A 57,219-nucleotide genomic window follows, 5' to 3' on the forward strand; every position below is an offset into this window, starting at 1 on the left:
GCCGCGTGGTTAGTCATCCCACACGTGATCGCCAGCAGCAGGGCAGCTCTGGCGGCCCGCGCGTACCGGAGGAGTCTAAGTACGACCAGAAAGCCTGCTTTGGACGGGACACAGCAATCCAGTTCGAGCGCTGCGTCAACAACCAGAACACGAATTACACGGTCAACATCGCCATCGCAAAGGCGAACGGACAGTCCACGCGCGGCGGCATGAACTGGGACGGCAAGATCACCCTGATGTGCGTGCCAAAGGAAGTGCAGCTCATCACGGCAGTCCTGCGAGGGTTCCTGCCAAAAGCACGATTTGCTGGCCACGGCGCCAACAACGAAAAGTGGATCGAAGTGCAGGAAACGGCGGACCAGTATGCCGGCGCCATTCGCTTCACGATCGCGCAAGGGAAAGACATCCGCAACGTCAACGTTGGACCGGACGATGTGGGCGAAGTTCTGGCCATGTTCTACCGGACGTGCAAGGACCAGCTCAAGGAAAAGGACGGCTACTTAGTTGACCAGGCCATCCGTCGCGCCGCCGACTTGCACACCAAGTCGCAAGCTGCGAAGGAAGCCCGCGGCGGCGCCGGCGGTGGCCAGCGCCCGCAGGGGAGCGGTTACGGGCAGCAGCGCCGCACGGGCTAAGGCGTCAGGAGGCGGGGCAGGGACGCCCCCGATTCAATGCCCGCCCAACCCGGCTTACGAACGCAAAGCCGGCTCGCCAGAATTGAGCAATTCCTTACACACTGCCCATATGCGTTCCAAGAAACCCATACAACGGCGGACCAAGAATCCGCTGCTAGCCCAGCGACGAGTCGGCCTCAAGTCAGGCGCGATGCCGACGTCCGCGCCAACAAACCTACCGCAGATTCCGGAGTCGGTCGTCTTGGACCTACTCAGGCTGGAGGATTCGGTCGACGCTCTCGATCGGATCTACCAAAGCGTGCTCTCGGCGATCGAGCGGCAGGCCCGCGACGCAATCTCGGTGAACGAGAACCTATCCGAAGTCTTCGCTCAGGGAGCTTCAGTATCAAACGGAGCCCCGTTGCTGGATTGGAGCGCCGAACGTGCCGTTTCCCCACACGATGCGTTCCGTCAGCTCGCAGAGCGCCTAATGACAGCACTGAGGCCGATTTTGGACCCGTCTGGATCTCTCAACACAGTTCCATACAACGACCTCATCGAATGGCCGGACATGCCCACAGTCGGCCGCTCAAACGAGCGTCTACTTGCGACGCTGGACTACGCACGCTCACGCAGCCTGCGGACCTTCTTTGACGAAGTGAAGGCTCGTTTTCAACCTGAGAAGGTCCCCGCCAATGCAGCGCTGCTGGCCACCAACGATCTTATGGCCGGATTCTGCGTCGATCAGCCGGACATCATCGTGCTGCCAGTCAAGCGCAGCTCCGGCGCAGCGCAGTTCGTCATCCGCCTGCTCAAGTCGCCGCTGACCATGCATATCAGCCGACAGAACCTCAACATCATTCTTCGCGTCAACGCAGCGATCGCCACTCTGGCGAGGTTGAATGGTCGGCACAAGCTGGCCACCACGATCAATGAGGGCAGTTCGGCAATGCTGCTCAGGCTGACGGCGCGCCAGAATCAATTCAGCGACCACGACAGGCACAACTTTGCCGATGACTTGATTGTTGTGATGCGGCCGGACCACCTGCAGTACCACGTGCCAGAAACGCTCTATGAAATGATCAAGGATGCATTTCACAGCAACTGTCCAAGCGTTCTCATAATGCAAACGTGACCCATGAAGAGAATCTTCCTACCTCCGATGCTTCTCGTTCTTTCTGCATGCGGGTCGCCCTACACCACCAATGACGACCTGGTAAGCAATCTGGCTTTGTCTGAAGGTCACAGCGAATGCATATCGACAAGACTGAAAGCAGTTCTCGATGCAGCCCGCGTGGTAGAGGTCATCCCACGCTTGCACAAGTGCACCGTCATAGGAAGAGCAAAGTCGTTTATGACAACCAGCACCAACCAGTGCCAGAGCCAAGAAACGTCTGTACATTTTGAACGTCTCTACAATAGAACATTGACCGATTCGCTCAATCAAGTCGGATGGATCTCAGACAGTGCCCCGACGAGGATCGCTCGTACCGTAAAGGGTGACTACGCAGTCTTCCTACCAGGAGATGTCGTAGCGAAAAGTCTTCCTGGCAACCAATGCGACCTATTCGAACTGAAGGTGCGTGCCGGTCTGTCGATGCATATCAAGTATGCTGCTGCAGTGAAAGCGCAAGGGGCTCATTAGCGTAAATTTACAGCTCGATATTGCTTCTGTTTGCCATAGCGCGGCCCGCTCTTCTCGATCGTTGCGCAGAGGCGATTCTCTCCGCAAGGCGCCAAGTCTGCTTGAGAGACTAGCTTCCAATAGCCAATCGAGGCGCGAAGCTGCACCAATTCGTTGCGTTTCTCGTTGATGATGCCCAACGCGAAAGCCACGGCCCCTAGGCCCAGGATGCCTGCTACGAGCATTGTGGCCGAGGCGATCCACATGCGCCGCGTGACCCTAGTCTCCAAAGTATGCTGCGCTTGCTTGTAGCGCTGCGTGGCCTGCTGCAGCGTCTGGTCAGCATTGACCATTTCTTCATTGAACCGCCTTGCTGCAGGCTCCAGCGTCTGGCCGAGCGCCTGATTGGTCAACTGGGTCAGCCTCGGCAGCGCGTTTTCCAGCACTCGATTCACCTTGTGATCGGCGCTACTCACCGCGTTTTGGAGCAACTGGAGTTGCTCCGCGACCACATCGCGCAACCGTTGTTCGCGCTGTTGCGTCGAAGACATCAGGGTCGCCAGTACCGTGATGGTCTCCTGCAACGACGCGTTCGATGCATTCAATTTCGTCATCATTTCCGCCATTGCGGCAGCGTCTTGCCTGTCCATGAGATCTCCTAAGCTCGGCTGGTCACGGAAGCGATTTTGACTAACCACCGCCTCCACCACCACCACCGCCCCCTCCTCCTCCCCCACCGCCGTCTCCACCGCCACCTCCACCGCCGCCCCCTTGGGGACCGCTCTGCATTGGCCCCTTGGCAAACTCGGGCAAAGTCATCACCATCACTGGCCCGCGGCTGGTGTTGATCTCTGCTGAGACATCCATCCCCAGCGTTTGACGTGTGGCGGCGTGTTCCTGGGCCTCCTGCTGGGCCTGCGCTTCCAGAAAGTCGTTGCCTCTCTTGATCAGCGCCTGGGTTGCTGCGCTGTTGGCCACCCGATTCAGCGCTTGCTCGATCGCGAGTTCGTTTTTGCTTTCCAGTGCATAGAGCACCTCGTCCACGTCCGGGTCGCCCGTGATGGATTTCCGCTGAGCATTTGACGAATCGTTTGGCGCATCCATTTCGGCTGGACCGGCGAAGCGCTGAGCTAGAGGTGGGAGGGACTTGGCTTGCGCAGCCGCTTCACGGGGAGAGCGGTGACCTTGTTCGTGCGCACTGAATGAATCAATGCTCCCACTCTCCTTGTCGCGCGCGCCGTCGCGAGCGAAGGGGTAGGGTTCTCCGCGCTCGCGATACTCCTTCCATTCCTGGTGAAAGCGTTCGTCTTCCCGATCGGCCAGCTCTATCTCCTGTTGCAGCTGTCGCAGCGAGCGCATGGTCTCTTCCAGGAACAGGGCACCGTCTGGATCTGCGGCGCTGTATTCCTGCGCCGGAGTCGATTGGGTGCGCAGGTCTCCCGCTTCCGCCAATCCTGCGGGCAAGCGACTCACAGCCCTGTCTTCCAAGGACTGCTCGTTTGCCTGCGCGAGGTGTGCTGCCGGCAGCAATGCCGCCCCATGATCAGCGAGCAAGGCGTTTGAAGGACGAGGTTGTTCTGCCTCGGCTTCTCGCTCAGGAGTGGTAGGCGCTGTGAACCGCGAGGCAGTCAACGGTTCTGCTGTCGCAGGCGTTGTTGTGGCCATGACGCGAACCGGCTCTGCACCCTGCTCAAGCGCCACGTCTTGTTGACGGACCGACGCTTGCTCTATCTCCGCTTGCTGCGTTTGCACATGGCGATGCAGCACTGGCGGCACTGCATCGGCCTGCGTGCTTTGCGCAGGGTGACTGTGGGTTTCAGAACCCTCGGATGGCGGCAATTGAAATCGCGCAGTGTCGCGGTTCTCCATTGCCTGTATTTCCAGCGCAGATTCAGCTTCTTGTTCTTGACGCGACTGCGCGTCGCCTGGACCAGGCGCCTGCGTCCGTGGGTCAGGCGTGGTGTGAGCCAGGTGTTCGCCTGCCTGTTGGCCCTGCGCCTCTGGATGCTGACGCGCCTGTTCCTGCTGCAACTCGGGCCGTGGTGTTTGTTGAGCCAGCGCGGCATCTTGAGCGTCCGGTTGAGGATCCGGTTGCGGCGAGGACTCCTGACGCTGGGCCTGCTGCTGTGCGAGTCCTTGAACTTGTTGCTGATGATCCTGTGCTTGCCGAGCCTGAGCTTCCTGGACCTCAACTTGCCTGGCTTCTTGAGCCTGGCGGTCTTGCTGCTCCCGCTGCTGGTTGTCCTCGGCTTGGCGCTCCTGCGCCTGACGTTGCTGGACATCCCTCTCCTCACGCTCCTGCAGCTCGCGCTGCTGGCTGGTCTGTGCTTGCTGCTCCTGCACTTGCCGCTCTTCTGACTGCCGATGCTGCTCGGCTTGGCGCTGACCTTCCAGCACCGCGTGGGCCTGGACTGTTTGTTCGCTCTGCGCCCGATCTTCGCGCTCAGGCTGTGCCTGCTGGAGGTGCTCACGCACCTGCGCGGCGTGCTGCTCTTGCGCAAGACGATCTTGCTGTTCGCGTTCTTGCCGCGCCTGTGCCGCTACAGAGGCTTGCATACGCGCCTGGATATCCAGCACCTGCTGCGGATTGGACGACTCGGAGGTCGAGGTGTTCGCCTCTGCCGTTCCCTCAGGCACGCGCCCAAGGGTTGGCGACTCTGGTCGATTGCCTTGCGCCTCAGTCAGCGCCTGCCGAATGTCCTCGCTGCTGGTCACAGCCACCACGCGAGTCACCCCGTCGCTGCCGCGCTGGAGGTGTGCGATGGGGCTGTCATAGCCGTATTGCCCCGACTCATTGCGCTGCAACTGCTGCATCGTCGGCCCGGTGATGCCGTTGGCCTCCATGGTTCGCTGCGAAGCCAGCGCCACGGCCTGCTGGGTCTGCGGGTTGACATTCAAATCAACGCCGGCAGCCCGGTAGCGGTGCAGCAGCTCGTTCTGCTCCATCTGCGCCGCCGTAGGCGCGGGAAGCGCCTCAATCGCCGCCAGGGCTTCCTGAGCGCGCTCCAGCGAGGCCTGGCGCATCTGGTTGGTGAGCTCCAGCTCCGCCGCCAGGTTGCCGGTCGCCAGCCCTTCCTTTCCAAGCCACTGCCCAGCCTCGTTGCGCTGGTAGGCTTGACCATCGTGGCCTTGAACCCGGTCCGGCTTGGCCTGCGCTGCTTGCACCGCCGCCGGCACCTCCACTCCATAGTCGCGGGCGCGCTGCGCGGCGTGGTTTTCCAGGTAGGTCGCTGCGATGGCCTCACGCCCGGTGGCGATGTTGCTCTCGATGCGCGCCAAGGCTTCCTGGTTGAGCTGTTGCGCGCGTTCCGGGGACGCGAGTTGGAGGGCGTAGCTGCCAATCTCATCGGTGCCGGACGCGGCGGTCCTGACTTGGCGCTCCCAAGTCTGACGCTCGGCATTCCGCTCCCAATTCTGGTTGTCCAATCCCACCTGGTCGCTTGCCCGTGCGGGGAGGTTGAACGGGTTCTGGGATGGCGGGGCGTTGCCCAACGCCAGCTCCACCGCCTTCGCGTTGGCCAGGGCGCCAAGTTCCTGGGATTTCTCGTAGCTGGCCACCACGGGCTGCTCGCCCGGGGTGCGGCGGCCATCCTGGGCAAGGTCGAAGGCCGCTTCGCGCTGCCAGTTGCGGCCGTTGAACTGCCACTCCACGTCCGCTTTGTCGGTCTGGTTGTAGATAGCGCGGTTGTCCAGCAAATCGGCGCCCTTGTCGAATGCCTTGCTCATCAACAGCGCATCGCCCACCACCAACGCCGCAGGCACGAAGCCGCTGCCGCCCAGCGCTGCTGCGGTGGACGCGCCACCGGCCCAGCCGCCGACATTGCGCGCCAAGGCATGGGTAACCTCAGACTGTGCGGCGGTTGCGTTGCCTTGTTCCAGCAGCTCGGCCGAACGGCGAGCGGTCAACACCGCATCTGCGCCAGTCGCCAGCAAGCCACCCGAACGCACCAGGGTGCTGGCCGAGGCATTGCCGAGCAACACTTCCATGGACGCGGCACCGCTTTGACCGCGAGGAACTCGCAAAGGTCTCGCAGCTTCCTCGCCCAAGGTGTTTTCCACTACAGCCACGCCACCGGGTGACAGTGTCAGCTTTCCACCGTGATAGGCCTCGGAGATAGCCGTGGACAACCCATGTCTTTGCAGGTCAATGTTGCCGCCCCCCAGCAATGGCAGCCCGGAGGTATGAAAATACTGCAACGTGGAAACGAGGCGAGATTCGGTGTGTGTGACCCCCGCCCACTGACGTGTAATAGCGCTGGCTTGACCATATGCTTTCAACTGCGCTGCATTTCGGGCAGCGTAGTTGTTTGGATCATCGAAGAATGCGTGAGTCGCAGCCCGGGTTTGGCTAATTGACTGCCCTATGGCGGTATTCGTGCGTAGGTCGCCATTGATAAGTGCCACCTGCGCGGTGTCACTCAATCGCTGAACCCTGAGAGCAATTCGGTCCAGCGCGTCCGAGTCCTTCGCCAACACTGCCGCCTGGCCATCCTTTGTGGCGGCCAATTCCTCCAGGGCATCCTTTAAACCAAGGCCATACTCCTTAACAGGCCGGCCATTGTGCGGCGTCATCCCAATGGCGTGAGCAAGCCCCTTGTCGTTGGGCAAATTGATCAGATTGGTAGCCGCGTCCTTGTTCAACCGACCAGAATCAACAAGTACCTGTAGCAGGGGATCACTCTTAAACGCGTTTTGCTCGATGGCGTGATGTGATTGAAAGAGAGTCTTTTCCGGCATGGCTTACGGGCTCCTGCCTTTAGGCCTTGTAGGTTCAGATGTCAGATGCGTCAATGAACGAGATGCCGCTCACTTCTGCTTTGTCAGATATGCCAGCCGCATGAACCTCGCTCTTAAAATCGTGATCGCAGAATACCGATGGATTGAACGGCAAGCGGAATACATGTGACTTCCCCAACACATCATGTCTGAATGCAAGGCTGGCTCCTCCACCCAAGGAGTAAAACTTTCCACGCACATAGTCGTCATCGACTTTGATCCTAAGTCTGGATGCTTCTTCGTCTAAGGCATCTAGCTCTCGAATGACGTCACACAGAAAATGACGTGGACCCTTGCTCCCGTCAATCAACCGGTAATCCACCTCGATGAACGCAAATGCACCCGGGTCACATGAGCACATGATGTCATGGAGTCGCTCGGATACTAGCCAGTAACCGCCAAACCCAGGCTCTAGATCACGGGGTTCGGGACCCCCGCTTGGGTCATAGGTCATCTGTGGCTGTTCGAGCAGTGAAGGAAATCCACCCGCCTCAGGACGCAAGATCACACGGGAGGGAGACAGCAGCTCGCGAAGGTTGTTGAACCTCACACCGCAGGGAGGCCTAGCACTCTCCATATCAGACACGAACATGTAGAACGCTTCGGGGGTGGGCTGATTAGGTACTGTTGATTGCATGCGTCTATCCCCATCGTTTTCGCGTCGGTGGTAACACAACGGTTGCACCTCAGTATAAACGCGTTGAACTGAAGCGCTCGCTGTAGCCTGGGGGCGGGTGGGGCAGCCATGCGAGCAAAGCCTGCAGCCGCTGTCCCTGGCAAAGGGGTAGGGTGCCGCACAACCGGCGATCGCCCAGCACGCAGGTGCACTGCATCGCGGTCGCAAGCCTTGCTGTAATCAACTTCTCGGGGTCTACGCATGTGCAATTGACGGCGACTCCGCGGCCTGGGGTGGGGGAGAGGACTTCTAGTGGTCTGGACCACCGATCTTCGCCCTTGACAGCAAAGAGGCGCTCTTTTAAATTTTTCCCTAGAACGCGCTCTGCGCATCTCCGTAGTGGCCGGTGCCACCCACGTAACACATACGCAACACTTATATCAATCCCCAGCGGGCGAACTAGATTTCGCCCATGGGCGAGGTCTGTTTGCCCCTTTTCGTTTGGAGCAAATCATGACCACTCTAGTCCAGGCCCGTCTCGACGGCGCTTTTCACAATCTTGTTATGCGTATCTACGCAAACGCTGAGGCGGCTAAGTCCAAGCTCTGCGGAACGCGCTGCGCAACCTCAGATCCTCAGCCAATCTTCAAGGGATTTACCTACGTTGCAAGTGCCCGCGTTGAGTACTGCGTAGCGCTACCGATGTACGACGATTATCCCTGGGTTGAGGAATGTTTCTACCACCATGCGCGTTACTTCCATCTGGATTTTCCGGCCATGGGCCTTGTCCAAGCCAGGGATCACATCGGTGCTACCTGGGAGACTGCTAGGGACAAGGTCGAATCGGTCTATTTTAAAGATGAAAAATACGCGGATGATGACTGGAGCGAGTTCGGTATCATCAAATCAATCAAGCTACTTGACACCTTCGGGAACGTGGTCGACACCATCTCTGGCAGGAGCTCGTGGATCCATGACCCGCAGATTATCGGTGACGTTAACTCGTTGAAGGAGCGCGTAGTTGCACTCAGGGCAGAAAGTGCTCTCGAGTATGGCTGGGACAACCACGACACCGCGCGTTCTCTACGTTCCATGGCTGATTCGATCGTCGATCAGATATCCATTATCGAATGTCGCAGTAGACTAGTGGCGTAACAGCCATGCTCGGCTGCAGCACATTTGCATCTCAGTTGTCACTCACCCAAAGCCCCTTCTAGCACAGCTAGCAGGGGCTTTTTTGTGGACTCCCCTCCTCCCAACAACGCTAGTGGAGGGCCGGCTAGCTCCCCACGTTGACCTGGAGTTGCCGGCCACCAGATCAGCGCTACGAAGGGGAAGGGCAAGGGCGGGAGTCGAGGTGCCAGCCATCGGTCAGGGGAACAATTGCTTGATGGGGTCCACTTGCAAATCATGCTCGGCATCATTGTCCAAAGTTGACTTGCTGATTACATGGTTCAAAATTTCATCGCCGCGTCTACGCAGTTCGGTATCGCTGAGATTGTCCATCTCGAACAGTTTGCCCGCGATTGCGTAGCTTAGGTTTTTAGCTCCGCTACCTCCGTAACCCCACCCAATTCCACCTGGATAATTGAACAAGTCGCGGCGCGTCGGCAGCAGCTCGGCCCGGCCGTCTTCAGCATGTCGATAGAGCGCGACACTGGCGCCCTCAACGATTCGCAGCAGGATGTGGCTCATTGGCATCTCGTCATCATAGGCATGGCGCCCGGAAGGGGCATTGTGCGCAGGGTCGCGGCAGCTTCTGCAAGTGGCGCGCGTAGCGGGCGAGGAATTGAACCTACCGGCAATGACGCGGCACGTGGCATCGGTGCACAGCACCACAAGGTACCTACGCGCGGTAATGCCCCCTTCTGGGCCGGTAGCAGGTCGGGCAGGGCATTCGCATCGGCTGCGACTGCGATGTGCACAGTGTGGTGAATGGGCCAACGCAAACGACCAACACTCGCACCGTGGCACTTCGGCCCACCTGGGATTTGCGACGCCTGCGGAAGCCGGTGCGGCACGATGGACCAGGCCGGTATGAGGGTCGGCAGGGAATCGTTACGTACAGGGCCAAATGCCACCTAAGCGATTGAAACGAAATGATAATTGTCTTGTCCCGATGGCGGATATCCCCGTCTATGGGGCCTGTTCAAGGACTTTCGCTGTATAGCTCAGCGGCGCCACTTCCCTTTCAAGATCCAAGTGATAGTCGCCGAAGCGATTGATGTGGCTGGTCCGGTAAGGCGACAGGCCGGCCAGAATCTCGGGCGTCAGTTCAATCCCCTCCTTCTGCATTACGGCCAAGGTCCGGCTCATGCGTTCCACGTTGTGGAGGATGATCATGTTGGCCACCAGCTGGCTGTACTTGATGATCTTGCGCTGCTCGTGTTGGACGTTCTCAGCAATGATCCCTTGGCTGCCAAAGAAGACCCACTTCACGAAGCCGTTGTATTCCTCGCTCTTGTTGGTCGCAGCATGGATCGTTTTGCGAATCTCGTTGTCATCGATGTAGCGCAGCAAGAACAGCGTTCGGACGGCCTTGCCAAGTTCCCGGAAGGCGAAGTACAGCTTGTTCTTCCGGCTGTAGGTGCCCAGCCGGCGCAGGATCGAGGACGCGGTGATCTTCCCCAATCGGATCGAGATCACTACCCGCAGCATGTCGTGGAGATGCGTCGCGATCAGTTGCCAGTCGATGCTGTCTCCGAACAGTGCCTGGATATTCTTATAGGTCCTGCCAGGTTCGGGCCGGAAGAATGTCAGATCCTTGATGTTTCGTATCCTGGGCATCAGCTGGATGCCCAGCATGTGGGCCAAACCGAAGACTGGGTAGCTTTGGGCCTGCGTGTCGCCATGGACGATCTCAGGCTGGATGTCGGAAGTGTTGGCCAGCAGGCCGTCGAGGATGTAGATGCCCTCGTGCACACCACAGGGAATGAAATGGCTGAACAGCGCCACGTATTTGTCGGACACATGGTAGTAGCCGATGCCGCCGTAGCCGCCGTAGCGGATGTGGTACTCCGACAGCAGGTTGTCCTCGTAGACGCTCCATTTGGTGCCATCTGCTGAGGCGCTTTTCCCGCTGCCCCAATAGCCCGGGAGGTCGAATTTATTGTAGGTATTGATGACCTCTACGATGGCCTTCTCAAGCACATCCTCGGTCACGTATTTCAGGTTCAGCCAAGCAACCTGGCGCCGGCTGAAGCCCTTGATCGACCGCGCCGTCTGCGTCGGCCCCAGGTTGCAGCCATAGCAAAATAGCGTGGTGATCACACGTCGGGGCAGATCTTCGACTTGGCTCTCGGTACCGGCGATCGGGCGGAAAAAACGGTGCAGATCCAGCCATTGGCTGGCGTCGATCAGGACATCGACGATGCTGGACTCCGGGAGCCGTTCGGCGATGAGGCGATCCACCGTGGCAATGGCACTTGAGACCTCAGCGCGTTGCCCCTTCCGCAGTACCAGGCGCCCTTCCAAGATGTCCGCATGCACATTCTCGGGGAAGCGCTCGTCAACTTCGTCGGCCAAGTCGGTCAGTTGTGCGCGCAACCCAGCCACGAACGACGCGGCGTCGGTGGGTAGACCTGACACCTGACCATAGGCTTCCAGTTCCTGGGCCAAGGTGGCTTCATCGACCAGCTGCTCGCGGTAGTCATCAAAGCGTTCGCTGCTGGGAATGAAGAGATCTCCGGACTTCAGCTCGTCTTTGACCTGCACCACCACGGCCAGCTCGAAGTACTTACGGTGCATCCAGCCGGCGCCGGCAGCGCTGGCACGCTTGCCAAACACATGCTGACGCCAGAGCTTGGACATCCAATCGAAGTCCTTTTCCGGGTCCAGGCCGAGGGATGCGACCTCGATCAGCTCACGGCGTTGGTTGCGCAGCGACAGCACCGCTGCGATCAACGGCTCCATGCCGGCATCGTGGCTGGTTGACCGCAGATTCATCAGCTCCAGCCCATTGAACAGCAGCGGCCTGACCGTGCCGTAGGGTTGCAGCATGAAAGGCAGATAGTTCTTCCCTGCGTATGCCATATGTTCTTCGCATTCGGCCAGCAAGGTCGACACTTCCGCTTCTAGACTGTTGTCGATGGCATCCACGCGCTGACTATCGCTGCCGTCGAGCTGATAGGCCTGCAGGATTTCCTTGAGCTGGCCGATCAGGAAGTCGGCCCGCTTGGCATGTTCGAGCTGGTAGGCCAGCAGTTTTTGCTGGGCCGTGTTTTCCAGCCCGCGCACCTGCTTGATGAATAGCTCGGCTGCGTCATCCAGCGTCTTGGCATGCTGGGCGCGAATGAAGATGGTGGCCAGCGCATAGCGCTTGTCCGGAGCCAATTCGGCCAGCTCGCTGGCGTCATAGGCCCGGGCCATTGCACGGAATTGCTTAAGCTTAGGGACCGGCACATCGATCGGGGGCAGCTGCTCAGCCAACTGCTGCAGCATGCGGATGTGCTGCAGATAGAACCGGACTTCCTTGTTGGTGGGCCGACCAGGCTCGCGCTTGAGCGATTGCCAGCCGGTGAACCTGGAGTTTTCCGGTGCGCGCAGCAAGTCGTCAATGAGCGTGCGCGTGGTAGGCGTCAGCGCGTGGCTGATGCTACGGTAGTAGCCCAGATTGACCCGCTCACGCGCGCCGATGGCGGCCAGTTCCAGGGTGCGGAAACCGGGCAGTTCGTAGCGATGGTGCACCAGCTCTTCGAGCAGGACGTTCACGATGTCCGGGATGGTGTGCTTGGCCTGGGCTGCTCCGGTGGCCACCGTGTCCAGCCAGGCCAAGCCTGATTTATCCAGGGGACGTACACCGATGAACTGCCGAAGCTGCGGGATATGCCGGCGCTGGCTACCGGAAGCGTCGTAACGTTCGAGCTGGTCGGTGTCCAATACGCGCCCGAGTCGGGCGGCCTTGGCGATGTGCTTCCGGATCCGCTCGGGTACGTCGGCCAACACCGTGAAGTAACCGAGGCGCTGGAAGAGCTTGAGATGAATCAGTACCGCCAGCTGCGGTCCCGGCTGGGTGGTCAGCTGCTTGGCGAATGCAATCTCAGCGGCGGTGGGGGTATAGATCTCCTCCAGTTCCTTGGCGGTGGGATCAGGCTTCAGTCGCGGGTAGGCGGTCTCGTGAAGGGTAGCCATTGGATCCGGAGGTTATGAGGGGATCAATCCCAGTGCCGGCCGTCGTCTGTATTGAGAGACGCTTCCAGGAAACACTGGTGCGTATCGGCCATGCGGTGCATGTCATCGAGCAACGTGGCCAGGATTTCATCCAGATCCCGATCGGGATCGGTGGGAACCGTCAACCGGTACTCGCTGCTGGCGGTGTTCAGCCGCACCGCTTGGAACGGGGCCAAGCAGATCTCTTCGATCCGGCCCCGGGCCTTAGCCGCGCCGCGACCCGCGCGGGCAAATGGGGTCAGTACCATGCGCAGGCGCAGCTGCAGTGCAGATTTGCCCTCGGGCGCCGGCAGCGCCATCGCCGGTACCGGCACGGTTGGACTTGGCAGGCTTGCTTCAATGCGGTCCCGTGCGAACGGGTCATGCCCGTCCAGGTAGCGCATGGCCGACTGCACATCGCGCCAGCCCACGTACTCCATCAGCGCCTTCATGTCCCAGCCCTGCTCGTTGGCCCAGCTGGCAAAGCCGCGGCGCAGGGAATGACTGCTGTGGAGCCCCGCATCGGCAAAGCCGGCACTGGTCAGCAACTCGCGCAGCAGGCGCACCAAGCTGTTGGGATGCAGGCCTTCGGCGCTCACCTGGCCCCATTGGCTGACCGCCCGAAATACCGGCCCTTCTTGCAGGTCGGCCGCCTGCAGCCACACCTGGGTCGCCTCCACCGGGCACAATCGCGACAACGCCGGCACCTTGTAGGTAACGCCGGCGGCCTGGCGATCGCCCTTGCTGCGCGGCAAGAAACAGGTCATCCCCTGTCCCGGCACCAGCGTGAGATGGGCCACGTCCAGGCGCAGCAGTTCATCGCCACGAAAGCCACGCCAGAATCCGAGCAGCACCAGCGCTCGGTCCCGTTGGTGGCGCAGCGCTGCCGCTCCGTCGCCCCGCGCGCGTGCCGCCGCGATCGCTGCGGCTAACCAGTCATCGAGCTCGACCAGCCGCCGAATCTGGAGCGGCGCGGCTTGCTTGACCTGGCCCGGGTGCAGGGTCTTGATGCCTTTGAGTACCTTGCGCACCAGCGGCGACCGGGTCGGGTCGACAAAGCCGTGGTCGCGGTGCCAGGAGGCAATGGCGGCCAGCCTGTGGCGAAGGGTGCTGGTGGCCAGGGTCTGCGCATACGCGGCCAGGTACCGGGCCACGCTGTCCGGTGTCGCTGGGAGGTGGCCTTGCCACTCGACTTCAAAGTGCCGCAGCGCCGACGCATAGCTGCGCACCGTGTTCTGGCGCGTGGCCGCATCGAGGTAGCGGTCCAGTTCGGTCACTGGCGCGTGGCCTCCACCGAGGCCGGCTGCCGCAGCGTTGACAGGATGGTGCATACAGCCCGCTGCCCGCCGTGGCAACTGGCAATCACCCGTTCCAGCTCGCTGGCCATGCGCTGCAGGTCGGCCATGCGCGCCCGCACGTCGGTCAGATGGCTGCGGGCCAGCCGATCCACGTCCCCGCACGAAAGCTCTTCATCGCCCGCCAACTGCAGCAGGCTGCGGACCTCCTCCAGGCTGAAGCCCAGGTCCCGGCCGCGCGCAATGAAGCGCAGTCGCTCGATGTCGGCCGGGCCATAGACCCGGTAGCCATTGCCCGAGCGCCCCGGGCGCGGCAGCAGGCCGATCCGCTCGTAATAGCGGATGGTCTCCAAATGGCACCCACTGGCGTCGGCAGCCTCACTGATTTTCATTCGTAGTACGCTTGACTCCGTAGTAGCTACGGACTTTACCCTCACCGGCTGTGCCATGCCAGCGGTCCGCCTGGGCCTGGCTTCCCTGCGACTGGAGATGTTCCGATGAGTGATTGTGGCTGCCACCACGAGGCCAAGAACGCGCAGGAGCGGCGCGTGCTCTGGATCGCCCTTGCCCTGAATGCGGCGATGGCCGTGATCGGCGGCATCGCCGGCTGGGTTGCCCATTCCACAGGCCTATTGGCCGACGCGCTGGACATGCTGTCTGACGCCACCGCCTACGCCATTGGCTTGGTCGCCATCGGGCGCACGGCCCGCTTCAAGGCGAACGCAGCCTGGGTCAGCGGCAGTGTATTGCTGGTGCTGGGTGTGGGCGTGTTGGTCGAGGTCGGCCGCCGCGTAATGTTCGGTGCCGAGCCGGTCAGCGGCTGGATGATTGGCACCGCCCTGCTGTCGCTGGTGGTCAACGTGACGGCACTGCGCATGTTGGCGCCGATGAAGTCCGGCGAGGTGCATCTGCGGGCGACCTGGCTGTTCACCCGGGCTGATGTGGTCGCCAACGTTGGCGTGATCCTGGCGGGCCTCCTGGTGTGGTGGCTGGCCAGCCCGTACCCAGATTTCGTGATCGGCGCCCTGATCGGCCTGTATGTGATCAAGGAAGCCTTCGAGATCTTGGGTGATGCCCGCCGGGCACGTGCCGACGCGCGCAAGACGGCTGCATGATCGCCCTTGGCCGGCTGCGGACGGGCCTACGCTGGCTGCTGCTGGCGCAGCTGGCGGTGGGTTTGCTGGTCCAGCCGGTCTTGGGTCTGGCGAGCGAACTGCACGTTCACATCCATCCGATCATTGCCGCCCATGGGCCGGCAGTGGCCGCACCGGCACCTGAGCGTGGCATCGGCGCCGCCTTGCACCGCCTTCACCAGCTGGCGCTGTGCTGCAGCCAGGCCGCACAGCCCCCTGAGATCCTGCTGACCGTTGCGGACATCGGCCGGCATTTGCCGGTGATGCAAGCCAACACGCGCCCGTATCCGCACGAGCACCTGGTCGCGCCGTTCCGGCCTCCGATCGCAGGGTGATCTCCGCCGGCAGCGCCGGCTCAGCGACCTGCTGCTGTGCGCGGTGGTGATCGTTTGTTGATGTCGAAACCCTTCGGAGTACTTCCATGGATGTACGATTGGCGGCCTTGGCCGCATGGCTGCTGCTGACTGCGGCGACAACGTCGGCGGCAGCGGCCGAGCTGATGACCTTGGACGACGCGTTCGCGCGCGTGGCCCAAACCCACCCCGAGCTGCGCTTGGTCGATGCGCGCGCCATCGTGCTCGCTGCCGAGCGCGACCAGGCGGTGCAGCGCCCACCGTGGACGCTCGGTGCCGAGGTCGAAAATGCGTTGGGCACTGGCGCGGCCCGCGGTCTGGACAGCGCCGAGTTGACCTTGAGCCTGAGCTCGGTCCTGGAGCGCGGCGGCAAGCTCGACGCCCGGCGCACCTTGGCCCAAAGCCGGATTGATGCACTGGCCGTGCAGCGCGAGACCGGGCGGCTGGACCTGCTCGCCGAGACGGCGCAGCGCTATTTGGCCGTTGTCGGTGCCAACCGGCAACACAGCCTGGCGGACATGGATGTTGGCCAGCGCCAGCGAACCGTGGCCGCTGCCCGGCAACGCCTGCAGGCCGGCGCTTCACCCGAATCGGTGCTGCTCACCGCGCAGGCAGCGCTGGCGCGGGCCGAGCTGACGCGTGATCGGGCCGAGCAACAGCGATTGGCCGCCCGTCAGCATCTGGCCGCGCTGTGGGGCGAACGTACTCCCACCTTCGAGGTGGCTCCGGCCGATCCGATGGCCCTGCCGGCGATCGCCTCCATGCAGACGCTGGCCGATGAGCTGGAGCGGACTCCGGAACTGGCGCAGTTTGCCGACGCCCGACGGATCGCGCAGGCACGACTGCAGCTGGCGCGTTCGGCGGCCTCACCGGACCTGTCCTGGCAGCTCGGCGTGCGCCGCCTGCAGGAGACCGACGACACTGCACTGGTCGCTAGCGTGTCCATGCCGCTGGGCAGCCGCAGCCGCGCACAGCCAGAGATCCGCGCCGGCGAAGCCGAACTGGAGGTCCTGACGATCGAGCGCGAGGCCAAGGGCTTGTCGCTGTATTCCACGCTGGTCGAGGCCCATGGCCGCTACACCGTCGCACAAGCCGAGGTGGCGCGCCTGCACAGCGACGTGTTGCCGAAGCTGGCCCGAGCCGAGCGGGCCGCTGAGCGTGCCTACCGCGCTGGGGCGATCAGTTACCTGGAATGGGCCCAGTTGCAGTCCGAACGTACGGCCATGGCCCAGCAGCAGCTGGACGTGGCCTTGGATGCGCAACGCGCCCTGATCGAAATTCAACGACTGACCGGCCAGGCGCTTGTAACGCCGCCGGCGGCCGCTTCATTTGGAGATAGCCCATGAGCCGTTTTTCCTGGACCGCACTGGGCATGGCCCTGTTGCTGACCGCCTGCAATGCGTCCGCCCCCAACGAAGCATCCGAGGGCGGCCCCGCCGCTGAGGGCGAGGAGCACGGCGAGCACGAGGAAGCGCCGCTGGAAACCAAGATTGCCGCCAAGGCTGCGCAGGCGGCAGGAATCCAGGTCGCGCCGGCTGGGCCTGGTGAGATCGCTGACGAGCATGAGGTGCAAGGTCTGCTCACCCCGATCGATGGGCGCATCGCACAGGTCACGGCACGCTTCCCCGGACCGGTCCGCTCTGTGCGAGCGGGCGTGGGTGATCAGGTGCGTGCCGGCCAGGCACTGGCTACAGTAGAGAGCAACCTGAGCCTGACCACCTATACCGTCACCGCGCCGATCAGTGGCGTGGTGATGGCGCGTACGGCCGCTGTGGGCATGGCGGCGGCTGAGGGCGCGCCACTGTTCGAGGTCGCCGACCTGTCCACCCTGTGGGTGGACCTGCACATCTTTGGGGCCGACGTCCAGCACATCGGTGCCGGCGTGCCGGTGACGGTCACCCGCTTGAGCGATGGCGTCACGGCGCAGACCACCTTGGAGCGCGTCCTGCCCGGCACCGCCACCGCCAGCCAAAGCACCATTGCGCGCGCCACCGTGGCCAACACCGATGGCCTGTGGCGTCCGGGTTCGGCGGTCAAGGCGCGGGTCACCGTGGATCGCCAATCGGCGGCGCTGGTGGTGCCAATCACCGCGCTGCAGACCGCAGAAGACCAGGACGTGGTCTACGTGCAGCAGGGAGAGACCTACCACACCCGGCCGGTCAAGCTCGGTCGCCGCGACGCTGAGCGCGCCGAAGTGCTGGAAGGGCTCAAGGCCGGTGAACAGGTGGTGGTGGCCCAGAGCTTCCTGATCAAGGCCGACATCGAAAAATCCACCGTCGAAGAAGACCATTGAGGCCCGCCATGCTCGAACGCCTCATTGGGCTGTCCATCCGCCATCGCTGGCTGACGCTGGTGCTCACCGCTGCGCTGGTTGCGTTGGGCGTGTGGAGCTACCGTCACCTATCCATCGACGCCACACCGGACATCACCAACGTCCAGGTCCAGATCAACACCCAGGCCCCGGGCTACTCGCCGCTGGAGGCCGAGCAACGGGTCACCTTTGCTATCGAAACGGCCATGGCCGGCCTGCCCAAGCTGGATTACAGCCGCTCCTTATCGCGCTACGGGCTTTCGCAGGTCACCGTCGTCTTCAAGGATGGCACCGACCTGTACTTTGCTCGCCAGCAGGTCGCCGAACGGCTGCAGCAGATCGCCTCCCAGCTGCCCGAAGGATTGGATCCGGAGATGGGCCCCATCTCCACCGGGCTGGGCGAGATCTTCATGTACACCGTGGAGGCCGAGCCCGACGCTCGCAAGCCCGACGGCACACCCTACACGGCCACGGACCTGCGCACCCTGCAGGACTGGGTGATCCGCCCGCAGCTGCGCACCACGCCCGGCGTCACCGAGGTCAACACCATCGGCGGCTTCGAGCGGCAGATCCACATCACTCCAGATCCGGCCCAGCTGGTGGCGCTGGGCTTCACGTTGAACGACGTGGTCGCAGCGGTCATGCGCAACAACCAGAACATTGGCGCCGGCTACATCGAGCGCAATGGGCAGCAATTCCTGGTGCGTGTGCCCGGCCAGCTGGCCAATCTGGAGGCGATCGGCAACATCGTGCTGGACCGGCGCGATGGCGTGCCCATCCGGGTCCGCGATGTCGCCGGCGTAGGCGAAGGCAAGGAGCTGCGCACCGGCGCGGCCACCCAGAACGGCCATGAGGTCGTGGTTGGCACCGCCTTCATGCTGTTCGGCGCCAACAGTCGAGAGGTCTCCCAAGCGGCTGCGGCCAAGCTGGTCGCCGCCAACGCCAGCTTGCCCCCGGGCGTGCATGCCAAGGCCGTCTATGACCGCACCGCGTTGGTGGACCGCACCATCGGCACGGTATCCAAGAACCTGATCGAGGGCGCGCTGCTGGTGGTGGTGGTGCTGTTCCTGCTGCTGGGCAATGTGCGCGCCTCGTTGATCACTGCGGCGGTGATTCCGCTGGCGATGCTGTTCACCATCATCGGCATGGTGCGTGGCGGCGTATCGGGCAACCTGATGAGTCTGGGTGCGCTGGACTTCGGCCTGATCGTGGACGGGGCGGTGATCATCATCGAGAACTGTCTGCGCCGGTTTGGGGAGGCGCAGCACGCGCTGGGCCGCCAGCTCAACGATGAAGAGCGCTATGACCTGACCGCCTCGGCCACCGCCGAGGTGATCCGTCCCAGCCTGTTTGGCCTGGGCATCATCGCGGCGGTCTACCTGCCGATCTTCGCGCTGTCCGGGGTGGAAGGAAAAATGTTCCACCCGATGGCGATCACGGTGGTGCTCGCCCTGACCGGCGCCATGGTGTTGTCGCTGACCTTCGTGCCGGCGGCGATCGCCACCTTCCTGCGCGGCCGCGTGGCCGAGCACGACAACCGCCTGATGCGCTGGTCACGCGCTCGCTACACGCCGCTGTTGGATTGGGCGCTGCGTCGGCGGGTCGTGGTGCTGACAGGCGCGGCCGTGCTGGTGGTGGGGTGTGGCGTGCTGGCTACCCGCCTGGGCTCGGAGTTCGTACCGAGCCTGGATGAAGGCGACATCACTTTGCAGCCAATGCGCATTCCCGGCACCAGTCTGGAGCAGTCGGTGGCCATGCAGGAAACGCTGGAGAAGCGCCTGGCCCAGTTCCCGGAGGTGGCCAACATCTTCTCCAAGATCGGCACCGCCGAGGTGGCCACCGATCCTATGCCGCCGTCGATGGCCGACACCTTCCTGATGCTCAAACCCCGCGACCAGTGGCCCGATCCGCGCAAGCCCAAGGCCGAGCTGGTGGAAGAGCTGGAGACGGCGGCTAAGGAAATTCCGGGCAGCAACTACGAGTTCACCCAGCCCATCCAGATGCGCACCAACGAGTTGATCTCCGGCGTCCGTTCGGACGTGGCAGTCAAGGTCTACGGCGACAACCTGGACCAACTGACGCGCCTGGCCAGCCGGGTCGAGCGGGTCATGCGCAGCGTCCCCGGCGCCGAAGACGTCAAGGCCGAGCAGGTCTCGGGCCTGCCGCTGTTGACCATCACGCCAGATCCGGCGGCATTGGCACGGTATGGCCTGAACCCGGGCGACGTGCAGGAAACGGTGGCCACCGCCATTGGGGGCAGTGTCGCCGGCCAGCTGATCGAGGGCGACCGCCGCTTCGACTTGGTCGTGCGCCTGCCCGAATCGCAGCGCCAAGACCCCGCCGTGCTGGCAGATCTGCCCATTCCGCTGCCGGCAAACACCGGTATCGATGAGTCAAGCCGCCTGGCCACCGGCGCCAATGGTGGGCCTCGCACGGTGCCGCTGCGGGAAGTGGCGAAGATCCAGGTGGAGCGCGGGCCCAATCAGATCAATCGCGAGAACGGCAAGCGACGCGTGGTGATCACCGCCAACGTGCGCGAGCGCGATCTGGGCGGGTTCGTCGGCGAGTTGCGCACGCGCATCGGCCAGGATGTGAAGCTCCCGGAGGGCTACTGGATCGACTACGGTGGCACCTTCGAGCAGCTGATCTCGGCCACCCAACGCCTCGGCGTGGTCGTTCCAGTGACACTGGCGTTGATCTTCGCCCTGCTATTCATGGCCTTCGGCTCGGCCAAGGATGCGGCCATCGTGTTCAGTGGCGTTCCGCTGGCGCTGACCGGCGGTGTGCTGGCGCTGGCCCTACGCGGGATTCCGCTGTCGATCTCCGCCGGCGTCGGCTTCATCGCGCTGTCGGGCGTGGCTGTGCTCAACGGGCTGGTCATGATCGCCTTCATCCGCCGCCTGCGCGAACAGGGCGATCCGCTGGACGACGCTGTCCGGGACGGCGCCCTTGGCCGCCTGCGCCCGGTGTTGATGACCGCCCTGGTGGCCTCGCTGGGCTTCCTGCCCATGGCCTTGAATGTCGGCGCCGGCTCGGAGGTGCAGCGCCCGCTGGCCACTGTCGTCATCGGGGGATTGTGTCATCCACCGCATTGACCTTGTTGGTGCTGCCGGTGCTCTATCGTTGGCTGCATCGCGACCGAGCTCCCCGCGGCGATCGCACTGCCTTGGAGTCCTCGAAATCGTGAACGAGATCAACCTGGAACAGGTCCGTGCGGCGATGTTTACCGACCCGGGTGTGAAGGCGGTAGACGACCTACGCCTGGTCCCCGGCAAAGAAGATGGCCGTGCGATCGCGGCCACCATCACCGTCGCGGCCCCCTCAGTCGACTTGGACTTGGTGCACGCGGTGACCGCCCGCGTGCTGGCCGACCAATTCGGCATCGATCAGGTCATGCTGTGCTTCAACGATCCGGGTCCGGTGCCGCCGCCCCCCACCGCGGCACCCTTGAAGAAGATGTGATCGCCTGCGGCCCTGTGCGCCGACAGGGTCATTGAGCGAGCGGCAGCCAAATCCAGAGGGCGACGAGCGTGGCCAACAGGACCGGGGGCGTGAGGATTAGCCCTACCTTCATGTACTGTCCCCACGTGATCCGTTGGCCCTTGCCGGCGAGGACGTGCAGCCACAGCAGGGTCGCGAGCGACCCGATCGGAGTGAGCTTGGGGCCAAGGTCGTTGCCCACGACGTTGGCATAGATCATCAATTCGCGGGTGGCGGCCGGAAGATTGGCCCCATCGATGGCCAGCGCGCCCACCAGCGTCGCCGGCATGTTGTTCATGACCGAAGCGAGGCCCGCCACTGCGAAGCCAGTACCGATCGTGGCCACAAAGGTTCCCTGCGCCGCCAGCCACTCAAGCACCGCACTTGCCGCCTTTGCCAGCCAGGCGTTGCCAAGCCCATAAACCACCAGATACATGCCGACCGAGAACAGCACGATCTGCCAGGGCGCACCGCGCAGAATCTTGGTCAGGGCCATGGTTGCGCCTCGGCCGCCTGTCGCCCAGCGACCTGCAATTGTCATCAGCACCAGCGCAGCCACACCCGTCACCAAGGCGATCGGGACGCCCAGCGGCCCGGTTACGAAGTAGGCAACGAGCAGTAATGCGAGCAGGGGCAAAGCGGCGCGGAAGACAGCCTTGTCGCGGATCGCTTGATGCGGCGCTTCAAGATCGTCGACCGGGTAGGTGCGAGGAATGTCGCGGCGGAACCAGAGCCACAGGACGATCAGCGTGGCGCCGACCGACACCAAATTCACCGGCACCATGACCGCTGCGTAGCGCCCGAACGAGACGTCAAAGAAGTTCGCGGTGACGATGTTGACCAAGTTCGAGACAACCAGCGGCAGGCTGGCCGTATCAGCGATGAAACCGCAGGCCACAGTGAACGCCAGCGCACTCGCAGGCGGGAAGTTCAAGCGCAACAGAATGGCCAGGACAATCGGCGTCAACAGGAGAGCCGCGCCATCGTTGGCGAACACTGCCGCGATCGCAGCGCCCAGCAAGACGATCAGCGGAAAGAGCTTCCGACCATTGCCGCCGCCCCAGCGGGCCACATGTAGGGCAGCCCATTCGAAGAAGCCGGCCGCGTCTAGGATGAGCGAGATGATGATGAGTGCGACGAAGGTGAACGTCGCATCCCAGACTATCCCCCACACCGTGGCGACGTCATCCCAACCGACGACGCCGGTGGCCAACGCTACTGCGGCGCCGGCGAGTGCCGACCAACCGATACCGAATCCGCGCGGCTGCCAGATGACGAATACAAGGGTGACGATGAAAATCGCGAGGGCAAGCATGAAGCGCTCCGACAAGGGTTAGATGGAGCGCTGATTCACGCGCTTGGACAGTTCTTCGGCGCTCTCAACACGTTCGGAATAGCGATCGGTCAGGTACGCTGAGCGACCACGCACCAGCCAGGTGAACTTCACCAACTCCTCGCATACGTCAGTAACGCGCTGATAGTACGCAGACGGCTTCATGCGCCCAGCCTCATCAAATTCCTGGAAGGCCTTGGCCACCGAGGACTGGTTCGGGATGGTGACCATGCGCATCCAACGGCCGAGTACGCGCAGTTGGTTTACTGCGTTGAAGCTCTGCGAGCCGCCAGACACCTGCATCACCGCCAAGGTTTTGCCTTGTGTCGGGCGCTTGGCTCCGTCGGCCAGAGGAATCCAGTCGATTTGCGCCTTCATGATCCCGGTCATGGCGCCGTGGCGTTCGGGGCTGACCCAGACCATGCCTTCGGACCAGTACGCGAGTTGGCGCAGCTCACTCACCTTCGGATGATCCGGGGTGGCTCCGTCAGGCAGTGGTAAGTCGTGCGGATCGAAGATCCGCACGTCGCAGCCGTACCAGCGCAAGAGTCGGCCGGCTTCTTCTGCCAGCAGTCGGGAATAAGAGCGTTCCCGCAGCGAGCCATAGAGGATGAGGATCCGCGGTGGGTGCCTTGGGTCGCCGGGCCCAGCTAGTGCGTCAACGTCGATCGGTGCAAGTTGTGCTACGTCGATGCTCGGCAGATCTACGGCAATGCGATCAATCACGTCGACGCCCCGGCTGCGGTCACGATTTCGCCGTCTTCCTTGGTGAAGGAGGACACCGGCTTGTCCAGCAGCGCGAGCACCTTTTCGGACGGTCGGCACAGGGCCGCGCCCCGGCCGGAAACGACGATGGGACGGTTGATCAGGATCGGATGCGCCATCATCGCGTCCACCAGTTGCTCGTTGGTGAGCGCGAGATTATCCAAGCCCAGCTCCGCGTACGGTGTTCCCTTCTGGCGCAGGAGCTCACGAGGGGACATGCCCATCGCGGCGAGCAGCTCGACCAGCTTCTCGCGCGTGGGCGGCGCCTGCAGGTACTCGATGACCACCGGGTCTTCACCTGACTGGCGCATCATTTCCAGGGTATTCCGAGACGTGCCGCAGGCCGGGTTATGGTAGATCGTCAGCGTCATGATGATCCCTCAAGCCACGTCGGGTCGGGGCGACGTGGCGCCCTCGAACTGCCCGATGTCGCCTACCTGCGCCGTCAAGGTCGCCCGCGACAGCGTGTGGATCGGAAGTGCGACGAACGCCTTGACGCGGTTCTCCATGTACACCAGCGCCTGCCGAAAGGCGGCGCGCTGCCACATGTCCCCGCGCGCTTCTCGGCTCGGGTCTTCGATGCCCCAATGCGCAGTGATCGGTTGTCCTGGCCACAGTGGGCAGGCCTCGCCGGCTGCCTGGTCACAGACGGTAAAAACGAAATCCATGGTCGGGGCGCCTGGCACGGCGAACTCGTCCCACGCCTTGGAGCGCAGCCCCTCGACTGGGTAGTCGGCCTGACGCAGCGTCTCGATTGCCAGCGGGTGGACCTCACCCTTGGGGTGGCTGCCGGCGGAGAACGCATTGAAACGGCCATCGCCGATCTTGCGAAGGACGCTCTCGGCCAGGATCGAGCGGGCTGAATTGCCAGTGCATAGGAACAGGACGTTAAACGGCTGAGGGAAGCTCATGCGCAGGTCTCCGCGGGACAAGGAGTGGCGAGGTTATTGAGGGCGCCGCAGATGTCCGGATTCCCGGAGCAGCAGTCCTCGGTGAGGAATTCAAGAAGCTGGCGCATGTCCTCGTAGCTGGCGGCGTACAGGACACGCCGCCCGTTGCGCCAAGAGCGCAGTAGGCTCGCCCGCTCCAAGGTCGCAAGGTGGAAGCTCATGCGCGGTGGCGGAATCGCGAGCGCTTCGGCAATTTCACCTGAGGGCATGCCGTTGGGACCAGCGCGCACCAGCATCCTGAATGCGGCCAGGCGGTCGGAGTGCGCAAGAGCAGAGAGCGCTGAGACGGCAGAGTCATCGTTCATTCGTCAATTCTACAACGATCCTTATAGGATGCAATCATTGCGGGTGTCGGCACCTTTCAAGCCGCGTATTGCTTAGGCTCCGGGAACCGCGAATGCCACAATATCCAACGCTTCTCTATGTGCTTGCGCTGGCAGGGATGTACAGCTGATGACCCGGCAAGGCGCACGCGCCGGCATACACAAAGGCCACGCTTTGCCGTGCCCGGGTGAAGGCCACGTAGTACTTCGGTGGCGCGGTGATGCGCGCCAGATCGGCCGTGCGCAGGTACTGCGTCAACGGCCCGTTCGGAAAGATAAGGACCCGACTGTAGGTGCGGCCCTTGCACTGCCCAAAGTTCACCGCTGGTAGTCCGTCGCAGGCTTGCCGCCGATCATGCCGAAGCACGGTGGGGGCAAACTCCTGCACGTACGCCGCAACATCCCCTGGAGCGACGAGGTAGATGCCATCGTGCCCGGTGACCTCGCCATTGCCTGATTGGGTCGGCGGCATCTGCGGATAAAGCGTGTCAGCCATATCGCACAGGGCCTGAACGCAGCGCAGACTGATGAGGCGGTGATCCAGCTGGCATAAGCCGTCCGACTCCCAGATCTGAAACAGCGCTGCCAGATTGGGCCCACGATACTGGCTGTGCCTTTGCGCATAGTTGGTGGCATACGTCGCCTGGCGCGTATCACCCACCAACGTGATGGCGATATCGCTCTTCAACAGCCGCTCGACCAGATCCAGATCAAAGCCGGCCAGGTCCTGAACTTCGTCGATGTAGAGCTCGTCGTACATGGCCGCCAGGCGCGCCATGACCTGACCTTGGGTCAGCTCATCGCAGCGCACAGCAAAGTCGGCCGCCCGGTCCGAATACATCCGGTTGCCTGCTAGGTAGTGGCGCGCTACCTGTGTGCGTGGGGCCCGGTTGTTGGTGACACCTTCTACGAACAGGATGGTCTCGATGCGAGGCTCAGGGCACAGCGCCGCCTGGTACGGGCGGATGCACTGGCGTAGCAGAAATCCATACCAGCTGTGTAAGGTGACATGCGCGGGGACCGCGCCGGCGTGGACCTCAAACGAGCGCCGGATCTCTTCAAGGTTTTCCAGCGTGTAGGTGACAATCGCGATGCGGCGCCCAGGTCGCTCCAAGGCCTGCCGGACCAGCAACGTGGTCTTGCCAGAGCCGGCCGCCGAGAGCAAGACCCGGTTAGGTGATGGCACGCTGGACATAGTCCGGGAACCTAATCGAGTGAGGGCTGTTGAAGATCGCCAGGGCCGTATCGGTCTTATGGCCTTTCATGTACTTGAGCAGCGCCACCTCATCGGCGAAGGTCTTGCCCAGCACGGTGTTGAGCTCAGCCAGCGAATTGGCTTTGATCAGCTGCTCTTCCAACGATGGGGCGCTTTCGTCGGAATCGTAGTAGAGCGCGGTGAGGTGGTCGGCATAGCGTTCCTGCACAACGGCGATGTCGCCGTCGTTGTCGGTGATCATCTTGGCCTGAATTTTCAGCCGATCCGCAATCTGCAAGAAGCGTTTGAATGCCAGCGATTTGACCGAGATGATGTCCACGCCATGGGCCATCGGCGCCACGCCATGGTGGTCGCTGTAAGCACGCTGCACGATCAGCTCATCAGATGGCCCTTCGACCAGGATCGCCTGTTTCGCCAAAATCAGCCGCAGCGTGTCGTGGCCCGGCAGCTTCATGAAATAGTCGTGGGTATCGGATGGCAGCTGGTCCAGCTTCATCTGGCCCTGCGCGCTGAAAAGGATCACGTTGTCCACGCCCAGCTTGTTCAACACGAAGCTGCTGTGGGTGGCGATGATCACCTGCTGGGCGGTGGAGAGGGCCGCAATTTTGTCGATCAACTGGGTCATGCTGGAGAAGGACAGATGGTTCTCTGGCTCCTCGATCAGCAGCACGTGGGCCGCCCCGGCCGCATGCATGGCCAGCTTCATCTTCACCGCACTCTGTTCGCCCTTGCCGGCCTGGGTGAAGGGGAGCTCATCCAGGTACGGTGACAAGCTGGTTTCCCACGTTGAGCGCGGCGACGTGTCCACACCCACCGTCAGCGCCCGGTGGCTGATGTCCCCCGTGTGTTCGGTGAGGTAGGCGTTGATCGCTGCCACATCCGCTTCTTCGGAAAAACTCCGCCGCATGCGGCGGAAGCTCAGCGACAGCGAGACGCGTTGCGCCGGCGTTAGTGCTTGCTCGATGATGCCGGCGATATAGCGATCGGCACCGGACAAGGTCTTGATGCCGTGCGTGTCGATGATGGTCGAGTCGAACGGAATACTGCGGGCGGTGACGCCATTGTTGGCGAAGGAGTACCAGCGCACCGTGTAGTACTCCACCGGCAGGCTGACCGCGCCCTGGTGCTGCTGCAGGTAGGCGTTGAACTCCTCGCGGTAGTCGTCGTTGAGCTCGACCAGCAGGCGGATGCCGGCGGTATCCAGGCGCAGGGAGTTATTGGTGCCACGCAACGACGCCAGCGCGGCGTCTCCGCCCAAGTAGGCTTCGACGGAGATCCGTGGCGGCGAGGCCGGCGTGCCCGCAGCAAGGGTCGCCAAATATTCCTGCACCGTGGGCTGGTGAAACAGGTAGGGAGTGAGCTCGTAGGCGAGATTGCGCCCATGCAGTTGCCCGGTGACCACCGCGTGGATGGCCTCCAGCAGGGTGGACTTGCCGACCTCGTTGTCGCCCACCACCAGATTCATGTGGGCGTTGAGCGGCAGGTCCAGATGGCGAAACGACTTGAAGTTGTCGATGACGATACGTTCGATCGGCATGCACAGTCCTTTGATGGCCAACGAGCTCGGTGGCGGAACCTGCCCAAACCTTGGCTGGCCTCCTTTCCGCTCTGGGCCATACTACCCAGCGATCGCCGGTCCTGGGCGGTTTCGTACTGTTTTGACGGCTGGAAATGGCCGAAGCGCTTGTCACGCGGGATAATTCAATATTATCCCGTATAACTATTTCGCCGACGAGCGGTCGTCTACCTGCTTTAATAGTATGTAATTACATGGTATGTAATACATTACGAAATAAAGTGGGGTGGCACGATGGCGCGCGCAGGACTCTATAAGAGTGACGTCCAGAAGGCGCGCGACGCGCTGCTGGCCCAAGGCAAGAAGCCGTCAGTCGACGCGGTGCGAGTGGCTTTGGGCAACACGGGCTCCAAGACCACGATCCACCGCTACTTGCGTGAACTGGAAGGAGAGGAAGGCGGCGGTCCGGCGAGGACGGTAGCCGTTAGTGATGCTTTGCAGGACTTGGTTGCGCGCTTGGCCTCGCGGCTCCAGGAGGAAGCAGAGGCCATCCTCACCCAGGAGCGTGAGCGCCATCAGGCTGAGCTCCACAGTCGGCAACAGGCGCTTTCCGGTGCCCAAGAGGAGGCTGCTGCCTTGAGCAGTCGGCTGCAGCGCACCGAAGCAAGCCTGCACCAAGAGCAAGCTGCTCACGCCCTCCTTCAACAGAATCTAGGTGACAGGATCGCGGAAATCGCCCAGTTGAACGAGCGCATCGCCGGCATGACGGTGCGGCTGGCTGACCACGAGGCGCATGCGCGTTCTCTGGAGGACAAGCATGCTCATGCCCGGGAAGCGCTGGAGCACTATCGCACTTCAACCAAAGAGCAGCGCGAGCAAGAGCTGCGCCGCCACGAACATCAGGTCCAAGAGCTGCACGTAGCCTTACGTCAGGCCAATGAAGCCTTGGGCGTGAAGAATCAGGAACTGCTGGTGTTGAACCGCGACAACGGCCAATGGCTGGAGCGCCACGGGCGGATTGAGCGGGAGCTTGCCCAGTTGCGACAGGCCCACGAAAGCCAACATAGCGAGGTCGCGGCGTTGCGCCAGACTGCGACGGACCATTTGGCACTGCAGGAGCGCTGGAAGACTGATGCCAAGGCCTTGGATGCCATGCGCAACGAGCTAGCTCAGGTTCAAGACACCCTTATGCGGGAGCGTGAGCGCCGCGAGAGCGCTGAAGCCGATGCATTGCGTGCCAATGCACGTCTTGAAGCGCTAGAGCCCCTACTGAATCAACTGACGCCAGCACAAAATGCGGTGAAGAAAACTCGGCGCGGCCATACGCAGGATGGTGGAGCCGACTGACGAGGCTGCTCGTTTGTCTGCTAGCGGCGGGGGTGGCGCTCACCTGTCCAGTACGCCCATTCCATAGGGACGACCCAATCTACGAACAGTTTGGCTACTGAGGACTCCGGTGCCAAATGATAGGGCTTGAACATGCCTTGCTCGGGCGAACTGGTCATCAGGTAGCGCAGGCGCTTCTGGACCTCCTGAAAGATGGCTTCCCGCACATGGGCACTGTCGTGCACGCCAAGACGCATCGCCACCGAGGCACCTTGGCGTACCGCCGCCCAGCAACAGTAACGCCACCGCGCGATCGGCAAGCCCGGCGGCCCGGATTGAAAGACGAACCCCACATCGCGTGCCCAGCTTGGGTCGAAGTGATGTTTGAGCAATTGCTGCTCCAGAAACTGCTCGGTCTCCCAGAGTGCAAGTTCATCCCACAGCTCCAGTTTCGCGTCCGCGAGGTCCACATCATGTGCCATATCGCCGAGCTGGTCTTCCAGCACAGGGAGCAGGTGCCTGCGCTCGTGGGTAGACCAGGCGAAAGCCCATTGCAGATCTTCGATGGGCGTGACCTCGGCATCGGGGCGGATCTGCCATCGATCTGCTGGCCAGGGAACTTGGATCAAGGCCAAGTCTCGCAGCGCGTCCAGCACCAACAAGGTGGAGCGGCGTGTGGGCGCCACCGGTATGCGTCGTAGCTGCGCGGCCAACAGCGCGGCCAGGAAAAGGGTGCCACGAAGGCCCAACTCCTCGATGCTGGCGACCCCAGATGGCGTCATTGACGAGGTTCCGGGCATGCGGTTTCCGGGGATGAGGGAGCGGCGTGGCTCCTGGTGGGGGCGGCGCTACCGGTGTCGCCGGTTGCCTCAAGGCTAAGAATATCTTAGTATGCAAGGCAGGGTACATCCGCCATCCTTATGGGGTCTCCATGGGGTGCGCGCGTGACTTTGTCCGTCGACTCAACACCGACCTTCGCTCGACGCCTCAAACAAGCCCGCCTGCACACGGGTTTGTCGCAGAAGGAGTTGGGCATCCGGGCCGGTCTGGATCCTCACGTGGCCAGCCCCCGAATCAACCAGTACGAGCGTGGCAAGCACGAGCCCAAGCTGGAGACTGCTGAGCGGTTGGCCCAAGCGTTGGGGATCCCCGCCGCCTTCCTCTATACCGACGATGATCTGCTGGCCAAGCTGCTCCTGCGCTGGGGCTCGCTAAGCAAGCAGCAGAAGCGCGAGTTGGTGAAGCTGATCGAGGCCACACCCGAGAAGTAAACCGAACAAGCGCTCGCCCAATGGGCAACTCTTCGCCTCAACCCGCCCTTTGGGTGCTCCTGGAGGGAGCTGCAGTGGCCGCGGCTAGTGCGAGTGACAAGTCGCGGCATCTCAGGCTTACTTGAGATTTCGTTCACGACCGATACACACGCGCCTTGTCTAAAGTGATTTACCATGTCGCCCGTGTCAGCCTCCTCACTTCTACTGCGACTGTTCCTGATCGCCATGCTCGTGCTTAACGGCGCGTGGTCGGCGTTTGCGACCGTCAGTATGAACCCGGTCATGGAAGAGCAGGCCAGCGAAGTGGCTGCCGCGGTGCAAGTCGACGGAGACTGCGTCGCCCATCACAGTGCTGAGCATCATCCCGATGCCACATCGATTGAAAAGGCTGGCACTGGGCATGGCGACCATGCCGGTCCCGACTGTTGCAAGTCTTCTGCGTGCCGGTGCGCCTGCGTACACGCCTGCGCGAGCGCACTTCCTGCGCGCCTGCATGTTTCGGTGCAACTGGCCTTGGGCCTGGATGTCATGCCGCTGCCCCTAGGGCATGCGGCACCTGCCTTGCCTCATCTGATCCGACCACCGATCGGCTAAGCGTCCCTAGGCGCCGCAATGGCGCCGTTGGTGTGGCTTGCATGCCTGTTTAGGCCAGCCGCCCGCTCTGTACCACCGCCCGCCGGTGGCAACACGACGCTTGGAGCATTTTCATGTCGCATGATGATTTTCGTGGTCCACACGGTGGACCGCTGCTGCCTTCGCGGCGGCGATTTGTCCAAGGCTTGGCCTTGGGAGGCGCAGTCGCAGGATTAGGTTTCTGGCCCAAAGCCAGTTGGGCGCTCAAGGGCCCGGGACAACCCAACGTACTATCGGGCACCGAGTTTGACTTGACCATTGGCGAGACGCCGATGAACTTCACCGGCAAGACCCGCACCGCGATCACGGTCAACGGATCCGTTCCGGCGCCGTTGCTGCGTTGGCGGGAAGGCACCACGGTCAACCTGCGTGTCTCCAATGCATTGCCCGCTAACTCCATCCATGGCGCGGACACCTCCATCCATTGGCACGGCATCATTTTGCCGGCCAACATGGACGGAGTGCCGGGCCTGAGCTTTGACGGTATCGGACGTGGTGAGACCTACCACTACCGGTTCACCCTGCATCAGGGCGGCACCTACTGGTACCACAGCCACTCAGGGTTCCAGGAACAAGCCGGGCTCTATGGCCCGATCGTCATCGACCCATTGGAGCCGGAGCCCTTCAGCTTCGATCGCGACTACGTCGTGATGCTGAGCGATTGGACAGACCTGGACCCGACGGCCCTGTTCGATCGTTTGAAGAAGATGCCGGGCCATGACAATTACTACAAGCGCACGGTCGGCGATTTTGCGCGCGATGTGAAGCGCAACGGCCTGTCGGCCACGTTGGAAGATCGCAAGATGTGGGGCGTGATGCGGATGACGCCCACGGATCTGTCCGATGTCAACGCCAACACCTACACCTACCTGATGAACGGCACGACCTCACTGGGCAACTGGACCGGTTTGTTCCGCAGTGGCGAGAAGGTGCGCCTGCGTTTCATCAATGGCTCTGCCATGACGTACTTCGATGTGCGTATTCCGGGGCTGAAGATGACCGTGGTGGCGGCAGATGGCTTGTATGTCCATCCGGTTTCCGTCGACGAGTTCCGCATCGCGGTAGCAGAAACCTTCGATGTGATCGTGGAGCCCTCCGGGCAGGACGCATTCACCATCTTTGCCCAAGACTCCGGTCGCACCGGCTACATCAGCGGCACGCTCGCTGTGCGCGAAGGATTACGCGCGCCCGTTCCGTCTGTGGATCCCCGGCCGCTGCTGACGATGGCAGACATGGGCATGGATCATGGGTCGATGGATATGTCTGGCGGCAGCAAGGGCATGGAAGGCGGCTGTGGTGCGGCCATGGGCATGCCTGGCATGACCCCACCTGTCAGCGGTAACGCGACCTCGGCCCATGCAGGCCATGCGATGCCCGCCGCCGGCGATGGTGCCATGGCAGGCATGCAGCACGGGGGCATGCAATCACACCCTGCTAGCGAGACCAACAATCCCCTGTTGGACAACCAAGCCATGAGCGTGAGTTCGCGCTTGGATGATCCGGGCAATGGCCTGCGCGATAACGGCCGTCATGTGCTGACGTATTCCATGCTCAAGAGCACCTTTGAAGACCCTGACGGACGCGACCCCGGTCGCGAGATCGAGCTGCATCTGACCGGACACATGGAGAAATTCTCCTGGGGCTTCAACGGTCAGAAGTTTTCCGATGTCGAGCCGCTGCGGCTGAACTACGGCGAGCGTATGCGCATCGTATTGGTTAACGACACGATGATGACCCATCCCATCCATTTGCACGGCATGTGGAGTGACGTGGAGGACGACAACGGCAACTTCATGGTGCGCAAGCACACGGTGGATATGCCGCCAGGTAGCCGACGCACGTATCGCGTGCGTGCCGATGCGTTGGGCAGCTGGGCGTTCCATTGCCACCTGCTTTATCACATGGAAGCCGGAATGATGCGCACGGTGAGGGTCGACGAATGAACATCAATAGACGCGATACCACCCTGACTGCGCTGACGCTGGCTATCTCGCTGGCCCTGGCCAATGGGGCCAGCGCCCGATCCATGCAGGACGGCTCCATGCCGATGGAGCAGGGCGCGCAGACCCAGACTCAGGATCACTCTGCACATCAGGCGCCGACATCAAAACCTGCGCCAGCCCAAAAGCCTGCAACACCGGCCAAGACGAGCGAAGCGACGATCGATCATGCGGCGATGGGCCACGCCGCGCCGCCGGCTGAAGCAGCCGAGCCTGCCATGCAGGGCATGGACCATTCGCAGATGGGGCACGGCTCGCCCGCGAGCACACCTGCGGCGCCCACAGCGCAGGCGCAGTCGATGCAGGTCATGGATCACAGTCAGATGGCACAGCCCGCCGCGGCCGACACCTCCAGCACGGCCACGCCTGCGATGCAGGGGATGGGCCATTCGCAGATGGGCCATGATTCGCCCGCGCCCGCTACATCAGAAGCGGGAATGCAATCGATGGAGGGCATGGACCACAGCCAGATGGGACACGGGCCTGCAGCGCCAACGCAGCAGCGCACCCCGATTCCCGCGGTGACGGACGCAGATCGCAAGGCGGCCATCGCGCCGGAACACGCGCATCCGGTGCATGACAACTCGATCAAGAGCTACGTGCTGCTCAATCGCGTGGAAACCTGGGATGCCGATCCGGGCACCGGGCTGGGCTGGGAGGGCCAGGGCTGGATCGGTACGGACCTCAATCGCGTCTGGCTCCGCAGTGAAGGCGAACGCACGGATGGTCAGACCGAGTCGGCTGATCTGGAAGTGCTTTACGGCCGCAGTATCTCCACGTGGTGGGATGTGGTGGCCGGTGCGCGTCATGATTTCAAGCCTGGGGCTTCGCAGAACTTCGCCGCTATCGGTGTACAGGGCTTGGCGCCGATGAAGTTCGAAGTGTCCGCCACAGCCTATCTCGGCGAAGGGGGCCAGACTGCCGCCAACGTCGAGGCCGAGTACGAATTGCTGCTAACCAACCGGCTGATCTTGCAGCCGCTGGTGGAAGTCACCGTCTATGGCAAGAACGATCCATTGCGCGGGATAGGTTCGGGTCTGAGTACCGCTGAGGCGGGGCTACGACTTCGTTATGAGTTCACCCGAAAGTTCGCTCCCTACATCGGCGTGGTGTACGAGCGCGCTTTTGGCAATACCGCAGACATGCGACGCGAGCATGGCGAGTCCTTTGAAGACACGCGCTTGGTCATCGGCCTTCGTACCTGGTTCTAAGGGGAACTGACAATGAAATCCAACAAAAAGATGTGGGTATGGCTCGGTGCCGGCGTGGCATTGGTTGCGGTGGTCGCAACCGCCACGGTCTCTCTGGGCGTGTACAACGTGGCCGCCGACGATCCGCATAGTCGCCCGGTGTATGCGCTACTTGAAACGGCGCGCGAGCGTTCCATTGAGGTGCGCGCCGCCAAGCTTCAGCTACCCACGAACCTTGATGATCCTGAGCGTATCCGCCAGGGTGCGGGCAACTACAACGCCATGTGCGTGACCTGCCATCTTTCACCAGACGCGGCGGCCACCGAGATGAGCAAGGGCCTGTACCCCGCGCCACCGAACCTAAGCAAACAGCCGGTCGCTCCAGCTGAGGCGTTCTGGGTGATCAAGCACGGCATCAAGGCCAGCGGCATGCCCGCTTGGGGCGGCAGCATGGACGATGAGTTCATATGGAACATGTCGGCCTTCCTGCAGAAGTTGCCCACGCTGGACGCGACTGCGTACAAGGAACTTGTCGACAGCAGCGAGGGCCATTCGCATGGCGGCGGCGAGACGCAAGGCCACCATGACGACGAAAAGGCCGAGGATCACCCTGCCTTATTCGAGCCGGGCAACAACTCCATGCCGCATGCGCACCCGCCGGGCGTGGACGACGATCACCACGGCCCGACACCCAGCGACACGGAAGTCGGGTTGGTGAGCCACGGCCATCCCGACGGCAAGGTGGAGTCGCACCCTGCACCACACACGCCCGTGGCCGATGACGGCCATGCGCACACCCATTGATCTCCTTGGAGCCCACGCAATGAACGCAACAGCAATCTCGTTCACCCTCGCACTGGCACTGGCCGTCGTGTCCCCCGCAATGGCGCAGGCGACACAGCCGCACGCACATCACCCCGCTGCCGCGGCATCTGCGGACGTCGACGTCCCAGTCACTGCAGAGGCCGCGGTCGCCGTAGCGGAGCGTTTCAACAGGGCCCTGTCTAGCGGCGATCTGGCCACGGTCGAAGCCCTGCTCGCTGCCGACGTTCTCATCCTCGAGTCCGGGGGCGCCGAACGCAGCCGCGAGGAATACATGGGCCATCACGCAGTCAGCGATGCGGCGTTCCTCAAGGGCGCCCATCGCCAGCTGCTCCGTCAGCGCGCACGAGCCGCTGGCGAGTTCGCGTGGGTCGGAACCGAAAGCGAGTTGCATGCCCAGAAGGACGGCCAGCCACTGACCGTCCAGAGCGCCGAGACGATGGTGCTGAAGGAGACCGCGGACGGCTGGCGGATCGTCCACATCCACTGGTCCTCGCGGACCAAGCGCTGAGTCGAGAGATTGAAATGACTAGGCTCACATTGCACCGTCTGACTTTTGTGGTCCTTGCCGTGGCTGGTCTGGGTGCTTGCACCCAGGATGCTTCATCCGCGCAACCCACAACCTCGCCCTCCGCACAGGTTGTCGTCCAATCAGCCGACGCGACTCCAGCAGCCCTGCCACGCATGACCGTCCACAAGACCCCGACCTGCGGGTGCTGCGGTGTCTGGATCGACCACGTGCAGAAGGCGGGATTCACCGTGGATGTGCACGACATGGATGACCTGGGTCTGGTCAAGGAGCGGTTGGGTGTCCCCTATGCAAAGGGCTCCTGCCACACGGCCGAGATCGGCGGATACGTCATCGAAGGCCACGTTCCGGCCGCGGACATCAAGCGTCTCCTCGAAGAAAAGCCGAACGCACGCGGCCTGGTCCTCCCAGGGATGCCGCTTGGTTCTCCGGGCATGGAGGTCCCGGAGGGACGCCAGCAGCCGTTCACGGTCGAGCTGATCCATCGCGACGGAACCACTGAACCGTTCGCACAGCACTGATCCGTCGCAGCAACAGGGGACGGTGTTGCGGGCGCGCCGATTCTCGCCCGCGAGGAAGAAGGAGAACTACATGACTCACCATTCCGCAGCACACCGGCCCCAGGCCATGAACGAGTGCATCGACAACTGCACGCAATGCCATGCGATCTGCCTGGAGACCATCAACTACTGCCTGACCAAAGGAGGTGTTCACGCGGCCCCGGAGCATATCGCCCTGTTGGCGACGTGTGCCGATACCTGCGCAACCAGTGCCGACGCGATGCTGCGCGGTGCCAGCGTTCACGACGTGGTTTGCGGTGCCTGCGCGGAGATCTGCCGCCAGTGCGCCGATGCATGCGACGCCATGAACGACCCTGAGATGACGCGCTGCGCCGAAGTTTGTCGCCGCTGCGCGGAAAGCTGCAGCGCCATGGCAGCGTAATGCGTCGAGGATCCCGCCTGAGCCGGTGGGATCCTCGTCTCGCGAAAGCGGAAGTATCAAGAAAATCCGACAAATCGTGGTTTCGGTGACAGTCCGACATCTAACGCTTGTCGCATCGAACACAGCGCGGCCCCTCCCGAACGGGCTTTGCATCACATTCCAATGAGGATTTATCCATATGAAGTCGTCCAACGTCATTCGCTCCTTCGCGCTCGTCCTCGCAATCGCGGCCGGGCAGTTTTCGCTGCAGGTCGCGCACGCCCACGCCGCGCTGCAGCAGTCCACACCGGCGGCAAATGCGGTGGTGGCCTCGCCAGGCCAGATCGATCTCGTGTTCAACGAGACATTGATTCCGCGGGCGTCGCGTCTCAAGTTGCTCATGAAGCACGGCAGTTCCACCATGCCGATCGAGAATTTCACGACCGAGATCGTCAACAACGGCAAGACCCTGCGTGCCAAGTTGCCTGGACCGCTGGCTCCGGGCGTCTATACCGTGGAATACCGCGCCGTCGGTGGTGACAACCACCCCATGCCGGGCAGCTTCAGCTTCACGGTGCGCTGAGGAGTCGCGAATGTTCGACCTGTCGGCTTATGCACTGAGATTCTTGGAATACCTTGTCATCATGGTTCTTTTCGGGGTTCCACTCTTCGGTTGGTACGGGTCGCGTCGATCGGCACTCGCCGACGCCTTGGCCGGGTGGTCACTCATGGGCGTTCTATTGGCGGGTGCCGTAGCCGGTCTCGTGCTCACCGGGCTCGATGTCGTCTTCAAGACCGCGGGCATCATGGGAATGCCGCTTGCCGAGGTTGATCGCGGATCGCTTGGCTGGTATCTGCTCGAGACGTCCGCGGGCCGGGCAGCCATGGCGAGAGGCGCGCTGCTGGTCGCCCTGATGTTCGTGCTCGGATGGCATCGTCGCCGCGGGAAGGTGGAGACCGCCTTCCCGCTGGGGGCGATGCTGGCGGGCGGCGCACTCGCTTCGCTGGCATGGAACGGCCACGCCGCCGCTGGCGAGGGCTTGGCAGGCGCGGTCCGGCTTGCTGCAGGCATCGTCCATCTTCTCGCGGCAGGCGGCTGGATCGCAGCGGTCCTGATGTTCCTTGCCATGCTGCTGCGCGGCAAAGAGACGAACGGCAGCGGGCGTCTGCGATCAACGCATGACTTTCTGCATGGTTTTTCGACGCTGGGAACGATCTTCGTTGGTGCGCTCATCGTGTCCGGCATCGCGCACTACGGGGATCTCACCGCGTGGTCGTTTTCGGCCCTGTTCCAGAGCACCTACGGGAAGTTGCTGCTGTTCAAACTGGCCCTGTTCGCTGGAATGCTGGGTTTGGGAGCGCTGCACCGATGGACGCTGGTGCCGCGCTTGGAACGAGCGCTGACCAGCGGAGATCCCGCGCAGGAGGTGCGGGCTTTGCGGCAGAGTGTTACGGCTGAGGCCGCGCTGGCCATCTTGATCCTGATTGTTGTTTCAGTGCTCGGGACGCTCAGCCCCGAATAGCTGTGTAACCCGCAATGGCACACTGCCTTGGCAGTCCATCCCCACTAAAGCGAGCATCGGCATGAACTCACCGTCGTCCCATGACCATCACCATTCTGCAGGCGCAGCCCCTGTCGAGGCTGCGGATGGACGGGTCACCGATCCGGTCTGTGGCATGCAGGTCGATCCCGCCACGACGCAGCATCATGCGACCCACGCCGACACACCTTTCCACTTCTGCTCGGAGCGATGCCGCGCGAAGTTCGTGGCCGATCCGGAGCGCTATCTGACGCCCCAGGACGAACCCGAGGTGGCACAGCCCGGCGCCATCTACACCTGCCCGATGCACCCGGAAGTCCGGCAACAAGGTCCAGGCAACTGTCCCTTCTGCGGCATGGCGCTGGAGCCGGAAATGCCGAGCCTGGAGGACGATGACAATCCGGAACTTCGCGACTTCTCGCGCCGGTTCTGGTGGACGCTTCCGCTGACTGTGGTGACGCTCGTGCTGGCCATGTTCGGCCAGTACCTCCCGCGTGTCGTGCTGGGCGACGTGCAGATCCTGCCGTTGTCGATCGACGTGCAGACCTGGGTCGAGCTGGTCTTGACCACACCAGTCGTGCTGTGGGCCGGCTGGCCGTTCTTCGAGCGCTGCGTGCAGTCGATCCGCAACCGCAGCCCGAACATGTTCACCCTCATCGGGATTGGCGTTGCGGCCGCCTTTGGCTACAGCCTGGTCGCCACGCTGGCACCCGGCTTGTTCCCACCGTCGTTTACCGAACATGGGCGCGTCGGCGTGTATTACGAGGCGGCGGCGGTGATCGTGTCGCTGACGCTGCTCGGCCAGATGCTGGAGCTACGGGCGCGTTCGAAAACGTCCGCGGCAATCAAGGGCCTGCTTGGTCTGGCGCCCAAGGAAGCCCGGCGGGTCAATGCCGACGGCACCGAGGAAGACATCCCGCTAACCCACGTGCATGTCGGCGACCACCTGCGCGTGCGACCCGGCGAAAAGTTGCCGGTGGATGGCGAAGTGGTGGAAGGCCGCTCCAGGGTCGACGAGTCGATGCTCACCGGCGAGCCGATCCCGGTCGAGAAAACCACTGGCGATCAGGTCATCGGCGCGACCCAGAACGGCACCGGCGCGCTGGTGATCCGCGCCGCCAAGGTGGGTTCCGACACTGTGCTGTCGCAGATCGTGCAGCTGGTCGCGCAGGCGCAGCGCGCTCGCGCGCCGATGCAGCGGATGGCCGATACCGTCGCCTACTGGTTCGTGCTCGCGGTCCTGGCGATCGCGGTGGCCACCTTCTTCATCTGGGGCTTCTTCGGCCCGGAGCCGGCCTGGACCTTTGCCATCCTGAACGCGGTTTCGGTGTTGATCATCGCCTGCCCCTGCGCGCTGGGTCTGGCCACGCCGATGTCGATCATGGTCGCCACCGGCAAGGCGGCACAGGTGGGCGTGTTGTTCCGCGATGCCGAGGCCATCGAGCACATGCGCCGCATCGATACCCTCATCGTCGACAAGACCGGCACCCTCACCGAAGGACGCCCCGCGTTCAAGGAAGTCGTGGCCTTCGAGGGCTTCGACGCCGACCAGGTGCTGCACCTGGCGGCCAGCCTGGACCAGGGCAGCGAGCATCCGCTGGCCGATGCCATCGTGGCCGAGGCCCGACGCCGGAACTTCGAGTTCGACCGCGTGGAGGACTTCGACTCGGTGACCGGCATGGGTGTGCGCGGAACCGTCGCCGGTCGCGCGCTTGCGCTGGGCAATACCGCCCTCATGGATGATCTGGGCGCCGATCCCGGTGCGCATGTCGACGTCGCCGAGCGTCTGCGCCGCGAGGGTGCGAGCGCCATGTTCCTCGCCGTGGACGGTCGCCTGGCGGGTCTGATCGCGGTCGCAGACCCGATCAAGGCGTCGGCCGCGGCCGCCATCAATGAGCTGCACGCCGCCGGGCTGCGCATCATCATGGCCACCGGCGACGGGCTCACCACCGCACGGGCTGTGGCCACAGAGTTGGGCCTGGACGAAGTGCATGGCGAGGTCCGCCCCGAGGACAAGGCCGAACTGGTGCAGCGCCTCAAGCGCGAAGGCCGGCGGGTGGCGATGGCGGGCGACGGCATCAACGACGCGCCGGCGCTGGCCGCCGCCGACGTCGGCATTGCCATGGGTACTGGCACCGACGTCGCGATGTCGAGCGCGCAGATCACCCTGGTCAAGGGCGACCTGCGCGGCATCCTGCGCGCCCGGAAGATCTCTCAGGCCACCGTGGCCAACATGAAGCAGAACCTCACCTTCGCGTTCGTCTACAACGCGCTCGGGGTTCCGCTCGCGGCCGGGGTGCTCTACCCCGCGTTCGGGATCCTACTGAGTCCGATGGTCGCGGCGCTCGCCATGAGCGTGAGCTCGGTTTCGGTGGTCACCAATGCCCTGCGTTTGTCCGGCTCCACCGTTGTTGCCACCCCCCACCCTGACCGCGCCGATGAGCCTGCGCGCGGCCATTCCTGTCACTGATGGCTCATATCCCACAAGGAGTACTGCAATGAAGCGTTATGCCTCCCTCTCGATGATGGCCTTGTTCCTGATGGCGGGCGCGGCCTTCGCCGGCGGCCAGACCACCACGCCCACCACCGACCACGGTCAGCACAAGCCGGCGGCGGCCGATGCCGATTTCACCAAGCTCGATGCCAACAAGGACGGCTCGCTGTCCAAGGAAGAACTGGCCAAGCACAAGCTGGCGCCGCACTTTGGCATGCTCGATAGCAACAAAGACGGCAAGCTGAGCCCGCAGGAATTCGCTGCCGGCAAGGGTATGTAAGTGTTCTCAGCCCGGGAGCTGTTCCAACAGTTCCCGGGTTCTTCCGCCGTTCTGCCATTCCCACGGAGATTGTTATGTCCTCTTCGCACGGTACGCACGAAAACGCGCAAGACCCGCAGTCCCAGCACGCAAAACCGCACGCCTCACACCAACCTGCCCACCAGGCACAACAAGGGCATCAAGGCCATTACGGCCGCCTGTTGTTGATGATGGGCCTGTCTTTCGTGGCCATGTACGCATTGATGTACGCAATGGTCGATCAGTGGGCTAACGTCTATAACAACGTCAACCAGTTCTACATGGCGGGCCTGATGGCCGCTCCCATGCTGCTGATCGAGCTGTGGCTAATGTCCAGCATGTACCCCGATCGCCGACGCAATCTGATTCTGGCTGGTCTGACGGTGGCGTTCATGCTGTTCTGCTGGTGGGGCATTCGCACTCAAGCAGCGGTCACTGACAAGCAGTTCATCCGTTCGATGATTCCCCACCACGCTGGCGCCATCCTGATGTGTGAGGAGAATCGTCTGAAGGATCCTGAGTTGGTGAAGCTCTGCCAGGACATTATTACCTCGCAGACACAGGAGATCGCGCAAATGAAGCAGTTGCTGGCTGAGCGTTCCCGTTAGCTCACTGCCTTTTGCCAGCCGATATCACTTCACTGAGCCTGCGCACTGACCATTCGGTGGATCAAACGCGCGGCCACACGTGCGGTGGCTTGATCCGGATCCAGGGGCGGACACAGTTCCGCCACGTCGACCACACGTACCTTGCCCGAGGCCATGACCAGATCCAGCAGGGCTTCCAGGACCTCCAGACTCACCCCGCGTGGGTTGGGGGCGCTCACGCCCGGGGCCACCACCATTGAGTACGCCGGCAAGATCACCAGCGGCTTGGGTAGCTACACCCAGTGGCGTGGCTTGGGCTCACTGCGTATGGGCAAGAACCGTTGGACCGGCGTCTATTCGGCGCAGTACATCGGCAGCGCGGACGACATCATCGCCGTGCCCGACACGATCGGCTCGCATGTGTCCAGCGTGGTGTACCACAGCCTGCAACTGAGCTACGGCATCAAGAAGAAATGGGATATCTCCGCCGGCGTTGAAAAAGTGCTCGATAAGAAGGCGCCGTTCGTGAAGAACAACCCCAACACCGACACCGACACCATGACGTACGACTTGCTGGGTCGTCGCTGGAATGTCCGCTTTGGTTACCACTGGTAAGCCACGATCACGAGGAGCTACACATCATGAGAAACACGCAACTATCCGCCACACTACTGCTGTTCGCTGTGGCCGGCAGTGCCGGTGCGCACGACCTGTTTGTCGCTTTCTCCAAGCCTGGCACCGCAGCGGGCGAGGCGAACACCGCCTTGGTGAACAACGGCACCTTCGATGAAAGTGCTGGCGCAGTCACCCGAGCGCGTCTACAGGACGTTTCGCTGAGCCAGGACGGTGCCAAGGCCGCCCCGGACCTGGCCAGTTGGAAAGAGATCGGCAAGCAAAGCCAGCTCACCGTCCATCCGGCGGGCGAGGGCACCTATCTGCTGGGTGTCTCGACGATGGCTTCCACCAGCACACGTACGGCCAGCGAGTTCGGCAAGTACCTGGAGCTGGAAGACTTGCCCGATACGCTGGCCACCTATGACGCAAGCAAGTTCCCCAAAGGCGTCACCTATAGCTATACCAAGCATGCCCGTGCCATTGGACAGGTGGGCACGAAACTGACCGACGACTTCGCTGCCTCGCTGGGCTATCCGTTGGAGATCCGCTTGACCCGCAATCCTGGAAGCGTGAAGGTCGGCGAACAGCTGTCGTTCCAAGTGCTGCAGCAGGGCACGCCAGTGCCCAACCTACGCGTGTACGTCGGTCATCGTGCTGATGCACCGGTCAAGGGCGGGCACGGTAGCGCTACGCTCCTGCGCACCGATGCCCAAGGCCAAGCCAGTTTCCAGGTGACCACCGCCAAGACCTGGTACATCCACACCAATCACATGGTGCCCTCTACACAAAAGGCTTTGGATTTTGTGTCGGATCGGGCGTCGCTGAGCTTTGAGATTTCCCCGCACGCCGGGCACTGACAAGTAGGCACGTAGGCAGTACTCTCCCCTTTGACGCCAGTCATGACTTCTTCCATGACTCGCGTCTTTTTGTGGGGACGGACCTCAGGTGCTCAGTCTGTCTCTCATTGGTCGCCCCGCGCCGCGCGCAATCCACGTCGCCGCACCAGATAGAACGCTGCGGGAATCACCACCATAGAGAGCACCGGTGCGGTGAGCATGCCACCCAGCATCGGCGCGGCGATACGTTGCATGACCTCCGAGCCGGCACCGGCACCAACGAACAGCGGAAACAACCCGGCCAGGATGACGGCTACCGTCATCGCCTTCGGGCGCACCCGCTGCACGGCACCTTCGTAGATAGCCTCTTGCAGGGTAGACACATCTTCCGGCGCACCGCTGGCCAAGCGCTGCTCCCAAGCATGACGCAGGTACAGCAACATGATGACGCCGAACTCAGCCGCAACGCCACCCAGGGCGATGAATCCGATCATGCTGGCTACCGAAATCGCATGGCCCAGCCCCCAGATCAACCAGAAACCGCCCACCAACGCCAAGGGCAAGCTGAGCAGGATGATGGATACATCGCTGAGCCGGCGAAACACCATCCAGATGACCAGGAAGATGATCGCCAACGCCGCGGGCACCACCCATTGCAGGCGTGCCAATGCCCGTTGCAGATACTCGTACTGCCCCGACCAGGCCAGACCATAGCCGGCAGGCAAACTCACCTGGGTCTGCATCGCGGCTTGCAGGTCCTGGACCACCGGTCCTAAGTCGCGATCGGCCACATCGACGTAGATGTAGCCCACCAACCGGCCGTTATCGCTCTTGAGCATCGGCGGGCCTGGGCTGATTGACAGCTCCGCCACCTGGCTCAAGGTCAGTTGCACACCGCCTGGCGCGATCAGCGGCAGATCCTGCAAGGCCTGCAATGAGTCGCGCTGGCCACGGGGGTAGCGCAAGACGATGGGATAGCGCTCGCGCCCCTCGATCGTTTCCCCGATTGGATCGCCGCCAACGACCGTGGCAATCAGTTGCTGGAGTTGGCCTTGAGTGAATCCATAACGCGCAGCGATTTCCGGGCGCACCTGTACATCGACATAGCGCCCGCCGGTGACGCGTTCGGCCAGTGCCGAACTCACGCCGGGCACAGTCTTGGCCACCTGCTCGATCTGCTGGCTCAGGCGCTCGATCTGCTCCACATCTGGTCCGGAGACCTTGATCCCAATCGGGCTTTTGATGCCGGTGGCCAACATATCGATGCGATTGCGAATGGGCGGTACCCATAGATTGGTTAGACCGGGAATCTTGACCGCGGCGTCCAACTCTTGGCGTAGCTTCTGAAGGGTCATGCCCGGGCGCCATTGATCCCGCGGCTTGAAGGTCACGGTGGTCTCAAACATTTCCATAGGTGCCGGATCGGTCGCACTTTCGGCACGGCCGGCCTTGCCGAACACGTGCTCGACCTCCGGTACGGTTTTGATCATCCGTCCTGAGAGCTGAAGCAACTGGCGCGCCTTGTCGGCTGACAGGCCTGGCAACGCAGTGGGCATGTACAGCAGGCTGCCTTCTTCCAAGGGTGGCATGAATTCACTGCCCAACCGGCTAAAGGGGATCAAGGTGAGCACCAGCAGCAGGCCACTGAGCAGCAAGGTGACACCGGGATGTTTGAGGACCCACAACAGAATGGGCCGGTATCCGGCGATCAGGATGCGATTTATGGGGTTCTGTTGTTCCGGCCGGATGTGGCCGCGGATCAGGTAGCCCATCAGCACGGGGATCAAGGTCACCGACAACCCTGCTGCGGCGGCCATCGCGTAGGTCTTGGTGTAGGCCAAGGGCGAGAATAAACGCCCTTCCTGCGCCTGCAGGGCAAAAACCGGCATGAAGGATAGGGTGATGACCAGCAAGCTCGCGAACAGGGCCGGTCCGACCTCGGCCGCCGAGCGGGCCATCAACTGCCAGCGCTCCTCACCCTGGGGTTCCCGACCGTGCTCCTCCCGCCAGTGCTCCAGATGCTTGTGTGCATTTTCGATCATCACCACCGCTGCATCGACCATCGCACCAATGGCGATGGCGATGCCTCCTAACGACAGCAAGTTGGCGGAGATCCCCTGGGCGTGCATCACGATGAAGGCCGCTAGGATACCCAAGGGTAGGGTGATGACGGCCACCAACGCCGAGCGTAGGTGCCACAGGAACAGCAGGCATACCAGCGCTACGACCAGGAACTCTTCACCAAGCTTATGGGTGAGGTTGCGTACCGCATCCTGGATTAGCTCGGAGCGGTCGTACACCGCCACCACTTCCACGCCTTCGGGCAAGCTGGATTGCAACGCCTGCAGTCGCGCTTTGACGTTCCGAATGGCCCCCAAGGCATCCTTGCCGGTCCGCAGGACGATCACGCCGCCGGCCACCTCACCTTGACCATCCAACTCTGCGATACCACGACGGAAGACCGGCCCGCGACTGATCGTGGCCACCTCGCCGAGCAAGACGGGGATGCCGTCGTTGCCGGTTACCGGCACCTGTTCGAACGCCTCCTGTGTGCGCAGGTAGCCTTCGCTACGCACCATCAGTTCGGCTTCGCCTTGTTCGATCACGGAGCCCCCGGTAGCGCCGTTGGCCGCATCCACCGCCTCGATGAGCTCGGCCACCGTCAGTCCACGGGCCGCCAACGCCTGCGGATCCGGCTGGATCTGCCAGGCGCGCACCGCACCGCCCACACTGGCTACTTCAGCCACGTCCGGCACGGTTTTTAGCTCATAACGAAGAAACCAGTCCTGCAACGCACGCAGCTGCCCCACATCACGTTGACCGGTCCGATCCACCAAGGCGTACTGGTAGATCCAGCCCAGCCCTGTCGCATCAGGACCCAGCGCCGGATTCACATTCGGCGGAAGTCGATCGCGCACCTGGCTCAAGTACTCGAGCACTCGAGAGCGAGCCCAGTACAGATCAGTGGCATCGTCAAACAGGATGTAGACGAACGAATCACCGAAGAAGGAGAAGCCGCGTACCGCTTTCACGCCCGGCACGGACAACATCGTGGTGGCCAACGGGTAGGTGACTTGGTCTTCGATGATACGCGGGGTTTGCCCAGCCCATTGCGTGCGGATGATGACTTGGGTATCCGACAGGTCCGGCAGCGCATCCAGCGGCGTGTTCTTTATCGACCAGATGCCGACCACCGCCAGCAGCGCGGCGGCAACCAGCACCAGCACGCGATTGGCGATGCAAGCATGGATCAGGCGCGCGATCATGGCGTGCCCTCCATCGCTTCGGACATGACGGCGCTTGCCTGGCAATCAGCGGCTGCGGCGGAGCCGAACTTGGGTACCAACTGCATATCCATGAACGGTGACTTGCCCGGCTTGTCGAAATGCTTCTCCGGCACCATCGGGTCATACCAGTACTGCACCGGGCAGCGTGGCGGCGTGGAGGTGGAGGTCTCTGGCGCGACAGGCGCAGGCTGTCTGGACGGTGACGGCACGACAGTGCGTGCGTCGTGCCCGGCGTCATGGCGCTCGTGTACACCTGATGCGCTGGCAGGGCTTGTAGGTTGTGCAGCGCCCAGGCGCTCCAACGCACCGGAGAGATTGGCTTCAGAGTCGAGCAGGAACTGACCCGAGACCACCACGCGTTCACCACCGGCCAAGCCTGCCACGATCTGCGTGCGCCCTTGCACGCTACGTCCGGCACTCACCCGCACTGGCCGGAAGCTCCCGTCCGGATCCTGCACGATGACCCGGCTGTCCCGCCCGGTGGCAATCAGCGCCTCCGTGGGAACGACTGGCAAGGCCTGCTCGGCATCGGGCTGCACCAGAACCTCGGCGAACATGCCCGGCACCAGCCGACGCTGCGGGTTGCGCAGCACAATTCGCGCCCGCTGCGTGCGACTAGCCATGTCGACCTGGGGAAGCAACGCCTGGATCTGTCCGCCAAAGCGCTCTGCCGGCCATGCATTGACCGTGGCCTGCACTGAGGTCCCCAGCCGCAAGGTGCCCAGCGCTGCCTGGGGCACCGAGGCCTCCAGCCACAGCGTGTCCAGCCCATTGATCTTGAACAGTGGCGTACCGGGTATCACCGTCTGCCCCTCGCGTGCCAGGATCTCGGTCACGACACCACTGTGGTCTGCGCCAAGCACGACGCCACTTCTGGCCGAGGCGCCAGAAGGAACACCCAACGAACGCAACCGTTGTTGCGCGGCACCCTGTAGCTCACGCGCGCTCGCGGACTGAGCTTGGCTCAGGGTATGTGCTTCGGCGATGGCCGCGTTCCATGCCGGGGCCTGCACGGTGGCCAGCGCTTGACCACGACGAACCTCGGTAAACGGCGCCTTTACCTGCACGTGGGTGATCAAGCCTTCCGTGCGCGCACTGACCACGGTTTCCTGGGTCAGATCCCACGTCAGTGTGCCCGGCACGCGTACAGCAGTCCCTAGTGACTCTACCGTCACTTCCTGAGTGCGTATGCCCACGTTCTGCTGCAGGCGCGGATCGATCTGCGTTCCGCCGCCCATGGCCTCATCTGCGTATTTGGGCAGCAACTTCATATCCATGAACGGAGATTTGCCCGGCTTGTCGAATCGCTGCTCCGGCGCCATGGGGTCGTACCAGTACAACACCTTGCGCGCTTGACCTGCGCCGCTCGTGCCGGTGGGCGGGGTGGAATCAGAGGTTCGAGTCATCCAGGCGTAGCCGCTGGCAAAGCCGAGCGCCAGCAACCCGAGGGCCACGGCGAGCTGTGTGAGACGCGTCTTGGTCGGGGTCATGGCGTGTTCTCCTCATGGGGCAGCAGATAGGCCAGTGCCGCCCAGGCACGGCCCTGTTCGCCCAGCAGACGGGCGTTCTCCAGTTGCAATTCGATCTCATCGCGCCGCGCTTCCAGCCACGGCTGCAGGTCGGCACCGGCGCCGTAGGCGGCCAACGCCGTGCGTGCGCGATCGCGCGCCAAAGGCAGGCTCTGCGTGTTCTGACGCTCCAACTGGCCGGTTAACCCGCGCCATCGCGCCATCGCGCGTTGCACCGACTCGGCTTGGATGCGCCGGGCCTCATCGCGCTCTGCGGACACCGCCTCCAGCTCAGCCCGTCGTGCCACGATGCCTCGTGCTTGGCGGTTCTTCTGGAACAGCGGCAGGCCCACGCCCACTTCCACCATGAGCATGTCGCTGCGCGCCATGCCGTCGAGTGCGCGCTCGCGACGTCCGTAGGTGAGCTCCACACTCCAATCCGGGCGGGTTTCGGCCACGGCCGCATCCACCTGGGCCTGGGCTAAGCTCTGGCGTGCCTCCCAGCCCAGTAGTGGTGTGTGCTGGTCCAGGTTGGCCAGCAGTTGGGTGGGCTCCAATGGCAACTGCGAAAAATCCGGCGCCGTACCACTGGCCAAGATCGCCTCTGGTGCAATACCCAACCACCGCGCCAGGCCGGCCTGCGCCGCGGCGTGCTCCGCATGTACCTGCTCCAGGCGATTGTCCAACTGCAGTAGGACGGCCTGGGCGGCAAGCACGTCACTGGCCCCGGCCGTGCCACCTGCCAAGCGAGCACGCGCCGCACGCTCGGCTATGCGCGCCGGCTCGCGCAAACCTTCCAACGCATCTACGGCTTGCTGCGTACTCCACAGCTCGATCCAGGCCTGCGCGGCCGCTTGGACCACCATCTGCTGTTCGACCATCGACAGTGAGCGCGCTTGTGCCAGCGTCGCTTGAGCCAGCGCTTGCTCGGCACGTCGTTTCGCACGGGCAGGAAACTCCTGCATCAGCCCGACTTGCTGGGTGGTCATCTCGTCTGCCCGCAGACTGAAGGCATCGGGTCCGCTGACGGGCCAGTTCGCCAGCCCCACGATCAGACGTGGATCGGGCAACGCGCCGGCACGCGCGGCTTCTTCGGTACTTGCATCGATCTGGGATCGGCGCACCTGCAGGGTAGGGGCGTTAGCAAGCGCTTGTTGTAGTGCTTCGGGATAGCTGATCGGGATAGCGGGCGGTGCCGCCACCACAGGACCACTGAGCGCCAGGGCAAACAACACCCCGCACGCCATCCTGCGTCTTGCACGCAGAAAGAAGGACATCTCCATAAGACCTCCGGACAAACGACAACGAGCGTGCTGCAACACAAGCAGCACGAGCACGGGTCAATCCAGGAGGGGCTTAAATCAGCAGGCTACAGAAGCGCTGCAGGGGGGGCGGATCGGACACGCACACCGGAACATCCCGATAGAACTGTGCGTGTACCGGTGGCAACAGAGCCTGCACGAGCGCGAAGGCGGCCAGCGCGGGCTGGTAAGGCACTTGAGGGGCCTTCGCATCGGCCGTGGCGATGTGATCGCGCTGGCAATGCTGGTCGCACAACGCCGGAGCATCGGGATCCGGCGCGGACATCTCTTCGCAACCGACCATCAGGGTCGCTTGTCCAGCATCCACCGATTCCAGCGGACAGGCGTAGGCCACCAGCGCCAGTTGTTGCAGCAGCAGCGCCCACAGTCCCAGCCATGCCAGTCGGGCACGAGGACGGGGTCGCCGCCATCGCCTCAGCAGCTTCACCATGACAGCTCCCGCACGCCCGAAGCAGCGCCTGCGGACGCTGGGCAGATCAGGGCAGGGGACGTGCGAGCTCTCATGATTGCCAGTCTAGCCCTCTTGGGGCCGACTGGCATTGATCACGATCAAGCCATCGCGCGGACTCAGCGGTGGCATCCGCCGCAGCAGGGGGATGCGGCCGGGGCGGCTGGCGTGTCGGCCTCAGAAGGGAGCACGGCGGCGATCACATACCGGAATTGACCGAGGAGGAGAAGGATCGGCAGACCCGCGAGGGTTTGGCCGACGTCGACGCTGGACGGACGATCCCGCACTAGGAACTACTGCAATGGGTCAGGCGACTGTCGGAGCCTTCTTGTTGAGGCTTTCCGTTGGGTCAGGAGCGTGGAAACTCTTGAATCCAATATTCAAGAAGGGCACGCGTGCCTGAGCAGTACTTCCGCAATGCCTCTGTCACGCGACTTCTGGTTCGATCAAGCCTAGCTCTGTAATCCACGAACTGTTGACGTCGAGGGGTGTTTCCTCGTTGAATCATGGCGATAGAGCCGATTCGGCTGTTTTTCTCACGAATCCCTGCCGACCCTCAAGTAGAAGCATTTTTCCGTCGTTGACGGTGGTGCCCCTGGTCGGAATCGAACCGACGTGTACGCGCTTATCTGGCGCGTGCTCTCACCGGGGTATAAGGCCGGCCCTCTGACCAACATGAGCAACAGGGGCGTGATCGATCGATGCGATCACGCCGGTATTCGAGGGTCGAGCTGGCTCAGGCGGTTCATGGGGCAAGCATACCGGGGATGGACGCTATGCCGCTATCCCCGGGCGCGGCGGTAGGAGTGGGCCCACGCCGGAGCAGAGATCCGGCCGGTCGCCACCAGCCAGGCCATCCGCAAGGCCTGCGCGTCCACCAACGCATGGTGGCGCCTGGCCCTATGTTCCGGATGGGCTGCGAACCAGTCCTCGACCAGCAGCCCAGGAAGGCCTTCCTTCGACATGCATGTCATGACCGGGGCCGGCCGGGGTCCGCATGCGGCAACCTGGTCATCGGGTAGCTCAAAACCATCCAGTGCATACCGCAGCAGCTGGAGATCGTTCGGGAAATCCGCCATCACCGCCAGCGCGTCGGTCTCGCTGAGGAAGGCGCGCAGCTCGGTAGTCAGGACGGCATCCGGCAGGGCTGCGTCGCCGCGGTCGAGCAGCGGGTAGACGCTCTGACGAACGAAGTCGGTGGGAGCATCGGGCAGGCTGGCTCGCTCAGCGTAGAAAAGGCGGTCTCCATCCTCGTTCACCAGCGCCAGGCTCACCAGCTCGCTGCCGGTTACATCGGCCCACTCGGTGTCCAAGAAGTAGTACGTGGTGGCCATAGTTGAATGGTGCCACGGCCTCCTGGGGAGGGCCGAGCCTGGAAGTGCGCCGAGGGTAGAATTCACCGATCCATCAATCGGTTAGCGAAGATCTGGCCGTGTTCGTAACGATTCCCTGCCAACCCTCTCGTCCGCCTGGGGCAAGCGGAACAGCACTGCGAGGGCACTTCCGTCGTTGTACTTCGGCATCGTCGATCTCCTGCGCTGTATCTGGCGGTGGGTCCATTCTACGGGCTTTTTCGGCCCTTGTGCAATGAGATTACACATCGTATTACGTATCACATCATAAAATGAGCAATGTCGTACAATTACACTTGTCGGACGCCATTCAGGTATGCGAGCATGACGCATCGCCCGGCTGTGGCTGTGCGTCGGTGATTTAGAAGGTCGGTATGCTGGGCCCGCAGTCCGCGGGTCGCCGCGCTAGGAGCAAGTCGATGGGCACGAACGCCGCGATCGAGAAGACACAACCGCCGCCGTTGCGGCAGGCGACGGTGCTGGTGCCCGCCGCCAAGATGCCTGAATTCACCAAGCGCCTTGAAGCACTCAATACGAAAGCGGCCAAGTTCGGGCTCGATGCCCTCACGGTCGAACTGGCGCACGTCACGCCCTATCTGCAGCAGCGCCAAGTGCGCGCCGCAGGCGAAGAAGTGACGCTGGTCCCGTGGACCACCAGCGCGCCGCTGCCGGCCGACGCCGTGGGCCTGATCGACATGCACAGCCTGCTCCTGCGCTTCCCACTGGTCAAGCTGGGCGACTGGCACGTTGTCGCCCAGCTCGATGCCACGCCTGCGGCCGGCGCGCTGGTGTTCGCGGTGACGGATGGGGCGGCCGATCGCGCCGAGGCGGCACGCCGGCGTGACCACCCCATGCACTGTGAGCATTGCCACACGGCCCGGGCACGCAAGCAGATCTACCTGCTCCGCAACAGCAGCACCGGCACCTATCAGCAAGTGGGCAGCACATGCCTGCAGGACTTCACTGGGATCGATCCGGCCCGGGCGCTCTTCCTGGCCAAGCTGGCCGACTTCGAGCGCTACGCCGATGCGCTGGGCGACCAGGCCGCCGCGGGGGTGGCCGGGGCGGTCGCCACCTTGGACTATCTGGCGCGCGTCTTGTTCCTGTGCGAGTCCAGCAGCTTCATCCCCGTTGGCAAAGCACGGGAACTACGCATTGACGCCACCTACCTGCAAGCGACCGAGCTCTCGGAAGCGCATCGACGCAATCCGGCCGCTGGCCGCGCCTTTGCCGCCGCGCGGGAACGCCTGCGGGCCGAAGCTGCCGCGATGGTCGCCTGGTTTGCCGGCCGCGAGCCTAAGGACGACTTTGAAGCCAACGTCAAAGCGGTGCTGGCCAGCGACACCATCAAGGTGGACGCACGGCACCTGGCGATCGCCGCCGCGGCCGTGCCGACCTACCAGCGGCACCAGAGCGCTGCGCAGCAGCTGCTGCGGGCCGCCCGCTCGGCCCACGTGGCCGCCGAGGGCGACAAGTTGGAGCGTCCCTTGCGCGTCTACCAGGTCGAGACGTTCGACACACACTACGGGCCGCAGGAACGCCTGAGTCTAATTGACGACGAGGGCAACTGCTTCACCTGGCGGACCGCTGCCGCGCCGGCGGAGCTCGTGAGCCGCGCCAATCGCGAGCGCCGCTTTGATGCCGGCTTCAAGATCAAAAAGCACATCACTTCCCAGGGCACCGCAATCACCGAGATCTCCCACGTCCGCGTCAAGCGCTGGCTACCCTAGCAACATCTGTGCGCCAATCGCGCGGCACGCGCAGGTTGCGTGCGCCCGCGACGATGGTGGATGGCCACCGCTACGATAGACCGTGTGGCTCAACGCGCCGGAGCATGGGTTGACAAACTCCAGGCAAGTATCAAGACGACGGAGCAATGCAGTGAAAATGAGCGGCGCAGAGTACAAGGCCTGGCAGTCATCCGAGTGGGGTAGCGCCTGGTGGGAGGAGTACGAGATGTTGATCAACGGCGTCGTCGTGGATGACATCGCCCTTGATGAGGTTAAGGATGCCGACAAGATCGTCATCAATGGAGGCGTGGTCTTTGCTGATGAGAACGACCGCGCTGGCTGTTCGGCGACGTCGCACTTCAACCGATGGAAGAAAGCCCAAACCACGCAATTCGTCAGCGTCCAGGTCAGCAACGATGACGTGCAGGCACTACAAGAATTGCTCACGCAATTCGGTCAAGGCCGCACGAATTTCAAGGTCACGCTCGGCAGCTAACCGAAGTGACCTCTGTCCAGGTACCAATCTACTTTGCGAGAACTACACAAATGCCTACAGCCGGTCTTGAAAGGGGCACCGAGCACCCTCAACGAGCGAGAGCCACCGAAAGCAGTCCGAATTCCATCACCCCACCGCTCAAACCGGTAACGGCCATCTACATCGACACCGGGCTCGTCTACAGGCTTGTAGAAGCAGTGGTGAGCACGCCTTTTGGCATCCATCGTGGCGCTGATGGGCAGAGCTACTGTTTGTCGCATATAGCCACCGGTTACCGGATCGGCAGCGGCTTCGCATCGCTCGATCAAGTCCTCGCTCTGTGCGAAGACTTGCGCCGGATGAAGATCACCTGGGACTTCACGGACAAGGCGGTGATCGCAGGGTGGTCATACTATGCGCGCAACAAAATCCTAAGCCTCATCACCAAACACGGCGGAACGACCGGGAGCACGACGCGATGACCCATAATGAGGCCATTACGGCGCCAGAGACATCACCGCAGCTGGTGAGCATCCCGCCCCAGGTAATTCAGGCTGCTGCGATCGCATCCGCCGGCGGCGCAGTAGAGTGGAACCTACTGAGTGCCAGAGCTCAACAAGAAGCACATGCCGACTGCGAGGTGATCATCCGCGCCGCCTTCAGCGCACTGCGGCAAGCAGGTGTGGCATCGGATGGAAGCGATGCGTCTACGATCACGACCATCCGCAGACTCCGCGCTGCATTGGAGTTGATTGCTACGCAAGGGCCGCACTTCGGTCACGATGGCACGCAAGAAACCTGGGTGCATTGGGAAGATATCGCCCGTAAAGCACTGACCGATCAGGCTGCCGGTTACACACACCTGTCCACGCAGCCCGACCAAATACCAACCATCCCTCAACAACAAGAACCCTCATACTGGACCAAGACCTTGCTAGCGAGCGCGCAGAAGCTGCGTGACCGCACAGGCGTTCAGCGGGATGGCGATGCGGAAGATCTAGAGCGGCTAGCGGCCGCGATCCGCGCGCCGAATGGCTACATCGTGAAGGTTGGGGGTGCGGCCTATCGCTACGACCTGTGCGCTTCTACCGCCGCCTACGCCCGCGAGGCTGCTCTGGCGAAGGGGCTGGAAGCGGAGAATTTCACCGTCGAGCCATTCCTGGTGATCCACCCATGAGCAAGCTGATCGCGCCGCTATGACCGTCCCCTCCAGCAGGATCCAACGCGTACGCCGGGCCGGCAGCGAGCATCAGGTGGTAACGGTCCAAAGCCCAAAACAGGCCAGTGCACGCTACTGCAAGCGCCCATGCCCTGATTGCCCGTGGCGCGTCGACGCGGTGGGCAAGTGGCCAGCAGAAGCATTTCGTGCATCTGCTGAGACGGCGTATGACATGGCCACGCACACGTTCGCGTGCCACTCTACCGGCGCCACCAACCCGCGGCTATGCGCAGGGTTCCTTCTGCGAGGCGCAGACCATAATTTGAGCGTCCGCCTTGAGCGAATGCACGGTCGTGTGGGCCGCGATGTCGAAGACGGCGGGCAGATCCTTCACGCATCCTACGTCGCCATGGCCGTCGCCAATGGGGTACCAAGCAATGATCCAGCACTACAGGCATGCCGCGAAAGCTACTTCGAGGCACAGCAAGTTGATTCGGGTGAATAATGACCACTGCTCCTGAGGGCTCTGATTTTCCTGTGAACCAACCGGTGCTCGGAAAGCTCACCGAACGCGCCCTAACCCGCTTCCAAAAGGCTATCGACCGACGCATCAAGCGTTATCTCGACTTCGACAAGTTCCGCGATCATGCCGCAGCGCGACTCCACACGCTTGCCTCCGAGAACGAAGAAATAGCGTACTTCCTCTCCTATGGATTCTACGTGCTCGAAGGCGGGAAGACAGCTGGCTGGGATGATAGTGTTGTTAAAGTCCAATTCGGCAGCCGCCCCTATCTCACTGCGTATGGTGAGCCTCAGTTGGTCTATGGCGAAATGTCAAAGAGCCTGCGTGTATTCACTGAGCAGGGCGCATCACTATTGTATCAACGTGGCGACGATGGCCATGTCATGTGTCTCCTCTACCCTGCCTCATCGGAGCGAGAGCCAAAAACGGTTTCTATGGTGGTGCTCAAGGTCGTTAACGATCCTTCCAATCTTCTCAACGATCGACTGCTCCGTAGCCACCTGAAAACCCTTGCTGCCTACATGGCTGTGACCAGCTTAGATGGCTCTCCGACCATGCTGCAGAGGTGCCGGTACTGGTGGCTACACCTGACAAAGCAGCGCACGATCGGCGGCGTCGTACGACCACGTCAGATACAGGTGATTGCTGGCAAACTGCTGCTCTGGGTAGCAACCGTCGCCTTCAGCGGTATCGCTCTTTTTTTGATTCAGCGCAGGTGGCCTGAAAAGGATGCCGTCACCCCAGCCCTCCTGCAGGCCAGCCAGGCAGCGCAGCGCAAGAGTGAAGCGCAGCTCCGAGTGCTGGAACAGATCCGAGACACAATGGCGGCATCTGCTCCAACCCGTGCGACGCCATCGGCGCCAGTGAAAGTATCCTCCCCAGGCGCGCCAGCCGAGGATGGAAAATAAATGCTTCGCATACCCTACCCCGTTCCTGAGGAAAAGCGCGACGACGCGCTACAGGCATTGGCCGCTGGCCAACCGGTGAGCATTGGCCAGGCATCCCTGCATCCAGACCCTGCGGAGGAAGTGATCTGGGGAGTGGATCCCTACGGCATGGACTGCCTCCTCTCCGCCGGTGGAAGCGGAAGATCGAGTTGCGAACTTGCAATCACCTGGGCGGAGAGTGTGCACGCGGGTACGCACCGTGCCGAACTAACTTATGACTTCTAAGCAAGACACATCAGGGCGACCAGCAGCAGCAGTTGAGGGGCGGCGTAAGCGCACATATGCAAAGTCCCCCTTCATGACGCCAGGTGAAGGGGTCCCAGTTGCACCAGCTGTCCAGACGGCCCTCGAAGCATTGCCGGCGCCGCACCATGGAAAGCTGGAGCTTGTCGACCTGCCTGTACAGGTTCCCGGCGTTCGGTTCGAGCTCACCATCAAGCAGCTCGCGCAGGCTCAGGCCATCTTTCGAGACCTGTTCACACACGAAATCCAGCCGTACGCGGACAACAGCCGCAAGTCTATCCGCACCGATTGGCGGCACTGGATCGCCTTCTGTGCTGAACGTGATCGCGTGTGCATGCCAGTTCAACTCGATGACCTCATTGAGTTTTTGAACAGTCTGATTGCAGCAGGCTACAAGCGCTCAACGCTGGAGCATTTGCTCTTCACCCTCAAGCTTGCCAGTCGCTTGTGGAGCTGCACCTGCGCGACCGATACACTTCAATTCCGGTGGTATTGGCGACAACAATGCCGCGAGCAGCTCACTGCGCGGAAGCACCAGGCACCGGCTCTGAATATTGAGACCGTCGACGATGTCGTCGAAGCTCCGAACAGTGCGTCAGGACTTGCCGGGCTGCTCGAGCTTCGCGACATGGTCTATGTGGCGGTGTCCTACGATCTACTAGGACGCGCCTCAGAGATGGTGCGGTTGCGGTGGAGCGATGTTCACTTCGGCGCTGACGTGGAGGGCGGAGCGACATGCACCATCTTACGTTCAAAAACGGACCAGCAAGGCGCCGGCGTCACGCTTTACCTAACGCCGCGTTCGGCCCAACTATTGCTCACGTGGCAAACGCAACGTTTGATCGCTGAGAAATATCTCTGGCCAGCTGCGCGTCGTGAGTACTTAAACAACCCCTACATCTTTCATCGGCTACCTCGACATAGGCTTTTCGAGCCGGCTCCGGCTGCAGACGCCAAGCGGTTGCGCTGGGATACGCATTTATGTGTGCGTGAAGCTGATCGAATCATCAAGCGAGCTACCGGTGAACAGTTATCTGCTCATTCTGCGCGCGTCGGCGCTGCGCAGGACATGACGCGCGCCGGTATGGACCTAGCAGCCATCATGCAGGCTGGTCGGTGGAAGACGCCAACGATGCCTGCTCGCTATGCAGAGAACGAGCTGGCTACACGGGCCGGTAAAAACCGGCAGAAGGCACTGGCAAAGCTACGGAGCAGCTGACCACCACATCCTGCACGTGCGGCTGTCAAGATATGCACATCGCTGCAACACATTTTAAGGAGCAAAGATGCTGACCAACGAAGGCACACATCAGCTAGCCGAGAAGTCGGGGCTCTTCGACGCCCGTACCGCGCTCAACACGCTCACCCGGCTTGAGCACAATGGACTCCCGGTCCTTGCGAGCTACGACCTCACGACTACAACGTTGCGAGTGACCTGGAACGTACCTGCACAGTGCCTGATACAGGTTCCCGAGCCCATGGTAGATGAGACCTTGGCCGCGCTTCGATATCTGAGCGGCATAGCACTCCGTCGGACATTTGCGAAAGGGATCTCGAGATCGACCGTCCTTGTTGCCAGCTGGCAATTGACGGATGCGGACGAGGACGAGGACGACGACTCTGAGCAAGAAATCAGCCACACCCAAGCAACGTTGCACCTGGCACTTCCTTTCAGTTCCCAGTTTTGAGCACACGGGGACTCATCGGCG

Annotated in this window: 54 protein-coding genes, 1 tRNA gene and 1 pseudogene (1 of these 56 running past the window's edge); 34 read left to right on the forward strand and 22 right to left on the reverse strand. The window is 62.5% G+C overall.

Going from position 1 to position 57,219, the window contains the following annotated elements:
• From BJD12_RS22960 to BJD12_RS24465, 3 genes are all read left to right on the forward strand, one after another.
• Positions 1-635, forward strand: the end of a protein-coding gene (locus tag BJD12_RS22960) for a hypothetical protein (protein WP_031424584.1). The gene continues 697 nt to the left of window position 1, outside the view; 635 of the gene's 1,332 nt are visible here — the last part of the coding sequence; its start codon lies off the left edge, out of view; the stop codon is at positions 633-635.
• Between the two features lie 241 nt (positions 636-876).
• A complete protein-coding gene (locus BJD12_RS22965) occupies positions 877-1,749 on the forward strand; it encodes a hypothetical protein (RefSeq protein WP_126941434.1) in 873 nt (290 codons plus the stop codon).
• 3 nt (positions 1,750-1,752) lie between these two features.
• Positions 1,753-2,259: a hypothetical protein gene (locus BJD12_RS24465; protein WP_005997770.1), complete on the forward strand. Its 507-nt coding sequence runs from the start codon at positions 1,753-1,755 to the stop codon at positions 2,257-2,259.
• Here the strand turns inward: BJD12_RS24465 and BJD12_RS22970 are convergent.
• From BJD12_RS22970 to BJD12_RS22980, 3 genes are read right to left on the reverse strand one after another with little or no spacing between them, the layout of a single operon-like run.
• Entirely contained in the window at positions 2,256-2,888 is a 633-nt protein-coding gene (locus BJD12_RS22970; protein ID WP_031424586.1) for a hypothetical protein, read from the reverse strand. The two genes, BJD12_RS24465 and BJD12_RS22970, sit on opposite strands and share 4 nt — an antisense overlap.
• Positions 2,889-2,928: 40 nt before the next feature.
• The gene (locus BJD12_RS24810; RefSeq protein ID WP_046932231.1) at positions 2,929-6,975 is read right to left on the reverse strand and encodes a hypothetical protein; all 4,047 of its coding nucleotides are present in this window, start codon (positions 6,973-6,975) and stop codon (positions 2,929-2,931) included.
• 34 nt (positions 6,976-7,009) lie between these two features.
• On the reverse strand, positions 7,010-7,651 hold the full coding sequence (locus tag BJD12_RS22980; RefSeq protein ID WP_031424590.1) for a DUF1629 domain-containing protein: 642 nt from the start codon (positions 7,649-7,651) through the stop codon (positions 7,010-7,012).
• Between the two features lie 492 nt (positions 7,652-8,143).
• On the opposite strand from BJD12_RS22980, the gene BJD12_RS22985 reads away from it, so the two are divergent.
• Positions 8,144-8,785 (forward strand): hypothetical protein, encoded by a 642-nt coding sequence (locus BJD12_RS22985; protein WP_126936937.1) that lies wholly within the window; start codon positions 8,144-8,146, stop codon positions 8,783-8,785.
• A gap of 216 nt (positions 8,786-9,001) precedes the next feature.
• Here BJD12_RS22985 and BJD12_RS22990 read toward each other — a convergent pair whose 3' ends face one another.
• From BJD12_RS22990 to BJD12_RS23005, 4 genes are all read right to left on the reverse strand, one after another.
• Positions 9,002-9,325, reverse strand: coding sequence for a DUF6166 domain-containing protein (locus tag BJD12_RS22990; RefSeq protein ID WP_005996602.1), 324 nt, complete (start codon positions 9,323-9,325; stop codon positions 9,002-9,004).
• A gap of 441 nt (positions 9,326-9,766) precedes the next feature.
• A complete protein-coding gene (locus tag BJD12_RS22995; RefSeq protein WP_005996604.1) occupies positions 9,767-12,760 on the reverse strand; it encodes a Tn3 family transposase in 2,994 nt (997 codons plus the stop codon).
• 23 nt (positions 12,761-12,783) lie between these two features.
• Positions 12,784-14,055 (reverse strand): site-specific integrase, encoded by a 1,272-nt coding sequence (locus BJD12_RS23000; protein WP_005996605.1) that lies wholly within the window; start codon positions 14,053-14,055, stop codon positions 12,784-12,786.
• A complete protein-coding gene (locus tag BJD12_RS23005) occupies positions 14,052-14,465 on the reverse strand; it encodes a MerR family transcriptional regulator (RefSeq protein ID WP_005996607.1) in 414 nt (137 codons plus the stop codon). Before BJD12_RS23005 ends, BJD12_RS23000 begins: the two co-directional genes overlap by 4 nt.
• A gap of 105 nt (positions 14,466-14,570) precedes the next feature.
• On the opposite strand from BJD12_RS23005, the gene BJD12_RS23010 reads away from it, so the two are divergent.
• From BJD12_RS23010 to BJD12_RS23035, 6 genes and pseudogenes are all read left to right on the forward strand, one after another.
• Positions 14,571-15,188, forward strand: a complete 618-nt coding sequence (locus tag BJD12_RS23010) for a cation efflux transmembrane domain-containing protein (RefSeq protein ID WP_005996609.1) — start codon at positions 14,571-14,573, stop codon at positions 15,186-15,188.
• Positions 15,185-15,541, forward strand: a complete 357-nt coding sequence (locus tag BJD12_RS23015) for a hypothetical protein (RefSeq protein ID WP_005996612.1) — start codon at positions 15,185-15,187, stop codon at positions 15,539-15,541. The genes BJD12_RS23010 and BJD12_RS23015 overlap by 4 nt, the downstream gene beginning before the upstream one ends.
• An 86-nt stretch (positions 15,542-15,627) precedes the next feature.
• Entirely contained in the window at positions 15,628-16,905 is a 1,278-nt protein-coding gene (locus tag BJD12_RS23020) for a TolC family protein (protein WP_005996614.1), read from the forward strand.
• The gene (locus tag BJD12_RS23025; protein ID WP_005996617.1) at positions 16,902-17,852 is read left to right on the forward strand and encodes an efflux RND transporter periplasmic adaptor subunit; all 951 of its coding nucleotides are present in this window, start codon (positions 16,902-16,904) and stop codon (positions 17,850-17,852) included. Before BJD12_RS23020 ends, BJD12_RS23025 begins: the two co-directional genes overlap by 4 nt.
• Positions 17,853-17,860: 8 nt before the next feature.
• Positions 17,861-21,057, forward strand: a pseudogene (locus BJD12_RS23030) (efflux RND transporter permease subunit).
• Positions 21,054-21,332 (forward strand): hypothetical protein, encoded by a 279-nt coding sequence (locus tag BJD12_RS23035; RefSeq protein WP_005996620.1) that lies wholly within the window; start codon positions 21,054-21,056, stop codon positions 21,330-21,332. The pseudogene BJD12_RS23030 and the gene BJD12_RS23035 overlap by 4 nt, the downstream one beginning before the upstream one ends.
• A gap of 28 nt (positions 21,333-21,360) precedes the next feature.
• Here the strand turns inward: BJD12_RS23035 and BJD12_RS23040 are convergent, their stop codons facing one another.
• The 7 genes from BJD12_RS23040 to BJD12_RS23070 form a co-directional block, all read right to left on the reverse strand.
• On the reverse strand, positions 21,361-22,665 hold the full coding sequence (locus tag BJD12_RS23040; protein WP_005996621.1) for an arsenic transporter: 1,305 nt from the start codon (positions 22,663-22,665) through the stop codon (positions 21,361-21,363).
• Positions 22,666-22,683: 18 nt separating this feature from the next.
• The gene (gene arsH / locus BJD12_RS23045) at positions 22,684-23,409 is read right to left on the reverse strand and encodes an arsenical resistance protein ArsH (RefSeq protein WP_005996622.1); all 726 of its coding nucleotides are present in this window, start codon (positions 23,407-23,409) and stop codon (positions 22,684-22,686) included.
• Positions 23,406-23,819, reverse strand: coding sequence for an arsenate reductase (glutaredoxin) (arsC, locus tag BJD12_RS23050; RefSeq protein WP_005996623.1), 414 nt, complete (start codon positions 23,817-23,819; stop codon positions 23,406-23,408). Before arsC ends, arsH begins: the two co-directional genes overlap by 4 nt.
• Before the next feature lie 9 nt (positions 23,820-23,828).
• Positions 23,829-24,359 (reverse strand): arsenate reductase ArsC, encoded by a 531-nt coding sequence (locus BJD12_RS23055; protein ID WP_005996624.1) that lies wholly within the window; start codon positions 24,357-24,359, stop codon positions 23,829-23,831.
• A complete protein-coding gene (locus BJD12_RS23060) occupies positions 24,356-24,703 on the reverse strand; it encodes an ArsR/SmtB family transcription factor (RefSeq protein WP_005996625.1) in 348 nt (115 codons plus the stop codon). Before BJD12_RS23060 ends, BJD12_RS23055 begins: the two co-directional genes overlap by 4 nt.
• A gap of 115 nt (positions 24,704-24,818) precedes the next feature.
• Positions 24,819-25,916: a UvrD-helicase domain-containing protein gene (locus BJD12_RS23065; RefSeq protein ID WP_039420092.1), complete on the reverse strand. Its 1,098-nt coding sequence runs from the start codon at positions 25,914-25,916 to the stop codon at positions 24,819-24,821.
• Entirely contained in the window at positions 25,894-27,474 is a 1,581-nt protein-coding gene (locus BJD12_RS23070) for an ATP-dependent nuclease (protein ID WP_005996627.1), read from the reverse strand. The genes BJD12_RS23065 and BJD12_RS23070 overlap by 23 nt, the downstream gene beginning before the upstream one ends.
• A gap of 273 nt (positions 27,475-27,747) precedes the next feature.
• On the opposite strand from BJD12_RS23070, the gene BJD12_RS23075 reads away from it, so the two are divergent.
• Positions 27,748-28,800, forward strand: coding sequence for a DNA-binding protein (locus BJD12_RS23075; RefSeq protein ID WP_005996628.1), 1,053 nt, complete (start codon positions 27,748-27,750; stop codon positions 28,798-28,800).
• Positions 28,801-28,820: 20 nt separating this feature from the next.
• Here BJD12_RS23075 and BJD12_RS23080 read toward each other — a convergent pair whose 3' ends face one another.
• Positions 28,821-29,579: a hypothetical protein gene (locus BJD12_RS23080; protein ID WP_228913226.1), complete on the reverse strand. Its 759-nt coding sequence runs from the start codon at positions 29,577-29,579 to the stop codon at positions 28,821-28,823.
• Between the two features lie 120 nt (positions 29,580-29,699).
• On the opposite strand from BJD12_RS23080, the gene BJD12_RS23085 reads away from it, so the two are divergent.
• From BJD12_RS23085 to BJD12_RS23145, 13 genes are all read left to right on the forward strand, one after another.
• Complete coding sequence (locus BJD12_RS23085) at positions 29,700-30,050, forward strand: helix-turn-helix domain-containing protein (protein WP_005996633.1); 351 nt, start codon at positions 29,700-29,702, stop codon at positions 30,048-30,050.
• 174 nt (positions 30,051-30,224) lie between these two features.
• Positions 30,225-30,644 carry a transcriptional regulator CopL gene (gene copL, locus BJD12_RS23090; RefSeq protein ID WP_005996635.1) on the forward strand — a complete coding sequence of 140 codons (420 nt, stop codon included), beginning with the start codon at positions 30,225-30,227 and terminating at the stop codon, positions 30,642-30,644.
• 113 nt (positions 30,645-30,757) lie between these two features.
• On the forward strand, positions 30,758-32,626 hold the full coding sequence (locus BJD12_RS23095) for a copper resistance system multicopper oxidase (RefSeq protein ID WP_005996637.1): 1,869 nt from the start codon (positions 30,758-30,760) through the stop codon (positions 32,624-32,626).
• The gene (locus BJD12_RS23100) at positions 32,623-33,894 is read left to right on the forward strand and encodes a copper resistance protein B (protein WP_005996638.1); all 1,272 of its coding nucleotides are present in this window, start codon (positions 32,623-32,625) and stop codon (positions 33,892-33,894) included. The genes BJD12_RS23095 and BJD12_RS23100 overlap by 4 nt, the downstream gene beginning before the upstream one ends.
• 12 nt (positions 33,895-33,906) lie before the next feature.
• Positions 33,907-34,677 carry a c-type cytochrome gene (locus tag BJD12_RS23105; protein ID WP_012480216.1) on the forward strand — a complete coding sequence of 257 codons (771 nt, stop codon included), beginning with the start codon at positions 33,907-33,909 and terminating at the stop codon, positions 34,675-34,677.
• Between the two features lie 19 nt (positions 34,678-34,696).
• Positions 34,697-35,206, forward strand: coding sequence for a nuclear transport factor 2 family protein (locus BJD12_RS23110; protein WP_012480215.1), 510 nt, complete (start codon positions 34,697-34,699; stop codon positions 35,204-35,206).
• 14 nt (positions 35,207-35,220) lie between these two features.
• A complete protein-coding gene (locus BJD12_RS23115; RefSeq protein ID WP_005995722.1) occupies positions 35,221-35,745 on the forward strand; it encodes a DUF411 domain-containing protein in 525 nt (174 codons plus the stop codon).
• A 70-nt stretch (positions 35,746-35,815) separates the two neighbouring features.
• Complete coding sequence (locus tag BJD12_RS23120; protein WP_012480213.1) at positions 35,816-36,166, forward strand: four-helix bundle copper-binding protein; 351 nt, start codon at positions 35,816-35,818, stop codon at positions 36,164-36,166.
• 178 nt (positions 36,167-36,344) lie between these two features.
• On the forward strand, positions 36,345-36,728 hold the full coding sequence (copC, locus tag BJD12_RS23125) for a copper homeostasis periplasmic binding protein CopC (RefSeq protein ID WP_005413416.1): 384 nt from the start codon (positions 36,345-36,347) through the stop codon (positions 36,726-36,728).
• Positions 36,729-36,738: 10 nt separating this feature from the next.
• The gene (gene copD, locus BJD12_RS23130) at positions 36,739-37,668 is read left to right on the forward strand and encodes a copper homeostasis membrane protein CopD (RefSeq protein WP_005995728.1); all 930 of its coding nucleotides are present in this window, start codon (positions 36,739-36,741) and stop codon (positions 37,666-37,668) included.
• Between the two features lie 61 nt (positions 37,669-37,729).
• Positions 37,730-40,156 (forward strand): heavy metal translocating P-type ATPase, encoded by a 2,427-nt coding sequence (locus BJD12_RS23135; protein ID WP_074052272.1) that lies wholly within the window; start codon positions 37,730-37,732, stop codon positions 40,154-40,156.
• 28 nt (positions 40,157-40,184) lie between these two features.
• A complete protein-coding gene (locus BJD12_RS23140; protein ID WP_005413412.1) occupies positions 40,185-40,460 on the forward strand; it encodes a hypothetical protein in 276 nt (91 codons plus the stop codon).
• 74 nt (positions 40,461-40,534) lie between these two features.
• Entirely contained in the window at positions 40,535-41,086 is a 552-nt protein-coding gene (locus tag BJD12_RS23145; RefSeq protein WP_005995733.1) for a DUF305 domain-containing protein, read from the forward strand.
• Between the two features lie 29 nt (positions 41,087-41,115).
• Here the strand turns inward: BJD12_RS23145 and BJD12_RS23150 are convergent, their stop codons facing one another.
• Positions 41,116-41,304, reverse strand: a complete 189-nt coding sequence (locus BJD12_RS23150) for an arginase family protein (RefSeq protein WP_187756563.1) — start codon at positions 41,302-41,304, stop codon at positions 41,116-41,118.
• Here BJD12_RS23150 and BJD12_RS23155 point away from each other — a divergent pair.
• Both BJD12_RS23155 and BJD12_RS23160 read left to right on the forward strand, forming a co-directional pair.
• Positions 41,291-41,680, forward strand: coding sequence for a TonB-dependent receptor (locus BJD12_RS23155; RefSeq protein ID WP_005995736.1), 390 nt, complete (start codon positions 41,291-41,293; stop codon positions 41,678-41,680). The two genes, BJD12_RS23150 and BJD12_RS23155, sit on opposite strands and share 14 nt — an antisense overlap.
• Positions 41,681-41,706: 26 nt before the next feature.
• Positions 41,707-42,537: a DUF4198 domain-containing protein gene (locus BJD12_RS23160; RefSeq protein WP_005995738.1), complete on the forward strand. Its 831-nt coding sequence runs from the start codon at positions 41,707-41,709 to the stop codon at positions 42,535-42,537.
• Positions 42,538-42,641: 104 nt separating this feature from the next.
• On the opposite strand, the gene BJD12_RS23165 is transcribed toward BJD12_RS23160, so the two are convergent.
• From BJD12_RS23165 to BJD12_RS23190, 6 genes are all read right to left on the reverse strand, one after another.
• Positions 42,642-45,782: an efflux RND transporter permease subunit gene (locus tag BJD12_RS23165; protein WP_005995740.1), complete on the reverse strand. Its 3,141-nt coding sequence runs from the start codon at positions 45,780-45,782 to the stop codon at positions 42,642-42,644.
• Entirely contained in the window at positions 45,779-47,293 is a 1,515-nt protein-coding gene (locus BJD12_RS25070; protein ID WP_005995742.1) for an efflux RND transporter periplasmic adaptor subunit, read from the reverse strand. The genes BJD12_RS23165 and BJD12_RS25070 overlap by 4 nt, the downstream gene beginning before the upstream one ends.
• A complete protein-coding gene (locus tag BJD12_RS23175) occupies positions 47,290-48,546 on the reverse strand; it encodes a TolC family protein (protein WP_228998242.1) in 1,257 nt (418 codons plus the stop codon). Before BJD12_RS23175 ends, BJD12_RS25070 begins: the two co-directional genes overlap by 4 nt.
• A 121-nt stretch (positions 48,547-48,667) precedes the next feature.
• Complete coding sequence (locus BJD12_RS23180; RefSeq protein WP_039420083.1) at positions 48,668-49,063, reverse strand: hypothetical protein; 396 nt, start codon at positions 49,061-49,063, stop codon at positions 48,668-48,670.
• Positions 49,064-49,668: 605 nt separating this feature from the next.
• Positions 49,669-49,771 (reverse strand) — tRNA-Ile (locus tag BJD12_RS23185).
• A 92-nt stretch (positions 49,772-49,863) separates the two neighbouring features.
• Positions 49,864-50,415 carry a 3'-5' exoribonuclease gene (locus tag BJD12_RS23190; RefSeq protein ID WP_005995748.1) on the reverse strand — a complete coding sequence of 184 codons (552 nt, stop codon included), beginning with the start codon at positions 50,413-50,415 and terminating at the stop codon, positions 49,864-49,866.
• 437 nt (positions 50,416-50,852) lie between these two features.
• On the opposite strand from BJD12_RS23190, the gene BJD12_RS23195 reads away from it, so the two are divergent.
• The 8 genes from BJD12_RS23195 (at position 50,853) to BJD12_RS23230 (ending at position 57,198) form a co-directional block, all read left to right on the forward strand.
• Complete coding sequence (locus BJD12_RS23195) at positions 50,853-52,163, forward strand: hypothetical protein (protein WP_039423719.1); 1,311 nt, start codon at positions 50,853-50,855, stop codon at positions 52,161-52,163.
• Between the two features lie 157 nt (positions 52,164-52,320).
• Positions 52,321-52,659 carry a hypothetical protein gene (locus BJD12_RS23200; protein WP_005995751.1) on the forward strand — a complete coding sequence of 113 codons (339 nt, stop codon included), beginning with the start codon at positions 52,321-52,323 and terminating at the stop codon, positions 52,657-52,659.
• Between the two features lie 50 nt (positions 52,660-52,709).
• Positions 52,710-53,120 (forward strand): hypothetical protein, encoded by a 411-nt coding sequence (locus tag BJD12_RS24480; RefSeq protein WP_005995753.1) that lies wholly within the window; start codon positions 52,710-52,712, stop codon positions 53,118-53,120.
• Positions 53,117-53,815: a hypothetical protein gene (locus BJD12_RS23205; RefSeq protein WP_005995755.1), complete on the forward strand. Its 699-nt coding sequence runs from the start codon at positions 53,117-53,119 to the stop codon at positions 53,813-53,815. The genes BJD12_RS24480 and BJD12_RS23205 overlap by 4 nt, the downstream gene beginning before the upstream one ends.
• Before the next feature lie 19 nt (positions 53,816-53,834).
• Positions 53,835-54,302 carry a DUF6283 family protein gene (locus tag BJD12_RS25075; protein WP_039423716.1) on the forward strand — a complete coding sequence of 156 codons (468 nt, stop codon included), beginning with the start codon at positions 53,835-53,837 and terminating at the stop codon, positions 54,300-54,302.
• Positions 54,302-55,228, forward strand: a complete 927-nt coding sequence (locus BJD12_RS23215; protein WP_005995758.1) for a hypothetical protein — start codon at positions 54,302-54,304, stop codon at positions 55,226-55,228. The genes BJD12_RS25075 and BJD12_RS23215 overlap by 1 nt, the downstream gene beginning before the upstream one ends.
• A gap of 337 nt (positions 55,229-55,565) precedes the next feature.
• Positions 55,566-56,729 carry a tyrosine-type recombinase/integrase gene (locus BJD12_RS23225; protein ID WP_005995762.1) on the forward strand — a complete coding sequence of 388 codons (1,164 nt, stop codon included), beginning with the start codon at positions 55,566-55,568 and terminating at the stop codon, positions 56,727-56,729.
• A 67-nt stretch (positions 56,730-56,796) separates the two neighbouring features.
• Positions 56,797-57,198, forward strand: a complete 402-nt coding sequence (locus tag BJD12_RS23230; RefSeq protein WP_005995764.1) for a hypothetical protein — start codon at positions 56,797-56,799, stop codon at positions 57,196-57,198.
• Positions 57,199-57,219 lie beyond the last annotated feature (21 nt).

The organism is Xanthomonas vesicatoria ATCC 35937, from assembly GCF_001908725.1.
In the GTDB taxonomy this organism is placed as follows: Bacteria; Pseudomonadota; Gammaproteobacteria; order Xanthomonadales; family Xanthomonadaceae; genus Xanthomonas; species Xanthomonas vesicatoria.

Coding starts and splice junctions, on each gene's coding strand:
- BJD12_RS23195 (WP_039423719.1), top strand. CDS start 50,853: ATGGGCACGAACGCCGCGATCGAGAAGACACAACCGCCGCCGTTGCGG.
- BJD12_RS24810 (WP_046932231.1), bottom strand. CDS start 6,975: ATGCCGGAAAAGACTCTCTTTCAATCACATCACGCCATCGAGCAAAAC.
- copD (WP_005995728.1), top strand. CDS start 36,739: ATGTTCGACCTGTCGGCTTATGCACTGAGATTCTTGGAATACCTTGTC.
- BJD12_RS23005 (WP_005996607.1), bottom strand. CDS start 14,465: ATGAAAATCAGTGAGGCTGCCGACGCCAGTGGGTGCCATTTGGAGACC.
- BJD12_RS23230 (WP_005995764.1), top strand. CDS start 56,797: ATGCTGACCAACGAAGGCACACATCAGCTAGCCGAGAAGTCGGGGCTC.
- BJD12_RS23120 (WP_012480213.1), top strand. CDS start 35,816: ATGACTCACCATTCCGCAGCACACCGGCCCCAGGCCATGAACGAGTGC.
- BJD12_RS23110 (WP_012480215.1), top strand. CDS start 34,697: ATGAACGCAACAGCAATCTCGTTCACCCTCGCACTGGCACTGGCCGTC.
- BJD12_RS23200 (WP_005995751.1), top strand. CDS start 52,321: ATGAGCGGCGCAGAGTACAAGGCCTGGCAGTCATCCGAGTGGGGTAGC.
- BJD12_RS25070 (WP_005995742.1), bottom strand. CDS start 47,293: ATGACCCCGACCAAGACGCGTCTCACACAGCTCGCCGTGGCCCTCGGG.
- BJD12_RS23070 (WP_005996627.1), bottom strand. CDS start 27,474: ATGCCGATCGAACGTATCGTCATCGACAACTTCAAGTCGTTTCGCCAT.
- BJD12_RS23075 (WP_005996628.1), top strand. CDS start 27,748: ATGGCGCGCGCAGGACTCTATAAGAGTGACGTCCAGAAGGCGCGCGAC.
- BJD12_RS23100 (WP_005996638.1), top strand. CDS start 32,623: ATGAACATCAATAGACGCGATACCACCCTGACTGCGCTGACGCTGGCT.
- BJD12_RS23085 (WP_005996633.1), top strand. CDS start 29,700: ATGGGGTCTCCATGGGGTGCGCGCGTGACTTTGTCCGTCGACTCAACA.
- BJD12_RS23190 (WP_005995748.1), bottom strand. CDS start 50,415: ATGGCCACCACGTACTACTTCTTGGACACCGAGTGGGCCGATGTAACC.
- BJD12_RS23140 (WP_005413412.1), top strand. CDS start 40,185: ATGAAGCGTTATGCCTCCCTCTCGATGATGGCCTTGTTCCTGATGGCG.
- BJD12_RS23060 (WP_005996625.1), bottom strand. CDS start 24,703: ATGAACGATGACTCTGCCGTCTCAGCGCTCTCTGCTCTTGCGCACTCC.
- BJD12_RS23080 (WP_228913226.1), bottom strand. CDS start 29,579: ATGCCCGGAACCTCGTCAATGACGCCATCTGGGGTCGCCAGCATCGAG.
- arsC (WP_005996623.1), bottom strand. CDS start 23,819: ATGACGCTGACGATCTACCATAACCCGGCCTGCGGCACGTCTCGGAAT.
- BJD12_RS23020 (WP_005996614.1), top strand. CDS start 15,628: ATGGATGTACGATTGGCGGCCTTGGCCGCATGGCTGCTGCTGACTGCG.
- BJD12_RS23160 (WP_005995738.1), top strand. CDS start 41,707: ATGAGAAACACGCAACTATCCGCCACACTACTGCTGTTCGCTGTGGCC.
- copL (WP_005996635.1), top strand. CDS start 30,225: ATGTCGCCCGTGTCAGCCTCCTCACTTCTACTGCGACTGTTCCTGATC.
- BJD12_RS23145 (WP_005995733.1), top strand. CDS start 40,535: ATGTCCTCTTCGCACGGTACGCACGAAAACGCGCAAGACCCGCAGTCC.
- BJD12_RS24465 (WP_005997770.1), top strand. CDS start 1,753: ATGAAGAGAATCTTCCTACCTCCGATGCTTCTCGTTCTTTCTGCATGC.
- copC (WP_005413416.1), top strand. CDS start 36,345: ATGAAGTCGTCCAACGTCATTCGCTCCTTCGCGCTCGTCCTCGCAATC.
- BJD12_RS22995 (WP_005996604.1), bottom strand. CDS start 12,760: ATGGCTACCCTTCACGAGACCGCCTACCCGCGACTGAAGCCTGATCCC.
- BJD12_RS23015 (WP_005996612.1), top strand. CDS start 15,185: ATGATCGCCCTTGGCCGGCTGCGGACGGGCCTACGCTGGCTGCTGCTG.
- BJD12_RS22985 (WP_126936937.1), top strand. CDS start 8,144: ATGACCACTCTAGTCCAGGCCCGTCTCGACGGCGCTTTTCACAATCTT.
- BJD12_RS23055 (WP_005996624.1), bottom strand. CDS start 24,359: ATGAGCTTCCCTCAGCCGTTTAACGTCCTGTTCCTATGCACTGGCAAT.
- BJD12_RS23010 (WP_005996609.1), top strand. CDS start 14,571: ATGAGTGATTGTGGCTGCCACCACGAGGCCAAGAACGCGCAGGAGCGG.
- BJD12_RS22970 (WP_031424586.1), bottom strand. CDS start 2,888: ATGGACAGGCAAGACGCTGCCGCAATGGCGGAAATGATGACGAAATTG.
- BJD12_RS23025 (WP_005996617.1), top strand. CDS start 16,902: ATGAGCCGTTTTTCCTGGACCGCACTGGGCATGGCCCTGTTGCTGACC.
- BJD12_RS23115 (WP_005995722.1), top strand. CDS start 35,221: ATGACTAGGCTCACATTGCACCGTCTGACTTTTGTGGTCCTTGCCGTG.
- BJD12_RS22990 (WP_005996602.1), bottom strand. CDS start 9,325: ATGAGCCACATCCTGCTGCGAATCGTTGAGGGCGCCAGTGTCGCGCTC.
- BJD12_RS23165 (WP_005995740.1), bottom strand. CDS start 45,782: ATGATCGCGCGCCTGATCCATGCTTGCATCGCCAATCGCGTGCTGGTG.
- BJD12_RS23065 (WP_039420092.1), bottom strand. CDS start 25,916: ATGTCCAGCGTGCCATCACCTAACCGGGTCTTGCTCTCGGCGGCCGGC.
- BJD12_RS23040 (WP_005996621.1), bottom strand. CDS start 22,665: ATGCTTGCCCTCGCGATTTTCATCGTCACCCTTGTATTCGTCATCTGG.
- BJD12_RS23215 (WP_005995758.1), top strand. CDS start 54,302: ATGACCACTGCTCCTGAGGGCTCTGATTTTCCTGTGAACCAACCGGTG.
- BJD12_RS23225 (WP_005995762.1), top strand. CDS start 55,566: ATGACGCCAGGTGAAGGGGTCCCAGTTGCACCAGCTGTCCAGACGGCC.
- BJD12_RS24480 (WP_005995753.1), top strand. CDS start 52,710: ATGCCTACAGCCGGTCTTGAAAGGGGCACCGAGCACCCTCAACGAGCG.
- BJD12_RS23095 (WP_005996637.1), top strand. CDS start 30,758: ATGTCGCATGATGATTTTCGTGGTCCACACGGTGGACCGCTGCTGCCT.
- BJD12_RS23205 (WP_005995755.1), top strand. CDS start 53,117: ATGACCCATAATGAGGCCATTACGGCGCCAGAGACATCACCGCAGCTG.
- BJD12_RS23135 (WP_074052272.1), top strand. CDS start 37,730: ATGAACTCACCGTCGTCCCATGACCATCACCATTCTGCAGGCGCAGCC.
- BJD12_RS22980 (WP_031424590.1), bottom strand. CDS start 7,651: ATGCAATCAACAGTACCTAATCAGCCCACCCCCGAAGCGTTCTACATG.
- BJD12_RS25075 (WP_039423716.1), top strand. CDS start 53,835: ATGACCGTCCCCTCCAGCAGGATCCAACGCGTACGCCGGGCCGGCAGC.
- BJD12_RS23105 (WP_012480216.1), top strand. CDS start 33,907: ATGAAATCCAACAAAAAGATGTGGGTATGGCTCGGTGCCGGCGTGGCA.
- BJD12_RS23180 (WP_039420083.1), bottom strand. CDS start 49,063: ATGGTGAAGCTGCTGAGGCGATGGCGGCGACCCCGTCCTCGTGCCCGA.